Source organism: Escherichia sp. E3659, from assembly GCF_005781135.1.
Classification (GTDB): domain Bacteria; phylum Pseudomonadota; class Gammaproteobacteria; order Enterobacterales; family Enterobacteriaceae; genus Escherichia.
Map to the genome: position 1 here is coordinate 1 of NZ_VATQ01000023.1, position 57,671 is coordinate 57,671.

General features: G+C 52.5%; 49 protein-coding genes (1 of these 49 running past the window's edge). 31 read left to right on the forward strand and 18 right to left on the reverse strand.

The features are described 5' to 3' along the window. Positions 1 to 217: 217 nt before the first annotated feature. Entirely contained in the window at positions 218 to 1,408 is a 1,191-nt protein-coding gene (malE, locus tag FEK47_RS16190) for a maltose/maltodextrin ABC transporter substrate-binding protein MalE (protein WP_135486805.1), read from the reverse strand. A gap of 364 nt (positions 1,409 to 1,772) precedes the next feature. Between malE and malK the strand changes: the two genes are divergently transcribed. The 5 genes from malK (at position 1,773) to ubiA (ending at position 7,022) form a co-directional block, all read left to right on the forward strand. Next, complete coding sequence (gene malK, locus FEK47_RS16195) at positions 1,773 to 2,888, forward strand: maltose/maltodextrin ABC transporter ATP-binding protein MalK (protein ID WP_064525541.1); 1,116 nt, start codon at positions 1,773 to 1,775, stop codon at positions 2,886 to 2,888. A gap of 71 nt (positions 2,889 to 2,959) precedes the next feature. After that, positions 2,960 to 4,300, forward strand: a complete 1,341-nt coding sequence (lamB, locus tag FEK47_RS16200) for a maltoporin LamB (protein WP_130237612.1) — start codon at positions 2,960 to 2,962, stop codon at positions 4,298 to 4,300. Between the two features lie 241 nt (positions 4,301 to 4,541). After that, positions 4,542 to 5,462, forward strand: coding sequence for a maltose operon protein MalM (gene malM / locus FEK47_RS16205; RefSeq protein ID WP_135486804.1), 921 nt, complete (start codon positions 4,542 to 4,544; stop codon positions 5,460 to 5,462). A 177-nt stretch (positions 5,463 to 5,639) separates the two neighbouring features. Further along, the gene (gene ubiC, locus FEK47_RS16210) at positions 5,640 to 6,137 is read left to right on the forward strand and encodes a chorismate lyase (protein WP_000019214.1); all 498 of its coding nucleotides are present in this window, start codon (positions 5,640 to 5,642) and stop codon (positions 6,135 to 6,137) included. Between the two features lie 12 nt (positions 6,138 to 6,149). Further along, positions 6,150 to 7,022, forward strand: coding sequence for a 4-hydroxybenzoate octaprenyltransferase (gene ubiA, locus FEK47_RS16215; RefSeq protein ID WP_135486803.1), 873 nt, complete (start codon positions 6,150 to 6,152; stop codon positions 7,020 to 7,022). Positions 7,023 to 7,176: 154 nt separating this feature from the next. Here ubiA and plsB read toward each other — a convergent pair whose 3' ends face one another. Further along, entirely contained in the window at positions 7,177 to 9,600 is a 2,424-nt protein-coding gene (plsB, locus tag FEK47_RS16220) for a glycerol-3-phosphate 1-O-acyltransferase PlsB (protein ID WP_130218630.1), read from the reverse strand. Positions 9,601 to 9,770: 170 nt separating this feature from the next. Here plsB and dgkA point away from each other — a divergent pair, with 170 nt between their 5' ends. From dgkA to FEK47_RS16240, 4 genes are all read left to right on the forward strand, one after another. Then, positions 9,771 to 10,139 carry a diacylglycerol kinase gene (gene dgkA, locus FEK47_RS16225; protein WP_000002907.1) on the forward strand — a complete coding sequence of 123 codons (369 nt, stop codon included), beginning with the start codon at positions 9,771 to 9,773 and terminating at the stop codon, positions 10,137 to 10,139. A 109-nt stretch (positions 10,140 to 10,248) separates the two neighbouring features. After that, a complete protein-coding gene (lexA, locus tag FEK47_RS16230; protein WP_064525560.1) occupies positions 10,249 to 10,857 on the forward strand; it encodes a transcriptional repressor LexA in 609 nt (202 codons plus the stop codon). 72 nt (positions 10,858 to 10,929) lie between these two features. Further along, a complete protein-coding gene (gene dinF, locus FEK47_RS16235; protein WP_130218583.1) occupies positions 10,930 to 12,255 on the forward strand; it encodes an MATE family efflux transporter DinF in 1,326 nt (441 codons plus the stop codon). 115 nt (positions 12,256 to 12,370) lie between these two features. Beyond that, positions 12,371 to 12,580: a CsbD family protein gene (locus FEK47_RS16240; RefSeq protein WP_001030602.1), complete on the forward strand. Its 210-nt coding sequence runs from the start codon at positions 12,371 to 12,373 to the stop codon at positions 12,578 to 12,580. 41 nt (positions 12,581 to 12,621) lie between these two features. Here the strand turns inward: FEK47_RS16240 and zur are convergent, their stop codons facing one another. After that, positions 12,622 to 13,137 carry a zinc uptake transcriptional repressor Zur gene (gene zur, locus FEK47_RS16245; RefSeq protein WP_130205794.1) on the reverse strand — a complete coding sequence of 172 codons (516 nt, stop codon included), beginning with the start codon at positions 13,135 to 13,137 and terminating at the stop codon, positions 12,622 to 12,624. A gap of 155 nt (positions 13,138 to 13,292) precedes the next feature. Between zur and dusA the strand changes: the two genes are divergently transcribed. Together dusA and pspG are read left to right on the forward strand one after the other, a co-directional pair. Continuing rightward, positions 13,293 to 14,288 (forward strand): tRNA dihydrouridine(20/20a) synthase DusA, encoded by a 996-nt coding sequence (gene dusA, locus FEK47_RS16250; RefSeq protein ID WP_135486802.1) that lies wholly within the window; start codon positions 13,293 to 13,295, stop codon positions 14,286 to 14,288. A gap of 133 nt (positions 14,289 to 14,421) precedes the next feature. Next, positions 14,422 to 14,664 (forward strand): envelope stress response protein PspG, encoded by a 243-nt coding sequence (pspG, locus tag FEK47_RS16255; protein WP_000891404.1) that lies wholly within the window; start codon positions 14,422 to 14,424, stop codon positions 14,662 to 14,664. A gap of 163 nt (positions 14,665 to 14,827) precedes the next feature. Here the strand turns inward: pspG and FEK47_RS16260 are convergent, their stop codons facing one another. Then, positions 14,828 to 15,811 carry a quinone oxidoreductase gene (locus tag FEK47_RS16260; RefSeq protein WP_135486801.1) on the reverse strand — a complete coding sequence of 328 codons (984 nt, stop codon included), beginning with the start codon at positions 15,809 to 15,811 and terminating at the stop codon, positions 14,828 to 14,830. A gap of 82 nt (positions 15,812 to 15,893) precedes the next feature. On the opposite strand from FEK47_RS16260, the gene dnaB reads away from it, so the two are divergent. The 6 genes from dnaB (at position 15,894) to FEK47_RS16290 (ending at position 21,828) form a co-directional block, all read left to right on the forward strand. Beyond that, positions 15,894 to 17,309 (forward strand): replicative DNA helicase, encoded by a 1,416-nt coding sequence (gene dnaB / locus FEK47_RS16265; protein ID WP_135486800.1) that lies wholly within the window; start codon positions 15,894 to 15,896, stop codon positions 17,307 to 17,309. A 52-nt stretch (positions 17,310 to 17,361) separates the two neighbouring features. Further along, positions 17,362 to 18,441 carry an alanine racemase gene (alr, locus tag FEK47_RS16270; RefSeq protein ID WP_130218569.1) on the forward strand — a complete coding sequence of 360 codons (1,080 nt, stop codon included), beginning with the start codon at positions 17,362 to 17,364 and terminating at the stop codon, positions 18,439 to 18,441. A gap of 253 nt (positions 18,442 to 18,694) precedes the next feature. Then, positions 18,695 to 19,888, forward strand: coding sequence for an aromatic amino acid transaminase (gene tyrB, locus FEK47_RS16275; RefSeq protein ID WP_135486799.1), 1,194 nt, complete (start codon positions 18,695 to 18,697; stop codon positions 19,886 to 19,888). A 339-nt stretch (positions 19,889 to 20,227) separates the two neighbouring features. Further along, positions 20,228 to 20,941, forward strand: a complete 714-nt coding sequence (aphA, locus tag FEK47_RS16280; RefSeq protein ID WP_130205816.1) for an acid phosphatase AphA — start codon at positions 20,228 to 20,230, stop codon at positions 20,939 to 20,941. A 110-nt stretch (positions 20,942 to 21,051) separates the two neighbouring features. Then, positions 21,052 to 21,468, forward strand: a complete 417-nt coding sequence (locus FEK47_RS16285; RefSeq protein ID WP_130205818.1) for a secondary thiamine-phosphate synthase enzyme YjbQ — start codon at positions 21,052 to 21,054, stop codon at positions 21,466 to 21,468. 3 nt (positions 21,469 to 21,471) lie between these two features. Beyond that, complete coding sequence (locus FEK47_RS16290) at positions 21,472 to 21,828, forward strand: MmcQ/YjbR family DNA-binding protein (RefSeq protein WP_130218565.1); 357 nt, start codon at positions 21,472 to 21,474, stop codon at positions 21,826 to 21,828. Positions 21,829 to 22,035: 207 nt separating this feature from the next. On the opposite strand, the gene uvrA is transcribed toward FEK47_RS16290, so the two are convergent. Continuing rightward, on the reverse strand, positions 22,036 to 24,858 hold the full coding sequence (gene uvrA, locus FEK47_RS16295; protein WP_135486798.1) for an excinuclease ABC subunit UvrA: 2,823 nt from the start codon (positions 24,856 to 24,858) through the stop codon (positions 22,036 to 22,038). 252 nt (positions 24,859 to 25,110) lie between these two features. Here uvrA and ssb1 point away from each other — a divergent pair, with 252 nt between their 5' ends. Beyond that, positions 25,111 to 25,647 carry a single-stranded DNA-binding protein SSB1 gene (gene ssb1, locus FEK47_RS16300; RefSeq protein ID WP_000168309.1) on the forward strand — a complete coding sequence of 179 codons (537 nt, stop codon included), beginning with the start codon at positions 25,111 to 25,113 and terminating at the stop codon, positions 25,645 to 25,647. Between the two features lie 98 nt (positions 25,648 to 25,745). On the opposite strand, the gene FEK47_RS16305 is transcribed toward ssb1, so the two are convergent. Continuing rightward, on the reverse strand, positions 25,746 to 26,027 hold the full coding sequence (locus FEK47_RS16305) for a YjcB family protein (protein ID WP_135385191.1): 282 nt from the start codon (positions 26,025 to 26,027) through the stop codon (positions 25,746 to 25,748). A gap of 438 nt (positions 26,028 to 26,465) precedes the next feature. Between FEK47_RS16305 and FEK47_RS16310 the strand changes: the two genes are divergently transcribed. Continuing rightward, positions 26,466 to 28,052 (forward strand): EAL domain-containing protein, encoded by a 1,587-nt coding sequence (locus FEK47_RS16310; RefSeq protein ID WP_130224295.1) that lies wholly within the window; start codon positions 26,466 to 26,468, stop codon positions 28,050 to 28,052. Positions 28,053 to 28,054: 2 nt separating this feature from the next. Here FEK47_RS16310 and soxS read toward each other — a convergent pair whose 3' ends face one another. Beyond that, positions 28,055 to 28,378 (reverse strand): superoxide response transcriptional regulator SoxS, encoded by a 324-nt coding sequence (gene soxS, locus FEK47_RS16315; protein ID WP_000019357.1) that lies wholly within the window; start codon positions 28,376 to 28,378, stop codon positions 28,055 to 28,057. An 85-nt stretch (positions 28,379 to 28,463) separates the two neighbouring features. Here soxS and soxR point away from each other — a divergent pair, with 85 nt between their 5' ends. The 3 genes from soxR (at position 28,464) to FEK47_RS16330 (ending at position 32,620) form a co-directional block, all read left to right on the forward strand. Next, on the forward strand, positions 28,464 to 28,928 hold the full coding sequence (soxR, locus tag FEK47_RS16320; RefSeq protein WP_000412428.1) for a redox-sensitive transcriptional activator SoxR: 465 nt from the start codon (positions 28,464 to 28,466) through the stop codon (positions 28,926 to 28,928). Between the two features lie 543 nt (positions 28,929 to 29,471). Beyond that, positions 29,472 to 30,821, forward strand: coding sequence for a guanine/hypoxanthine transporter GhxP (gene ghxP / locus FEK47_RS16325; protein ID WP_130205830.1), 1,350 nt, complete (start codon positions 29,472 to 29,474; stop codon positions 30,819 to 30,821). Between the two features lie 149 nt (positions 30,822 to 30,970). After that, positions 30,971 to 32,620: a Na+/H+ antiporter gene (locus FEK47_RS16330; RefSeq protein ID WP_130205832.1), complete on the forward strand. Its 1,650-nt coding sequence runs from the start codon at positions 30,971 to 30,973 to the stop codon at positions 32,618 to 32,620. Positions 32,621 to 32,702: 82 nt separating this feature from the next. On the opposite strand, the gene actP is transcribed toward FEK47_RS16330, so the two are convergent. From actP to acs, 3 genes are all read right to left on the reverse strand, one after another. Continuing rightward, a complete protein-coding gene (gene actP, locus FEK47_RS16335) occupies positions 32,703 to 34,352 on the reverse strand; it encodes a cation/acetate symporter ActP (RefSeq protein WP_000832550.1) in 1,650 nt (549 codons plus the stop codon). After that, positions 34,349 to 34,663, reverse strand: a complete 315-nt coding sequence (locus FEK47_RS16340; RefSeq protein WP_001337746.1) for a DUF485 domain-containing protein — start codon at positions 34,661 to 34,663, stop codon at positions 34,349 to 34,351. The genes actP and FEK47_RS16340 overlap by 4 nt, the downstream gene beginning before the upstream one ends. 199 nt (positions 34,664 to 34,862) lie before the next feature. Then, entirely contained in the window at positions 34,863 to 36,821 is a 1,959-nt protein-coding gene (acs, locus tag FEK47_RS16345) for an acetate--CoA ligase (RefSeq protein WP_135405653.1), read from the reverse strand. A 393-nt stretch (positions 36,822 to 37,214) separates the two neighbouring features. Between acs and nrfA the strand changes: the two genes are divergently transcribed. The 8 genes from nrfA to gltP all read left to right on the forward strand — a co-directional run bounded on the left by nrfA (position 37,215) and on the right by gltP (position 45,245). Then, positions 37,215 to 38,651 (forward strand): ammonia-forming nitrite reductase cytochrome c552 subunit, encoded by a 1,437-nt coding sequence (nrfA, locus tag FEK47_RS16355; protein WP_135486797.1) that lies wholly within the window; start codon positions 37,215 to 37,217, stop codon positions 38,649 to 38,651. A 44-nt stretch (positions 38,652 to 38,695) separates the two neighbouring features. Next, positions 38,696 to 39,262, forward strand: coding sequence for a cytochrome c nitrite reductase pentaheme subunit (gene nrfB / locus FEK47_RS16360; RefSeq protein ID WP_001295391.1), 567 nt, complete (start codon positions 38,696 to 38,698; stop codon positions 39,260 to 39,262). After that, positions 39,259 to 39,930 (forward strand): cytochrome c nitrite reductase Fe-S protein, encoded by a 672-nt coding sequence (gene nrfC / locus FEK47_RS16365; RefSeq protein WP_000220281.1) that lies wholly within the window; start codon positions 39,259 to 39,261, stop codon positions 39,928 to 39,930. The genes nrfB and nrfC overlap by 4 nt, the downstream gene beginning before the upstream one ends. Continuing rightward, positions 39,927 to 40,883, forward strand: a complete 957-nt coding sequence (gene nrfD, locus FEK47_RS16370; protein WP_135486796.1) for a cytochrome c nitrite reductase subunit NrfD — start codon at positions 39,927 to 39,929, stop codon at positions 40,881 to 40,883. Before nrfC ends, nrfD begins: the two co-directional genes overlap by 4 nt. Positions 40,884 to 40,902: 19 nt before the next feature. After that, a complete protein-coding gene (locus tag FEK47_RS16375; RefSeq protein WP_138183271.1) occupies positions 40,903 to 42,621 on the forward strand; it encodes a heme lyase CcmF/NrfE family subunit in 1,719 nt (572 codons plus the stop codon). Beyond that, positions 42,614 to 42,997 carry a heme lyase NrfEFG subunit NrfF gene (nrfF, locus tag FEK47_RS16380; protein WP_135486795.1) on the forward strand — a complete coding sequence of 128 codons (384 nt, stop codon included), beginning with the start codon at positions 42,614 to 42,616 and terminating at the stop codon, positions 42,995 to 42,997. Before FEK47_RS16375 ends, nrfF begins: the two co-directional genes overlap by 8 nt. After that, positions 42,994 to 43,590 (forward strand): heme lyase NrfEFG subunit NrfG, encoded by a 597-nt coding sequence (gene nrfG / locus FEK47_RS16385; RefSeq protein ID WP_138183272.1) that lies wholly within the window; start codon positions 42,994 to 42,996, stop codon positions 43,588 to 43,590. The genes nrfF and nrfG overlap by 4 nt, the downstream gene beginning before the upstream one ends. Positions 43,591 to 43,931: 341 nt before the next feature. Beyond that, positions 43,932 to 45,245: a glutamate/aspartate:proton symporter GltP gene (gene gltP / locus FEK47_RS16390; protein ID WP_130218549.1), complete on the forward strand. Its 1,314-nt coding sequence runs from the start codon at positions 43,932 to 43,934 to the stop codon at positions 45,243 to 45,245. 420 nt (positions 45,246 to 45,665) lie between these two features. On the opposite strand, the gene yjcO is transcribed toward gltP, so the two are convergent. The 7 genes from yjcO to yjcS all read right to left on the reverse strand — a co-directional run bounded on the left by yjcO (position 45,666) and on the right by yjcS (position 55,827). Further along, entirely contained in the window at positions 45,666 to 46,355 is a 690-nt protein-coding gene (yjcO, locus tag FEK47_RS16395) for a Sel1 family TPR-like repeat protein YjcO (RefSeq protein WP_064525643.1), read from the reverse strand. A gap of 93 nt (positions 46,356 to 46,448) precedes the next feature. After that, on the reverse strand, positions 46,449 to 48,596 hold the full coding sequence (gene fdhF / locus FEK47_RS16400; protein ID WP_077629246.1) for a formate dehydrogenase subunit alpha: 2,148 nt from the start codon (positions 48,594 to 48,596) through the stop codon (positions 46,449 to 46,451). A gap of 197 nt (positions 48,597 to 48,793) precedes the next feature. After that, a complete protein-coding gene (gene mdtP / locus FEK47_RS16405; RefSeq protein WP_135486794.1) occupies positions 48,794 to 50,260 on the reverse strand; it encodes a multidrug efflux transporter outer membrane subunit MdtP in 1,467 nt (488 codons plus the stop codon). Then, positions 50,257 to 52,308 carry a multidrug efflux transporter permease subunit MdtO gene (gene mdtO / locus FEK47_RS16410; protein WP_138183273.1) on the reverse strand — a complete coding sequence of 684 codons (2,052 nt, stop codon included), beginning with the start codon at positions 52,306 to 52,308 and terminating at the stop codon, positions 50,257 to 50,259. Before mdtO ends, mdtP begins: the two co-directional genes overlap by 4 nt. Beyond that, the gene (mdtN, locus tag FEK47_RS16415; RefSeq protein WP_135486793.1) at positions 52,308 to 53,339 is read right to left on the reverse strand and encodes a multidrug efflux transporter periplasmic adaptor subunit MdtN; all 1,032 of its coding nucleotides are present in this window, start codon (positions 53,337 to 53,339) and stop codon (positions 52,308 to 52,310) included. Before mdtN ends, mdtO begins: the two co-directional genes overlap by 1 nt. Positions 53,340 to 53,357: 18 nt before the next feature. After that, positions 53,358 to 53,633: a YtcA family lipoprotein gene (locus tag FEK47_RS16420; protein WP_135486792.1), complete on the reverse strand. Its 276-nt coding sequence runs from the start codon at positions 53,631 to 53,633 to the stop codon at positions 53,358 to 53,360. Between the two features lie 208 nt (positions 53,634 to 53,841). Next, positions 53,842 to 55,827, reverse strand: a complete 1,986-nt coding sequence (yjcS, locus tag FEK47_RS16425) for an alkyl sulfatase YjcS (protein WP_138183274.1) — start codon at positions 55,825 to 55,827, stop codon at positions 53,842 to 53,844. A 290-nt stretch (positions 55,828 to 56,117) separates the two neighbouring features. Here yjcS and FEK47_RS16430 point away from each other — a divergent pair, with 290 nt between their 5' ends. Continuing rightward, a complete protein-coding gene (locus tag FEK47_RS16430; protein WP_130205859.1) occupies positions 56,118 to 56,825 on the forward strand; it encodes a response regulator transcription factor in 708 nt (235 codons plus the stop codon). Here the strand turns inward: FEK47_RS16430 and FEK47_RS16435 are convergent. Continuing rightward, positions 56,822 to 57,671, reverse strand: the 3' portion of a protein-coding gene (locus tag FEK47_RS16435) for a carbohydrate kinase family protein (RefSeq protein WP_135486791.1). The gene runs 152 nt beyond the window's last position; 850 of the gene's 1,002 nt are visible here — the last part of the coding sequence; the start codon falls outside the window, past its right edge — the gene reads right to left on this strand; it ends in the stop codon at positions 56,822 to 56,824. The two genes, FEK47_RS16430 and FEK47_RS16435, sit on opposite strands and share 4 nt — an antisense overlap.

Below are 57,671 nucleotides of genomic sequence, written 5' to 3' on the forward strand. Positions count from 1 at the left end.
AAGGCGTTTACGCCGCATCTGGCAACAACTGCCTGATGCGACGCTGGCGCGTCTTATCAGGCCTACATACGTTTCGTTTTCGTAGGCCGGATAAGGCGTTCACGCCGCATCCGGCAACAACTGCCAGATGCGACGCTGACGCGTCTTATCAGGCCTACATACGTTTCGGTTTCGTAGGCCGGATAAGGCGTTCACGCCGCATCCGGCATTTCAGGCATTACTTAGTGATACGACCCTGTGCATCTTTCAGCGCGGCATCGACAGTCTGACGACCACTGGCAGCGTTGATTACTGCGGTACGCACGGCATACCAGAAGGCGGACATCTGCGGGATGTTCGGCATGATTTCACCGTTCTTGGCGTTATCCATGGTGGCGGCGATACGTTGATCTTTCGCCAGCTGATCCTGGTAAGACTTCAGCGCCACGGCACCCAGCGGTTTGTCTTTATTCACCGCTTCCAGACCTTCGTCGGTCAGCAGGTAGTTTTCGAGGAACTCTTTCGCCAGCTCTTTGTTCGGACTGGCCGCGTTAATGCCTGCGCTCAGCACGCCAACGAACGGTTTGGACGGTTGTCCCTTGAAGGTTGGCAGCATCGTCACACCGTAGTTCACTTTGCTGGTGTCGATGTTAGACCATGCCCACGGACCATTAATGGTCATCGCAGTTTCACCTTTGTTAAAGGCTGCCTCTGCAATGGAGTAGTCAGTATCCGCATTCATGTGTTTGTTTTTAATCAGATCAACCAGGAAGGTCAGACCCGCTTTCGCACCAGCGTTATCCACGCCAACGTCTTTCACGTTGTATTTGTCGTTTTCATACTTGAACGCATAACCACCGTCGGCAGCAATCAGCGGCCAGGTAAAGTATGGTTCTTGCAGGTTGAACATCAGCGCGCTCTTACCTTTCGCTTTCAGTTCTTTATCCAGCGCCGGGATCTCTTCCCAGGTTTTTGGCGGGTTCGGCAGCAGATCTTTGTTATAAATCAGCGATAACGCTTCAACTGCAACCGGGTAAGCAATGAGTTTGCCGTTAAAACGCACGGCATCCCAGGTGAACGGATATATCTTGTCCTGGAGCGCTTTGTCCGGGGAAATTTCAGCCAGCAAGCCTGACTGGGCGTAGCCGCCAAAGCGGTCGTGTGCCCAGAAGATGATGTCCGGACCATCGCCAGTTGCCGCAACTTGAGGGAATTTCTCTTCCAGTTTATCCGGGTGCTCAACGGTGACTTTAATTCCGGTATCTTTCTCGAATTTTTTACCGACTTCAGCGAGGCCGTTGTAGCCTTTATCGCCGTTAATCCAGATTACCAGTTTACCTTCTTCAATTTTGGCGAGAGCCGTGGCGGAAAACATCATCGTCGTTAATGCGGATAATGCGAGGATGCGTGCACCTGTTTTTATTTTCATAATCTCTGGTCCTTGTTGGTGAAGTGCTTGTGAAAACACCTATACGGACTCTAGTTTCTTTATACGGCAACCTCTTTCCATCCTCCTTGCCCCTACGCCCCACCTTCGCTTTGCGTGATCTCCATCACAGAAATGGCAGTATTGCGGGTTGGCGCACATAAAATCGCCATGATTTTTGCAAGCAACTTCACGAATTTCCGTACTTTTCATCGGATTAGTATGCAGATGCCTTCTTCTCGTCCTCCCGCCTCCTCCCCCATAAAAAAGCCTGGGGGTGGAGGATTTAAGCCATCAGTCGATCAAGCATAGTCACCGCATCATGAATGTTGCTGTCGATGACAGGTTGTAACGAAGGGAGAAGGGCATGGCGAGCGTACAGCTGCAAAATGTAACGAAAGCCTGGGGTGAGGTCGTGGTATCGAAAGATATCAATCTCGAGATCCACGAAGGCGAATTTGTGGTGTTTGTCGGGCCATCTGGCTGCGGTAAATCAACGTTACTGCGCATGATTGCCGGCCTTGAGACAATTACCAGCGGCGACCTGTTCATCGGTGAGAAACGAATGAACGACACCCCGCCGGCCGAACGTGGCGTCGGAATGGTGTTCCAGTCCTATGCGCTCTATCCCCATCTGTCAGTGGCAGAAAACATGTCCTTTGGCCTGAAACTGGCGGGCGCGAAGAAAGAGGTGATCAACCAGCGCGTTAACCAGGTGGCGGAAGTACTGCAACTGGCGCATTTGCTGGATCGCAAACCGAAGGCACTCTCCGGCGGGCAGCGTCAGCGAGTGGCGATTGGTCGAACACTGGTGGCAGAGCCAAGCGTGTTTTTACTTGATGAACCGCTATCCAACCTTGACGCTGCGCTGCGTGTGCAGATGCGTATCGAAATCTCCCGCCTGCATAAACGTCTGGGCCGCACGATGATTTACGTTACCCACGATCAGGTCGAGGCGATGACGCTGGCCGATAAAATCGTGGTGCTGGATGCCGGGCGCGTGGCGCAGGTCGGGAAACCCCTCGAACTGTATCACTATCCGGCGGACCGCTTTGTCGCTGGTTTTATTGGTTCGCCGAAAATGAACTTCTTGCCGGTAAAAGTGACCGCCGTTGCGATCGATCAAGTTCAGGTTGAGCTGCCGATGCCAAACCTCCAGCAAGTCTGGCTTCCGGTTGAAAGCCACAATGTTCAGGTCGGAGCCAACATGTCACTGGGCATTCGCCCGGAACATCTACTGCCAAGTGATATCGCCGACGTCATCCTTGAAGGTGAAGTTCAGGTCGTCGAGCAACTCGGCAACGAAACCCAAATTCATATCCAGATCCCTTCCATTCGTCAAAACCTGGTGTACCGCCAGTCTGACGTAGTGTTGGTAGAAGAAGGTGCCACATTCGCTATCGGCCTGCCGCCAGAGCGTTGCCATCTGTTCCGTGAAGATGGCACTGCGTGTCGTCGACTGCATCAGGAGCCGGGCGTTTAAGCACCCTACAAAAGACACAAAACCTGTGACAGGTGATGTGAAAAAAGAAAAGCAATGACTCAGGAGATAGAATGATGATTACTCTGCGCAAACTTCCTCTGGCGGTTGCCGTCGCAGCGGGCGTAATGTCTGCTCAGGCAATGGCTGTGGATTTCCACGGTTACGCTCGTTCCGGTATCGGCTGGACAGGGAGCGGCGGTGAACAACAGTGTTTCCAGACTACCGGTGCTCAAAGTAAATACCGTCTTGGCAACGAATGTGAAACTTACGCTGAATTAAAATTGGGACAGGAAGTGTGGAAAGAGGGCGATAAGAGCTTCTATTTCGACACTAACGTGGCCTATTCCGTAGCACAACAGAATGACTGGGAAGCCACCGATCCGGCCTTCCGTGAAGCGAACGTGCAGGGTAAAAACCTGATTGAATGGCTGCCTGGTTCCACCATCTGGGCGGGTAAGCGTTTCTATCAACGTCATGACGTTCATATGATCGACTTCTACTACTGGGATATTTCTGGTCCTGGTGCCGGTCTGGAAAACATCGATGTTGGCTTCGGTAAGCTCTCTCTGGCAGCAACCCGCTCTTCTGAAGCTGGTGGTTCTTCTTCTTTCGCCAGCAACAATATCTATGACTACACCAACGAAACCGCGAACGATGTCTTCGACGTGCGTTTAGCGCAGATGGAAATCAACCCAGGCGGAACCTTAGAACTGGGTGTCGACTACGGTCGCGCTAACCTGCGTGATAACTATCGTCTGGTTGATGGCGCATCGAAAGACGGTTGGTTATTCACTGCTGAACATACTCAGAGCATCCTGAAGGGCTTCAACAAGTTTGTTGTTCAGTACGCAACTGACTCGATGACCTCGCAGGGTAAAGGTCTGTCGCAAGGCTCTGGCGTCGCGTTTGATAACGAACACTTTGCCTACAACATCAATAACAACGGTCACATGCTGCGTATTCTTGATCACGGTGCGATCTCGATGGGCGACAACTGGGACATGATGTACGTGGGTATGTATCAGGACATCAACTGGGATAACGATAACGGCACCAAGTGGTGGACCGTCGGTATTCGCCCGATGTACAAGTGGACGCCAATCATGAGCACCTTGATGGAGATCGGCTACGACAACGTCGAATCCCAGCGCACTGGCGATAAGAACAATCAGTACAAAATTACCCTCGCACAACAATGGCAGGCTGGCGACAGCATCTGGTCACGTCCGGCTATTCGTGTCTTCGCGACCTACGCCAAGTGGGATGAGAAATGGGGCTATGACTACAACGGTAGTTCCTCTTCCAACCCGAACTACGGTAAAGCCGTTCCGGCGAACTTCGAAGGCGGTAGCTTCGGTCGTGGTGATAGCGACGAGTGGACCTTCGGCGCCCAGATGGAAATCTGGTGGTAATAACAAAGCGTAGGCCGGATAAGGCGTTCACGCCGCATCCGGCAACCAACGCCTGATGCGACGCTGTGGCGTCTTATCAGGCCTACAACTGTTGTCGAATGTAGGCCGGATAAGGCGTTTACGCCGCATCCGGCATAAAAACACGTTGTCATTATCTATAAGGGGCGCAAGCCCCTCTGATTATCGGTTTAGCGCGCTATTGCCTGGCTACCGCTGAACTCCAGATTTTGAGGTGAAAACAATGAAAATGAATAAAAGTCTCATCGCCCTCTGTTTATCAGCAGGGTTGCTGGCGAGCGCGCCTGGAATCAGCCTCGCCGACGTCAACTACGTACCGCAAAACACCAGTGACGCACCAGCTATTCCATCTGCCGCGCTACAACAATTAACCTGGACACCAGTCGATCAATCCAAAACTCAGACTACCCAGTTAGCGACTGGCGGCCAACAACTGAACGTTCCCGGCATCAGTGGTCCGGTTGCGGCATACAGCGTTCCGGCAAACATTGGCGAACTGACCCTTACGCTGACCAGCGAAGTGAACAAACAAACCAGTGTATTTGCGCCAAATGTACTTATTCTTGATCAGAGCATGACCCCATCAGCCTTCTTCCCCAGCAGTTATTTCACCTACCAGGAACCAGGCGTCATGAGCGCAGATCGTCTGGAAGGAGTGATGCGCCTGACGCCAGCGTTGGGGCAGCAAAAACTGTATGTTCTGGTCTTTACCACGGAAAAAGATCTCCAGCAGACGACGCAACTACTCGACCCGGCAAAAGCCTATGCCAAAGGCGTCGGTAACTCGATCCCTGATATTCCAGACCCGGTTGCTCGTCATACCACCGATGGCTTACTGAAACTGAAAGTGAAAACCAACTCCAGCTCCAGTGTGCTGGTGGGACCGCTATTTGGTTCATCCGCTCCAGCTCCGGTTACGGTAGGCAACACGGCGGCACCAGCCGTGGCTGCACCCGCTCCGGCACCGGTGAAGAAAAGCGAACCGATGCTCAACGACACGGAAAGTTATTTTAATACCGCGATCAAAAACGCTGTCGCGAAAGGTGATGTTGATAAGGCGTTAAAACTGCTTGATGAAGCTGAACGTCTGGGATCGACATCTGCCCGTTCCACCTTTATCAGCAGTGTAAAAGGCAAGGGATAATTAGGTCCCACAGTGCTGATTTTGCAACAACTGGTGCGTCTTCGGGCGCACCTTTTTTTCTCCCCCCAGTGATTGTTGCGTGATTGTTGCGTATTAGATCACTTAATATGCTTTACATCTCCCGTTATCGCTTTTCTGCGATACAATGCCTTTACGTTATGTAACGGAGAGTTCGGCATGTCACACCCCGCGTTAACGCAACTGCGTGCGCTGCGCTATTTTGCAGAGATCCCTGCGCTGGAACCGCAACTGCTCGACTGGTTGTTGCTGGAAGATTCCATGACTAAACGTTTTGAACAGCAGGGAAAAACGGTGAGCGTGACGATGATCCGCGAAGGATTTGTCGAACAGAATGAAATCCCCGAAGAATTACCGCTGCTGCCGAAAGAATCCCGTTACTGGTTACGTGAAATTTTGCTATGTGCCGATGGGGAACCCTGGCTTGCCGGGCGTACCGTCGTCCCTGTATCAACATTAAGTGGCCCTGAGCTGGCGTTACAAAAATTGGGTAAAACGCCATTAGGACGTTATCTGTTCACATCATCGACATTAACCCGGGACTTTATTGAGATAGGCCGTGATGCCGGACTTTGGGGGCGCCGTTCCCGCCTGCGATTAAGCGGTAAGCCGCTGTTGCTGACTGAACTGTTTTTACCGGCGTCACCGTTGTACTAAGAGGAAAAAAATATGGAGTGGAGTCTGACGCAGAATAAGCTGCTGGCGTTTCATCGCTTAATGCGTACGGATAAGCCAATAGGCGCGTTACTGCTGCTCTGGCCAACGTTGTGGGCGCTGTGGGTGGCGACCCCAGGTGTTCCCCAACTCTGGATTCTGGCGGTGTTCGTCGCTGGCGTCTGGCTGATGCGCGCCGCCGGGTGCGTGGTGAATGACTATGCTGACCGTAAATTTGATGGTCATGTGAAGCGCACAGCAAACCGACCGCTTCCCAGTGGTGCGGTTACGGAGAAAGAGGCGCGAACGCTATTTGTGGTGCTGGTGCTGATTTCGTTCTTACTGGTATTGACACTGAACACGATGACCATTCTGTTGTCGATTGCCGGACTGGCGTTGGCGTGGGTGTACCCGTTTATGAAGCGGTATACCCATTTACCGCAAGTGGTGCTGGGTGCGGCGTTTGGTTGGTCGATTCCAATGGCTTTTGCCGCTGTGAGTGAATCGGTGCCGTTAAGCTGCTGGCTGATGTTCCTTGCCAATATTCTGTGGGCGGTGGCTTACGACACGCAATATGCGATGGTCGACCGTGACGATGACGTGAAGATTGGCATTAAGTCCACCGCTATCTTGTTCGGTCAATACGATAAGTTGATTATCGGCATTTTGCAGATTGGCGTGCTGGTGCTGATGGCGATTATCGGCGAGTTAAATGGCTTAGGCTGGGGATATTATTGGTCAATTCTGGTCGCGGGCGCGCTGTTTGTATATCAACAAAAACTGATTGCTAACCGCGAGCGCGAAGCCTGCTTTAAAGCATTTATGAATAATAACTATGTTGGCCTGGTGCTGTTTTTAGGGCTGGCAATGAGTTACTGGCATTTCTGATGATGTAAAAAAGCCGGATGATCATCCGGCTTTCTTCTGGGCTGCCTGATGCGCTGCGCTTATCAGGCCTACACAACACATCGCAATTTATTGAATTTGCAGGTCATGGTTGGCCGGATAAGGCGTTTTCGCCGCATCCGGCAACTCTCACCAATTACCCTTCACCCTGCGTCGCACTCTCAATCGTCAAACGCACATCGGACGTAATCAACTCTGCCAGCAACTGATAGACCTTCATCGTTTCTGCCGGTTCGGCGTCGCCGCTGTCGCTGATATACCCTTCATCACGCAGCGTCAGTACCAGAGAACTGAATACCGCCTTGTCGAAGAATTCCGGTGCGTTGATGCCGTGCAGCACGGAGAGACGTTGCGCCACGGTGCGGCTCTCTTTCTCCAGCGTCCCGCGGTTGATCGACGGGTTGGCGCTCAGCAGCCAGAAAGTGATGGCATAACGTTGCAGCGTTTCGCGCGCGCCTGCGGCCAGCAGCTGAAGCGTGCGGGAATGCGCCGGATTGATATGCAGCTCGTCATTTTGCAGTGTAATCAGCCCCTGACGTTGCATCTCATTTGCCAGCGCATCAATAACGTCCGGCAACTCGTCGCGATCCCAGCGCAGGAACAGCTCCGCTTTCAGCATTGGGTAAAGCACATTGACGTGCTCCATCAATACGTCGCGGGAGATGTGGCGATGCTGGGTGACAATTGCCGCCATCAGCGAAGGCAGCACCAACATATGCGCAATGTTGTTGCGATAGTAGGTCATCAGCACCGCTTGCTCGCGTGGCAGAATGATGATGTCGCCGATAGTATCCTTCTCAACTTCAAACTTGTTCATTTGCAGCGCGTGATCGATAAGCTCGCTGGCGCTGGCTGAAGGAACGGTCGAGTCCGTGGAGTAAGGCACGTTGCGCATCAAATCCAGATAGCAGTTGAGTTGCTCGGTTAACTGCTCGCGGGTGAGTGAGCGCTGACGTGACGCCAGAAGCGCAGTACAGCACAGGTTCATGGCGTTTGCCGCGCCTGCGTTGTTAATGCGTACCATCAGATCGGCAGCAATGTTATTGACCGTCGGTGTTAACCAGGCCGGACGCACTGCTTCGATTGGGTCGATAGATTCACGCCAGTCTGGCACGTGCTGGTTAAGGTAGGTCATCAACGGCATTGGTTCACCGAAGTTGACATAGCCCTGACCGAGATTACGCAGCTTGCTTAAACCGCGCAGCATCTGCAGCAGGCTCTCTTTCTCTTTCGTCGCGCCGCGCAGTTCTTTGGCGTAAGTACCCACTTCCATGACGTGCTCATAACCGATGTAGATCGGAATCAGCGTAATTGGACGTGTACCGCCACGCAGCATCGCCTGAATGGTCATCGACAGCGTACCGGTTTTCGGGTCCAGCAAACGGCCTGTACGCGAACGACCGCCTTCCACAAAGTACTCGACGGAATAACCGCGGCTGAACAGTTCGCCGAGATACTCACGGAAAACCGTAGAATAGAGCTTATTGCCTTTAAACGTGCGGCGAATAAAGAACGCACCCAGACGGCGGAAAATCGGCCCGGCAGGCCAGAAATTCAGGTTGATCCCGGCGGCGATATGCGGCGGCACCAGCCCCTGGTGATACAGCACGTAAGAAAGCAGCAGGTAGTCCATGTGACTGCGGTGGCAAGGCACATACACCAGCTCATGACCGTCGTGGGCCAGCTGGCGAACGCGCTCGGCATTATGGACGTTGATGCCCTGGTAAAGTCGGTTCCAGGTGAAGCCCAGAATGCGGTCAGTCAGGCGGATCATCTCGTAAGAGAAGTTCGCCGCAATCTCTTCCATCAGCGCAATCGCGTTCTGCTGCGCTTTTTCATGGGAGATTTTTTTGCTGCGCGCTTCATCTTCTACCGCTTTGGCAATGGCGCGGGAGGCGAGCAACTTATTAAACAGATCCTGACGAGCAGGCAGACGTGGACCCACGGCAGCCAGACGTTGACGGGCAAAGTGCATACGCGCCACGCGTGCCAGTTTCTGAGCGATAGTTTTATCCGTGCCGTGTTCATCCGCCATACGGCGCAGCGAAACTGACGGAGAGAAGCGCACAAAACTGTCGCGACCGAGCCATAGCACGGCGAAAAATTTCTGTACGCCGTTGAGCATGCGCAGCGGCGGGTTAACTTCACCTTTTTCACGCCCTGGCGCACGACCAAACATCACCGATACTGGCACCATTTGCACATCCAGATTCGGGTTGCTACGGTGCAGATCGAGATAGTCGTGGAAAAGCTTAATAGACTCTTCTTTCGGTGTGTAATAGGTGAAAACACGCGGCCCGCCATGAATAAACACATAGCGCGGCAGTAGCGTGCCGTCTATTTCCAGCGGCTCTAATGGGTCAGGCAGGTCGTGCGCCAGGCACTGGGCGCGCAACGTCAGCAAATCCGCTTTTGAGTTGTACGGTAAAACGTACATAATTGGACGAGAGGTATCCAGTCCCAGTTCCGGGGCAGGATCTGCCGGAATAGACTTGCTTTTTACCAGGATGCTTAATGGTAAATTCAGTAATTTGTAGTAAATTCGTGGCCAGCCGGACATAAACGATGTAAAGCCTCTGGTTAATAATGCAAATGCGCGGGAAGGATAGCAGAAAGTCATGGGAAATTCTGTGGTATCCGCTCATGTTTCGCGCGACGTTACGCTAACCGTAATCTTCGGATTCAACGGTACACTGATATTGACGCTCATAATGTAAAAAGGTTCTTTCGATGGCCAATAATACCACTGGATTCACCCGAATTATCAAAGCTGCTGGCTATTCCTGGAAAGGTTTACGTGCCGCATGGATCAACGAAGCGGCATTCCGTCAGGAAGGTGTCGCGGTATTGTTGGCAGTGGTTATTGCCTGTTGGCTGGATGTGGATGCAATAACCCGAGTATTGCTTATTAGTTCTGTCATGCTGGTGATGATTGTGGAAATTCTCAATAGTGCCATCGAAGCGGTGGTTGACCGTATTGGCTCTGAATACCATGAGCTTTCCGGGCGGGCGAAAGATATGGGCTCTGCCGCGGTGCTGATCGCCATTATCGTCGCCGTGATTACCTGGTGCATTCTGTTATGGTCGCATTTTGGATAACCCTTCCAGAATTCGATAAATCTCTGGTTTATTGTGTAGTTTATGGTTCCAAAATCACCTTTTGCTGTATATACTCACAGCATAACTGTATATACACCCAGGGGGCGGAATGAAAGCGTTAACGGCCAGGCAACAAGAGGTGTTTGATCTCATCCGTGATCACATCAGCCAGACAGGTATGCCGCCGACGCGTGCGGAAATCGCGCAGCGTTTGGGGTTCCGTTCCCCAAATGCGGCAGAAGAACATCTGAAGGCGCTGGCACGCAAAGGCGTTATTGAAATTGTTTCCGGCGCATCGCGCGGGATTCGTCTGTTGCAGGAAGAGGAAGAAGGGTTACCGTTGGTGGGCCGTGTGGCTGCCGGTGAACCGCTTCTGGCGCAGCAGCATATTGAAGGTCATTATCAGGTCGATCCTTCCCTGTTCAAACCGAATGCCGATTTCCTGCTGCGCGTCAGTGGGATGTCGATGAAAGATATCGGCATTATGGACGGCGACTTGCTGGCAGTGCATAAAACCCAGGATGTGCGTAATGGTCAGGTCGTTGTCGCGCGTATAGATGACGAAGTTACCGTTAAGCGTCTGAAAAAACAGGGTAATAAAGTCGAACTTCTGCCAGAAAATAGCGAGTTTAAACCAATTGTCGTTGACCTTCGTCAGCAGAGCTTCAGCATTGAAGGGCTGGCGGTTGGTGTTATTCGCAACGGCGACTGGCTGTAATCTATCTCTGATACCGCGATGCCGCCTGGCATCGCGGTTTGTTTCTAATCTCTCTTCATCAGGCTTGTCTGCATGGCATTCCTCACTTCATCTGATAAAGCACTCTGGCATCTTGCCTTACCCATGATTTTCTCCAATATCACCGTTCCGTTGTTGGGGCTGGTCGATACGGCGGTCATTGGTCATCTTGATAGTCCGGTTTATCTGGGCGGCGTGGCGGTTGGTGCAACGGCGACCAGCTTTCTCTTTATGTTGTTGCTGTTTTTACGCATGAGCACCACCGGGCTTACTGCACAGGCTTATGGTGCCAAAAATCCTCAGGCATTAGCCCGTGCGCTGGTGCAACCGTTGCTGTTGGCACTGGGAGCCGGAGCGTTGATTGCGTTACTGCGTACGCCGATTATCGAGCTGGCGCTGCATATTGTTGGTGGTAGCGAAGCGGTTCTGGAACAGGCGCGGCGCTTTCTTGCAATCCGCTGGTTAAGTGCACCGGCGTCGCTGGCGAATCTGGTGCTGCTCGGCTGGTTGCTCGGCGTGCAATATGCCCGCGCGCCAGTGATTTTGTTAGTGGTTGGCAATATCCTCAACATTGTGCTGGATGTCTGGCTGGTGATGGGGCTGCATATGAACGTGCAGGGCGCGGCGCTGGCGACGGTTATTGCGGAATATGCAACATTGCTGATTGGTCTGCTCATGGTGCGTAAAATCCTCAAACTACGTGGTATCTCCGGCGAAATGCTGAAAACAGCCTGGCGAGGAAACTTCCGTCGCTTGCTGGCGCTTAACCGCGACATTATGCTGCGCTCACTGCTGCTACAACTCTGTTTTGGCGCAATAACGGTTCTTGGTGCGCGGCTGGGGAGCGATATTATCGCCGTCAACGCGGTCCTGATGACGCTACTCACCTTTACTGCCTATGCGCTGGATGGTTTTGCCTACGCGGTTGAAGCCCACTCCGGTCAGGCATATGGTGCGCGCGACGGTAGCCAGTTACTGGATGTCTGGCGCGCAGCGTGCCGCCAGTCGGGGATCGTGGCATTGTTGTTTTCGGTGGTTTATTTGCTGGCGGGTGAACATATCATCGCGTTGCTAACGTCGTTAACGCAGATCCAGAATCTGGCCGATCGCTACCTAATCTGGCAGGTTATTTTACCGCTGGTGGGAGTCTGGTGTTATCTGCTGGACGGTATGTTTATTGGGGCAACGCGCGCTGCCGAAATGCGCAATAGTATGGCAGTCGCAGCAGCAGGGTTTGCTTTGACGCTACTGACGTTGCCGTGGTTGGGTAACCATGGTTTATGGCTGGCGTTAACCGTCTTTCTGGCGCTGCGCGGGCTTTCACTGGCGGTTATCTGGCGTCGTCACTGGCGTAATGGAACCTGGTTTTCAGCAACATGACGGTTAAAAGTTCTGAATAAATAATCCTAAGCCAAATTCCTGACTACACTTAATCCCACGTTCAGAAGAAAAGTGAGCGTACACTCATTCACCACCTAACGATGAGGATTTGAATATGAATAAAGACGAAGTCGGCGGTAACTGGAAACAGTTCAAAGGTAAAGTGAAAGAGCAATGGGGCAAACTGACCGATGATGATATGACGGTCATTGAAGGTAAGCGTGACCAGTTAGTGGGTAAAATCCAGGAACGTTACGGTTACCAGAAAGATCAGGCAGAAAAAGAGGTTGATAGCTGGGAAAAACGCCATGATTACCGCTGGTAATTAATCCCTCCTGCCCGACGTGTACAAGGATGTACGCCCTCTTAACGCGGTTTCTTTTTCACCTGCACAGAGTGATCATGCTGGCACTGTTCAGGATGACGACACGCTTCAACTTCCACACATGCCGCACAGAGTCCATGTGCTTCAATCACATTATGCCGCAGGGCAAAACCCATTTTTGCCGCCAGCGTATGCATGATGTCTTCTACACCTTCCGCACACTCTTCTTTCACCGCGCCGCAGCGATCACAAATAAACATGGCTGAAGTATGCGTAGGCTGATCGAACAGATGGCAGAGCACATAGCTGTTGGTGGATTCAACCTTATGCACAAAACCTTGTTCAAGCAGAAAATCGAGCGCGCGATAAACCGTCGGCGGCTTGGCTTGCGGTTCAGCTTCGCGCAGCAAATCAAGTAGATCGTAGGCGCTGATAGCCCCTTCTTGCAGGCTCATAAGGCGCAGCACTTCGAGACGTTGCGGAGTCAGGCGCACATTACGCTGCGCGCAGAGTTTTTCAGCCTGCGCCAATAACTCCTGCGTTGTGGTCTTTTCCATTGTGCACCTCGAAAGTGGGGTTAAGAATGTCCTTACTTTACCATAATTCTCACTTAAACGCCGACAACCGGGCGTCGAAGCTGCCACATTGCCTGATCGCATATTCGTTATGCTATAGTAGCGCCCCCAATTCACCAGATGCTTAAAAAATCGCCATGTCAGCAGAATCACAAACCGCTTATCCCGCATACCGTTTCTCTATTGCTCCTATGCTCGACTGGACGGACAGACACTGCCGTTATTTCCTGCGTCTGCTCTCCCGTAATACGTTGCTCTATACCGAAATGGTGACCACAGGGGCGATTATTCACGGTAAAGGTGATTACCTGGCATACAGTGAAGAAGAGCATCCGGTGGCGTTGCAGTTGGGCGGTAGCGATCCGGCGGCGCTGGCGCAGTGTGCGAAGCTGGCAGAAGCGCGCGGATATGATGAGATCAACCTGAATGTCGGCTGCCCGTCAGACCGGGTACAGAACGGCATGTTTGGCGCGTGCCTGATGGGGAATGCGCAACTGGTGGCTGACTGCGTAAAAGCGATGCGCGACGTAGTGTCGATTCCAGTGACGGTGAAAACGCGTATTGGCATTGACGACCAGGACAGCTATGAATTTCTCTGTAATTTTATCGACACCGTTTCCGGCAAAGGCGAATGCGAGATGTTTATCATCCACGCGCGTAAAGCCTGGCTCTCCGGTTTAAGCCCAAAAGAAAACCGTGAGATCCCGCCGCTCGATTACCCGCGCGTCTACCAACTGAAGCGTGATTTCCCGCATCTGGCTATGTCAATTAATGGCGGCATCAAGTCACTGGAAGAGGCTAAAGCACACCTGCAACATATGGATGGCGTGATGGTCGGGCGTGAAGCGTATCAAAACCCAGGCATTCTGGCGGCAGTGGATCGAGAGATATTTGGTTCCTCGGATACCGATGCCGACCCGGTGGCAGTGGTGCGCGCCATGTACCCGTACATTGAGCGTGAACTCAGCCAGGGAACTTATCTGGGCCATATCACCCGGCATATGCTGGGGCTGTTCCAGGGGATTCCTGGCGCGCGTCAGTGGCGGCGGTATTTAAGTGAAAATGCCCATAAAGCGGGCGCTGACATTAACGTGTTGGAACATGCGCTCAAACTGGTGGCTGATAAGCGTTAATTTTTCACCACAAAGTAGTCAAATTCACCACGCCCTGCGCTTCGACGCGGGGCGTTTTGTTGATAAATCAATATGTTATTTCTGGCATGATTCTTGTAAAGCCAGCAAGAGATTTCATTTTTGGGAGAACATCATGCTGGAACTACTTTTTGTGATTGGCTTTTTTGTCATGTTGATGGTCACTGGCGTTTCATTGCTGGGCATTATCGCTGCGCTGGTTGTGGCGACGGCCATTATGTTCCTCGGCGGTATGCTGGCATTGATGATTAAGCTGCTGCCGTGGCTGCTGTTGGCGATTGCGGTAGTGTGGGTGATCAAGGCGATTAAAGCGCCAAAAGTGCCGAAATATCAGCGTTATGACCGCTGGCGTTACTAAGGGATTGTGCGGATGATCACAACCTCAGGTTTTATCCTTAGAACAAAATAGGAATTGATAATCAAATCTGTCACTATTGCGCGTCAAACAAATTCATCGAGCTGTACCCTACATACAGCCGAACTATAAAAGAAAGGGCTTCCCAGGTGGAAGCCCAATTTCTTTATGGAATCAGTAAGCTGGAACCCTGCGTCGCCCGGCTTTCCAGAATCTCATGCGCACGCCGCGCATCCTTCAGCGGGTATTTCTGATGTTCTGCGACATCCACTTTAATTACACCGCTGGCAATCAAAGAAAACAGTTCATTACTGGCTTCGGTTAACTCATCCCGCGTAGTGATATAGCCTTGCAGGGAAGGGCGTGTCACATACAGCGAGCCTTTCTGATTGAGAATGCCTAAGTTCACACCCGTCACTGCGCCTGATGAGTTGCCAAAACTGACCATTAAACCGCGACGTTGCAGGCAATCCAGCGACCGTTCCCAGGTGTCTCTGCCCACGGAATCGTATACCACGCGCACTTTCTTGCCGTCGGTGATCTCTTTTAATCGTTCGACCAGATTTTCGTCGCGATAGTTAATCACCTGCCATGCACCCGCTTTTAATGCACTTTGCGCTTTTTGCGCGGAGCCCACAGTGCCAATAAGTTTTGCCCCTAAGGCTTTTGCCCACTGACAGGCAATTAAGCCAACGCCGCCAGCAGCCGCATGGAACAGGAACTGTTCGTCAGGTTTGATTTCATACGTTTTGCGTAGCAGATAATAAACCGTTAAGCCTTTCAGGAATGATGCGGCGGCTTGCTCAAAAGAGATCACCGCGGGCAGAATTGCGGCTTTATCGGCATTGACGTTATGCACAGAACTGTAAGCCCCTAACGTTGACTGCGCATAAACCACGCGATCGCCCGCTTTAATATGCTTCACGCCGCTGCCGACTTTGCTCACGATGCCAGCCGCTTCTGTGCCTAATCCGCTGGGTAGCGATGGCGGCGGATAAAGGCCGCTGCGGATATACGTGTCGATAAAATTAATGCCAATGGCTTTATTTTCGACCTGGATTTCATTCTCTGCCGGATCGACAGGAGTAAACTCCACGGCTTGTAGTACTTCCGGGCCACCGTGCTTGTGAAATTCAATTCGTGTTGCCATGTGTCCTCCAGAACGTATCGTCAGGGTCTGCTTCATATGGTAAAGTTTCGACCCATTCTTTATCTCGGTAACTCCATTCACTATGGCAGGAAATAAACCCTTCAACAAACAGCAGGCTGAACCCCGCGAACGCGATCCACAAGTTGCCGGGCTGAAAGTGCCTCCGCACTCGATCGAAGCGGAGCAGTCGGTGTTGGGCGGTTTAATGCTGGATAACGAACGCTGGGACGATGTGGCCGAGCGTGTAGTGGCAGATGATTTCTACACCCGTCCGCACCGCCATATCTTTACCGAAATGGCGCGTTTGCAGGAAGGCGGTAGCCCGATAGACCTGATAACTCTGGCGGAATCGCTGGAGCGCCAGGGGCAACTTGATAGCGTCGGTGGTTTCGCTTATCTGGCAGAGCTGTCAAAAAATACGCCAAGTGCGGCGAACATCAGCGCTTATGCTGACATCGTGCGCGAACGTGCTGTTGTCCGTGAGATGATCTCGGTTGCTAACGAGATTGCCGAAGCTGGTTTTGATCCGCAAGGGCGCACCAGTGAAGACTTGCTCGACCTTGCTGAATCCCGTGTCTTTAAAATTGCCGAAAGTCGTGCCAATAAAGACGAAGGGCCGAAGAACATCGCCGATGTGCTCGACGCTACCGTGGCGCGTATTGAGCAATTGTTCCAGCAGCCGCACGATGGCGTCACCGGGGTAAACACCGGCTATGACGATCTCAACAAAAAAACCGCCGGTTTGCAGCCGTCGGACTTGATTATCGTCGCTGCGCGTCCGTCGATGGGTAAAACGACATTTGCGATGAACCTCGTCGAAAATGCGGCGATGTTGCAGGATAAACCGGTGCTTATCTTCTCGCTGGAGATGCCATCGGAACAGATTATGATGCGTTCTCTGGCATCGCTGTCGCGCGTTGACCAGACCAAAATCCGTACCGGGCAGCTGGATGATGAAGACTGGGCGCGTATTTCCGGCACGATGGGCATTTTGCTCGAGAAACGTAACATCTATATTGATGACTCCTCCGGTCTGACGCCAACGGAAGTGCGCTCGCGCGCGCGTCGTATTGCCCGTGAGCACGGCGGCATCGGGCTTATCATGATCGACTACCTGCAGCTGATGCGTGTGCCGTCACTTTCCGACAACCGTACGCTGGAAATTGCGGAAATCTCCCGCTCGCTGAAAGCGCTGGCAAAAGAACTGAATGTGCCGGTGGTGGCCCTGTCCCAGTTGAACCGTTCTCTGGAACAACGTGCCGACAAACGTCCGGTCAACTCCGACTTGCGTGAATCCGGCTCCATCGAGCAGGATGCGGACTTGATCATGTTTATCTATCGTGATGAGGTTTATCACGAGAACAGTGATTTGAAAGGCATCGCGGAAATTATTATCGGTAAACAACGTAACGGCCCAATCGGGACGGTACGCCTGACCTTTAACGGTCAATGGTCGCGCTTCGACAACTACGCGGGGCCGCAGTACGATGACGAATAATAATTATTTTATGTATTAGGTAATTAAAGCAAACACTTATCAAGGAATACAAATGCAAGCGGCAACTGTAGTGATTAACCGCCGCGCTCTGCGACACAACTTGCAACGTCTGCGTGAACTGGCACCCGCCAGTAAACTGGTTGCGGTGGTGAAAGCGAACGCTTATGGTCACGGTCTTCTTGAAACCGCGCGAACGCTTCCTGATGCCGACGCCTTTGGCGTAGCCCGTCTCGAAGAAGCCCTGCGGCTTAGAGCAGGGGGCATCACGCAACCTATATTGTTACTGGAAGGCTTTTTTGAAGCAGACGATCTGCCGACGATCTCCGCTGAACATCTGCATACCGCCGTGCATAACGAAGAACAGCTTGCTGCTCTGGAAGAGGCCAGTCTGGAGGAGCCAGTTACCGTCTGGATGAAACTCGACACCGGTATGCACCGACTGGGCGTGTTACCGGAACAAGCTGAGGCGTTTTATCAACGTCTTACGCAATGTAAAAACGTCCGTCAGCCGGTGAATATTGTCAGCCACTTTGCTCGTGCTGATGAGCCAAAATGCGGCGCGACTGAGAAACAACTCGATATCTTCAACACCTTTTGCGAAGGCAAACCCGGCAAGCGTTCAATCGCCGCATCGGGTGGAATTTTGTTATGGCCGCAGTCGCATTTTGATTGGGTGCGCCCGGGCATCATTCTTTACGGTGTGTCACCGCTGGAAGATGGCTCCACCGGTGCTGATTTTGGTTGCCAGCCAGTGATGTCACTGACCTCCAGCCTGATTGCCGTGCGTGAGCATAAAGCGGGTGAACCGGTAGGCTATGGCGGCACCTGGATTAGCGAGCGCGATACCCGCCTTGGCGTGGTGGCGATGGGCTATGGCGATGGCTACCCGCGCGCCGCGCCGTCCGGTACGCCAGTGCTGGTTAATGGTCGTGAAGTGCCGATTGTCGGTCGCGTGGCGATGGATATGATCTGCGTAGATTTAGGTCCACAGGCGCAGGATAAAGCCGGGGACCAGGTCATTTTATGGGGTGAAGGTTTACCCGTAGAGCGTATCGCAGAAATAACAAAAGTGAGTGCTTACGAACTTATCACGCGCCTGACGTCAAGGGTCGCGATGAAATACGTGGATTAATCGTTCTGTAATAGTTGATTGTCTGTGCCGGATGCGGCGTGAATGCCTTATCCGGCACGTAATATCTTGTAAATTCAATAAATTGATATTCTCGCATAGGCCTGATAAACGTCATGCATCTGGTGGTTTTGCGTTTGTCATCAGTCTTACCCTCTGGTTAATTGCCGTTCGTCGCTGAACATCCTCTCGATCTTCGCCATCTTCCGGTTTATTGTGTTTTAACCACCTGCCCGTAAACCTGGAGAACCATCGCGTGTTTCAAAAAGTTGACGCCTATGCTGGCGACCCGATTCTTTCGCTTATGGAGCGTTTTAAAGAAGACACTCGCAGCGACAAAGTAAATTTGAGTATCGGTCTGTACTACAACGAAGACGGGATTATTCCGCAACTAAAAGCTGTCGCGGAAGCGGAAGCGCGTCTGAATGCACAACCTCATGGCGCTTCGCTTTATTTGCCGATGGAAGGGCTGAACAGCTATCGCCATGCCATTTCGCCGCTGCTGTTTGGCGCTGACCATCCGGTGCTACAACAACAGCGTGTGGCGACCATTCAGACGCTCGGTGGTTCGGGGGCATTAAAAGTAGGCGCTGACTTCCTGAAACGCTACTTCCCGGAATCAGGCGTCTGGGTCAGCGATCCCACCTGGGAAAACCATGTGGCAATATTCGCGGGGGCTGGATTTGAAGTGAGTACTTACCCCTGGTATGACGAAGCAACCAACGGCGTGCGTTTTAATGACCTGTTGGCGACGCTGAAAACATTACCTGCCCGCAGCATTGTGCTGCTGCATCCGTGCTGCCATAACCCAACGGGCGCCGATCTCGCCAACGACCAGTGGGACGCGGTGATTGAAATTCTCAAAGCACGCGAGCTTATCCCATTCCTCGATATTGCCTATCAAGGATTTGGTGCCGGTATGGAAGAAGATGCTTACGCCATTCGCGCGATCGCCAGCGCCGGATTACCTGCTCTGGTGAGCAATTCATTCTCGAAAATTTTCTCCCTTTACGGCGAGCGTGTCGGCGGTCTTTCTGTGGTGTGTGAAGATGCCGAAGCTGCAGGCCGCGTACTGGGGCAGTTGAAAGCAACAGTACGTCGCAACTACTCCAGCCCGCCAAATTTTGGTGCGCAGGTGGTGGCTACGGTGCTGAATGATGCGGCGTTAAAAGCTAGCTGGCTGGCAGAAGTGGAAGAAATGCGTACCCGTATTCTGGCGATGCGTCAGGAACTGGTGAAGGTATTGAGTAAAGAGATGCCAGAACGCAATTTTGATTATCTGCTTAAGCAGCGCGGCATGTTCAGCTATACCGGTTTAAGCGCTGCTCAGGTTGACCGACTGCGTGAAGAGCTTGGTGTTTACCTGATTGCCAGCGGCCGCATGTGTGTTGCCGGACTTAATGCGCAAAATGTGCATCGCGTGGCGAAGGCGTTTGCAGCCGTGATGTAATGTCGTTAGCAGGTGGTTGAACAGCCGCCTGCTCAATTTTAACTTGTTGATATAATTAGTATCATTGAGAATAGAGAGAAGGAAATATTCTGCCCCTCATATAAAGCCGCTCACTTCTGGTAAGCGATATTAACCACGGACTAAATAGATATACCTACTCCATGGATAGACATTAAGCTATTAAAAAACACGAACTTCTCTCATGTGATCCTGCTCCCTTTCTCTAACAAAACCGCAGATAATCCTTTCTTTCCCCCGCTGCTGGCGTTATGGTCAGATGGTTTTTTCAACAAATCTCACAATAAAAAGTTTTAACTTACTGACTATTTAGGGAAAAATATGCGCAAGATCACACAGGCATTGAGTGCCGTTTGCTTATTGTTCGCTCTAAACAGTTCCGCTGTTGCCCTGGCCTCATCACCTTCACCGCTTAATCCGGGTACTAACGTAGCCAAACTCGCTGAACAGGCGCCAATTCATTGGGTTTCAGTCGCCCAAATTGAAAACAGTCTGGCAGGACGCCCACAGATGGCAGTTGGGTTTGATATTGATGACACTGTTCTGTTTTCTAGCCCTGGATTCTGGCGCGGCAAAAAAACGTTCTCGCCAGAAAGCGAAGATTATCTAAAAAACCCGGCATTCTGGGAAAAGATGAACAACGGTTGGGATGAATTCAGTATTCCAAAAGAGGTCGCGCGTCAGCTAATTGATATGCATGTCCGCCGTGGCGACACCATTTTCTTTGTGACAGGTCGTAGCCCTACGAAAACTGAAACAGTGTCAAAAACGCTGGCTGATGACTTTCACATTCCTGCAACCAGTATGAACCCGGTGATTTTTGCGGGCGATAAAGCAGGACAAAATACAAAAACACAGTGGCTACAGGATAAAAATATCCGAATTTTTTATGGTGATTCCGATAACGATATTACCGCTGCGCGTGATGTTGGCATCCGTGGCATCCGCATTCTGCGAGCCTCTAACTCTACCTACAAACCCTTGCCACAAGCGGGTGCATTCGATGAAGAGGTGATCATCAATTCAGAATACTGATAAGTCGGGAGAGCGCCTGACTCTCCCGAATGCTGTTTTTTTAATCACACCTTTATCCTTTCGCTGTCTTGCTGCAAACTGATTAAGAGAGTTTTATCAAGGAGCAGCACATGTGGTTTCAAAAGACGCTCACGCTTAGCGCTAAATCTCGTGGGTTTCATTTGGTAACGGATGAAATCCTGACTCAACTAGCTGATATGCCGCGTGTTAATGTCGGTTTACTGCACCTGTTGCTGCAACACACTTCCGCCTCTCTGACACTTAATGAGAATTGCGACCCCACAGTACGCTATGACATGGAGCGTTTTTTCCTCCGCACCGTTCCCGACAACGGAAACTATGAGCATGACTATGAAGGGGCAGACGATATGCCTTCTCATATCAAATCCTCGATGCTGGGGGTATCGCTCGTATTGCCAGTGCATCAGGGGCGTATTCAGACCGGCACCTGGCAGGGAATATGGCTTGGGGAACATCGCATCCACGGCGGTTCGCGTCGCATTATCGCGACACTACAAGGGGAGTAAAAAATGACCATTTCGGAGTTGCTACAATATTGCATGGCAAAACCAGGCGCAGAACAGAGTGTGCATAGTGACTGGAAAGCAACGCAAATCAAAGTGGAAGATGTGCTGTTTGCGATGGTGAAAGAAGTGGAAAATCGCCCAGCGGTTTCGCTGAAAACCAGCCCTGCGCTGGCCGAGCTTTTGCGACAGCAGCATAGCGATGTTCGTCCCAGTCGGCATCTGAACAAAGCGCACTGGAGCACCGTATATCTCGACGGCTCGTTGCCGGATTCGCAAATCTATTATCTGGTCGATGCGTCGTATCAGCAGGCGGTGAATTTGCTGCCGGAAGAAAAACGTAAATTGCTGGTGCAACTCTGAAAGGAAAAGACCGTTCAGCAAGCGGCCTGAGAATGATGACAAACGCAAAATTGCCTGATGCGCTACGCTTATCAGGCCTACGTAATCCCTGCAATATATTGAAATTGCATGTTTTTGTAGGCCGGATAAGGCGTTCATGCCGCATCCGGCAAGAACAAAGCGCACTTTGTCAATAATCTGAGGCCGCTCAGAAAGCGGCCTTAACGATTACAGCATCGGCTTGAGGAAGCGTGCCGTGTGTGATGCTTCGCACTCCGCGACGGTTTCTGGCGTACCGGAGACGAGGATTTCGCCGCCGCCACTGCCGCCTTCTGGTCCCAGGTCGACAATCCAGTCAGCGGTTTTGATCACGTCGAGATTGTGCTCAATCACCACAATGGTGTTGCCCTGATCGCGCAGTTTATGCAGCACGTCGAGCAGTTGCTGAATATCGGCGAAGTGCAGGCCGGTAGTCGGCTCGTCGAGAATATACAGCGTCTGCCCGGTGCCGCGTTTTGACAGCTCACGCGCCAGCTTCACGCGCTGGGCTTCACCACCGGAAAGCGTGGTTGCGGACTGCCCGAGGCGGATATACGTCAGGCCAACGTCCATCAACGTTTGCAGCTTACGCGCCAGCGCCGGTACGGCATCGAAGAACTCACGCGCTTCTTCGATGGTCATATCCAACACTTCGTGGATGGTTTTGCCTTTGTACTTAATCTCCAGCGTTTCACGGTTATAGCGTTTACCTTTGCACTGGTCGCACGGTACGTAAATATCCGGCAGGAAGTGCATCTCCACTTTGATCACGCCATCGCCCTGACAGGCTTCGCAACGACCGCCACGGACGTTAAAGCTGAAACGTCCTGGCGTATAACCGCGCGCGCGGGATTCCGGTACGCCCGCAAACAGTTCACGTACAGGCGTAAACACGCCGGTATAGGTCGCCGGGTTAGAACGCGGAGTACGACCAATCGGGCTTTGGTCGATATCGATGACTTTATCGAAATGCTCAAGTCCCTGAATATCGCGATACGGTGCCGGTTCGGCGATGGTCGCACCATTCAACTGACGTTGGGCAATCGGGAACAGCGTGTCGTTAATCAGCGTGGATTTACCGGAACCTGAAACTCCTGTGATGCAGGTAAACAGACCGACTGGCAATGTCAGCGTTACGTCTTTTAGGTTGTTGCCACGCGCGCCTGTCAGCTTCAACACTTTTTCCGGATTCGCCGGAACGCGTTTCTTCGGCACTTCAATCTTGCGTTTGCCGCTCATGTACTGCCCGGTCAACGACTCCGGCACCGCCATAATCGCTTCCAGCGGACCTTCCGCGACCACTTCACCGCCGTGTACACCAGCGCCCGGGCCAATGTCGATAACGTGGTCAGCGGCGCGAATCGCGTCTTCATCGTGCTCCACCACAATCACGGTATTACCGAGATCGCGCAGATGGATAAGTGTACCCAGCAGGCGTTCGTTATCGCGCTGGTGCAGGCCGATAGACGGTTCGTCCAGCACGTACATCACACCAACCAGGCCCGCGCCAATCTGGCTCGCCAGACGGATACGCTGGGCTTCACCGCCGGAAAGTGTTTCTGCCGAGCGGGAAAGTGTCAGGTAATTCAGGCCGACGTTAACGAGGAATTTCAGGCGATCGCCGATCTCTTTGAGGATTTTTTCCGCAATCTTCGCCCGCTGACCAGCGAGTTTGAGATTGTTGAAAAACTCCATCGCATGACCAATGCTCATGTCGGAGATAGCAGGCAGCGGCGTATTCTCGACATACACGTGGCGCGCTTCCCGACGCAGGCGTGTTCCGTCGCAGCTGGTACACGGGCGATTGCTGATAAACTTGGCTAACTCTTCGCGTACCGCGCTGGATTCCGTCTCTTTATAACGGCGCTCCATATTATGCAGCACGCCTTCGAACGGATGACGACGAATGGAGGTATCGCCACGATCGTTCATGTATTTGAATTCGATGTTTTCTTTGCCAGACCCGTACAACACCACTTTATGCACGCTCGCGCTCAGGCTACCCCACGGCGCTTCGACGTCGAACTTATAGTGATCTGCCAGCGATTTCAGCATCTGGAAGTAATAGAAGTTGCGGCGATCCCAGCCACGGATCGCACCACCTGCCAGCGACAGTTCCGGGTTTTGGATCACACGGTCAGGATCGAAATATTGCTGTACGCCAAGGCCGTCACAGGTCGGGCAGGCCCCCGCCGGGTTGTTAAACGAAAACAGACGCGGTTCCAGTTCACGCATACTGTAGCCGCAAATCGGACAGGCGAAGTTGGCGGAGAAAAGCAGTTCTTCCGCTTTTGGATCGTCCATATCAGCGACGACCGCTGTACCGCCAGAAAGCTCCAGCGCCGTTTCAAACGACTCAGCCAGACGTTGGGTAAGATCGTCACGCACCTTGAAGCGATCAACCACCACTTCAATGGTGTGTTTCTTTTGCAGTTCCAGTTTCGGCGGATCGGAAAGATCGCAGACTTCGCCATCTATGCGTGCACGGATGTAGCCCTGACTTGCCAGATTCTCCAGCGTTTTCGTGTGTTCGCCTTTGCGCTCTTTAATAATCGGCGCCAGCAGCATCAGACGTTTACCTTCCGGCTGCGAAAGCACGTTATCCACCATCTGGCTGACGGTTTGCGCCGCCAGCGGAACATCGTGGTCCGGGCAGCGCGGCTCACCGACGCGAGCGTACAGCAGACGCAAATAGTCGTGGATTTCGGTGATTGTCCCCACCGTGGAACGCGGGTTATGAGACGTCGATTTCTGTTCAATTGAGATGGCAGGAGAAAGCCCCTCAATATGGTCGACGTCCGGCTTTTCCATCAGTGACAGAAATTGCCGCGCGTAGGCGGAAAGGGATTCAACGTAACGACGCTGCCCTTCGGCATATAAGGTGTCGAAAGCGAGCGAGGATTTGCCAGAACCCGAAAGCCCGGTCACGACAATGAGTTTGTCGCGGGGGATAACGAGGTTGATGTTTTTGAGATTATGGGTGCGGGCGCCCCGAACTTCGATCTTATCCATTCACCTTTCCCGGATTAAACGCTTTTTTGCCCGGTGGCATGGTGCTACCGGCGATCACAAACGGTTAATTATGACACAGAATGACCTGAATGAATATACAGTGTTGGAATGCAAAACCCAGAGCGCTATGTAACAATGTTTGACCAGAATTGTTTAGCGGAACCGAGGTCACAACATAGTAAAACCGCTATTGGTAATGCTACAATCGCGCGTTTACACTTATTAGAACGTTTTTTTTCAGGAGACATGAACATGGCCAGCAGAGGCGTAAACAAGGTTATTCTCGTTGGTAATCTGGGTCAGGACCCGGAAGTACGCTACATGCCAAATGGTGGCGCAGTTGCCAACATTACGCTGGCTACTTCCGAATCCTGGCGTGATAAAGCGACCGGCGAGATGAAAGAGCAGACTGAATGGCACCGCGTTGTGCTGTTCGGCAAACTGGCTGAAGTGGCCAGCGAATATCTGCGTAAAGGTTCTCAGGTTTATATCGAAGGTCAGCTGCGTACCCGCAAATGGACCGATCAATCCGGTCAGGATCGCTACACCACGGAAGTGGTGGTGAACGTTGGCGGCACCATGCAGATGCTGGGTGGCCGTCAGGGCGGTGGTGCACCGGCAGGCGGTAACGTCGGTGGCGGTCAGCCGCAGGGTGGTTGGGGCCAGCCTCAGCAGCCGCAGGGTGGCAATCAGTTCAGCGGCGGCGCGCAGTCTCGCCCGCAGCAGTCCGCTCCGGCAGCACCGTCTAACGAGCCGCCGATGGATTTCGATGACGATATCCCATTCTGATTTTGTTTTAAAACAATAGATTATATTGTTTTAAGGTAGGTGATTAACGCATCTGCCAGGGATAAAAAAGAAGCCTCCATAATGGAGGCTTCTGCATATCACACCAAAATCATCGGCCATTGTGGCGGTGCCTGATTTGTGGCTTCCACTATTACCGACTCAATATTGTGCCAGATTGCGGCAATATCCATCATGGTGATTCCGAGCAGTCCCATCGCGAACCAGCAGGCGGAAATAACGCCCAGGCCACTACTGATCACCGCGAGCCCTACGTAATCAGACCGCCGAAAACGGATGTTGAGCGTGCTTGCCATAAACATCAGTACGGCGCTAAGAAGCTGCCAGCGAAGAAGAACCACGCCAGTGGTGAGGGTAGCCATCGAACATTTCCTCTGAAAATAACCGATGCCCTGGACAGCACGGTGTTGTTCACGGGAGGTGTGATGCACTCTGGCTATCATGGGGCTTACAAAATACCAAAATGAAACAATTAGTGTGTTTCATTATTTTTGTGAACTATATCACAATTGGTTGTTTGTTAGCCAGATAGAGTCACTATTTTTATTAGCGTGCTTATTTTGTGGTTTTTCAGTGGCGTCGTGGAAATACAAAATATCGTACATTCCTGACTGACCCGCATTTTTTAGTAAATTCTTTTTGATATCAGCGTGTTATTTTTATTAAAACAACGATTATAAAGGTATCAATTTCAAATCAGGCAAAAGTGCTATTTATACCGTAAGATTTATCTAACGTCGTCGGTGGCCAGGGTTTCACCTTGCAATGACCAGCTATAACCAGACAGGGAATTGATAGAAATGAGTCATCGTGCACGACACAAGTTGCTGGCGTTGCCGGGCATTATCTTTGTAGCACTTCTTCCCATCATCCTGTCACTATGGATTGCCTTCATTTGGGCAAAATCAGAAGTGAACAATCAGCTTCGTGTCTTTGCCCAACTGGCGCTGGATAAATCCGAGCTGGTCATTCAACAGGCAGATTCAGCGAGCGATGAAGCGGAACGCTATCAGGGGCAAGTTTGTACTCCGGATCATCAGAAGCGAATGTTGAATATTATTCGTGGCTACCTTTATATCAATGAACTGATATATGCCCAGGATAACCGTTTTTTATGTTCTTCGCTTATCGCTCCCGCTGACGGATATATGATCGCCCCCGCGGATTATAAGCGTGACCCTGACATTTCTATCTATTATTACCGCGATACCCCTTTTTTCTCCGGTTATAAAATGACTTATATGCAGCGGGGTAATTATGTGGCGGTCATCAATCCTTTATTCTGGAGCGAGGTGATATCTGACGATCCGACGCTGCAATGGGGCGTGTATGATACGGTGACGAAAACCTTTTTTTCGTTAAGCAACCAGGCCTCGGCTGAAACGTTTACTCCGTTAATTCATCTGAATGATTTAACGGTGCAACGAAATGGTCATTTGTATGCAATGGTACATTCAACAAAACGCCCAATAGCGGCCATTGTTGCCACTTCAAATAAACGTCTTATCGCTCATTTTTATAATCATCTTATCTTTGCTTTGCCCGCAGGTATTTTTTGCAGTCTGGTACTACTGTTACTCTGGTTGCGGATTAGCCAGGAGTACCAGTCACCCAAACGCAAATTGCAACGCGCCCTCGAAAAAAGACAGCTTTGTCTTTATTACCAGCCAATTATCGATATCAAAACAGAAAAATGTATTGGCGCTGAAGCGTTGCTACGTTGGCCTGGTGGCCAGGGGCAAGTGATGAGTCCGGCAGAGTTTATCCCATTGGCGGAAAAAGAGGGGATGATTGAGTTAGTCACTGATTATGTTATTGATAATGTATTCAGCGATCTGGGGGCGTATCTGGCAACACATGCCGATCGCTATGTTTCTATTAACCTGTCGGCCTCCGACTTTCATACATCGCGTTTAATTGCGCGAACCAATCAGAAAATAGAGCAATACGCGGTGCGTCCGCAGCAAATAAAATTTGAAGTCACTGAACATGCGTTTCTTGATGTCACCAAAATGACGCCGATTATTCATGCTTTCCGTCAGGCCGGTTATGAAGTTGCGATTGATGACTTTGGTATTGGCTACTCCAACTTACACAACCTTAATTCATTGAATATCGATATTTTGAAAATCGATAAATCGTTTGTTGAGACGCTGACCACGCACAAAACCAGCCATTTGATTGCGGAACACATCATTGAACTGGCGCACAGTCTGGGGCTAAAAACGATAGCGGAAGGGGTAGAAACGTCGGAGCAAGTTAATTGGCTGCGCAAACGCGGCGTGCGTTATTGCCAGGGCTGGTATTTTGCAAAGGCGATGCCGCCGCAAATGTTTATGGAATGGACAGGGAAATTACCCGCACATGAGTTAATGTGCGGGCAATAATTCTAGATACGGTGGCGATAATCGCTGGGAGTGCGATCAAACTGCCGACGGAAAACGCGGGAAAAGGTCTGCTGCGAGACATACCCAAGATCCATTGCGATATCAAAAATAGGGCGCTCGGTGGTGCGCAACTCAACGGCAGCCAGTAACAGGCGGCGTTGACGAATGTAATCACCAAGTGTCTGGTGCGTTACCGTGCGGAACATCCGCTGTAAGTACCACTTTGAATAACCTGATTTTTTTGCGACGACATCAATGTTCAGTGGCTGGTCAATATGCTCGTCAATCCATGCGATAAGATCCTGAATAATTTTCTGATGGGACATAAATCTGCCTCTTTTCAGTGTTCAGTTCGTTAATTCATCTGTTGGGGAGTATAATTCCTCAAGTTAACTTGAGGTAAAGCGATTTATGGAAAAGAAATTACCCCGCATTAAAGCCTTGCTCACCCCAGGCGAAGTGGCGAAACGCAGTGGGGTAGCGGTATCTGCACTGCATTTCTATGAGAGCAAAGGGCTGATTACCAGTATTCGAAATAGCGGCAATCAGCGACGATATAAGCGTGATGTGTTGCGATATGTGGCGATTATCAAGATTGCTCAACGTATTGGCATTCCATTGGCGACTATTGGTGAAGCATTTGGTGTGTTGCCTGAAGGGCATACATTAAGCGCCAAAGAGTGGAAGCAGCTTTCTTCGCAATGGCGAGAAGAATTAGATCGGCGCATTCATACCTTAGTGGCTCTGCGAGATGAACTGGACGGTTGTATTGGCTGCGGCTGCCTTTCGCGTAGCGACTGCCCGTTGCGTAACCCGGGCGACCGCTTAGGGGAAGAAGGTACTGGTGCGCGTTTGCTGGAAGACGAGCAAAACTAAAGCGCCACAAGGGCGCTTTAGTTTGTTTCCGGTCTTTGTCTTTCACTCTATCCCGCTGGTACACAGGAGGGTTTCCCCCGACGTCAACACACCTCATTCGAGCACGTGGTGGAGGTTCCGGTTGGTGTTGATACTTTAATTGTATGCCGCCTCCGTATCTTCGCCAGTGCAAAAAGACGTTTTTTAGCCGCAATATTTTTGCCATCTTGCACGATTTTTTACTGCAACCTTTCGCTACAAGCTACCTACAAATGCCGTAATTTTGCGCATCGACGATAACGTTTGCGCATCAATTGCCTGGTTTTTCATCGTCAATACAAGAAAAGGGAAAAAAGCAGCAAACTTAGGTTGAAAAAGCCGCTATGATCGCCGGATAATCGTTTGCTTTTTTTACCACCCGTTTTGTATGCGCGGAGCTAAACGTTTGCTTTTTTGCGACGCCCCACATTGTCGCAAACCTGGAGCAGGAAGATAACGTTTCGCTGGCAGGGGATTGTCCGCCACGCATCTTGACGAAAAATAAACTCTCAGGGGATGTTTTTTATGTCTACGCCATCAGCGCGTACCGGCGGTTCACTCGACGCCTGGTTTAAAATTTCACAACGTGGAAGCACTGTCCGTCAGGAAGTGGTTGCCGGGTTAACAACGTTTCTGGCGATGGTCTACTCGGTCATCGTCGTTCCGGGCATGCTGGGTAAAGCAGGCTTCCCACCAGCAGCAGTTTTTGTTGCGACCTGTCTGGTTGCCGGAATTGGTTCTATCGCGATGGGGCTGTGGGCCAATTTGCCGCTGGCTATCGGTTGCGCTATCTCCCTGACCGCGTTTACTGCATTCAGCCTGGTGCTGGGGCAGCATATTAGCGTTCCGGTCGCGCTGGGCGCCGTGTTCCTGATGGGGGTGCTGTTTACAGTCATTTCTGCAACGGGTATCCGTAGCTGGATTTTGCGCAACTTGCCACACGGTGTGGCGCACGGTACGGGGATTGGTATCGGCCTGTTCCTGCTGCTGATTGCTGCGAATGGTGTTGGCCTGGTCATTAAAAATCCGCTCGACGGTCTGCCGGTTGCGCTGGGTGATTTCGCCACCTTCCCGGTTATTATGTCGCTGGTAGGTCTGGCGGTGATCGTCGGTCTGGAAAAACTGAAAGTGCCGGGCGGCATTCTGCTGACCATTATCGGTATCTCGATTGTGGGCCTGATCTTCGATCCTAACGTTCATTTCTCCGGCGTTTTCGCTATGCCGTCATTGAGCGATGAAAATGGTAACTCGCTGATTGGTAGCCTGGATATTATGGGCGCGCTGAATCCGGTGGTACTGCCGAGCGTACTGGCGCTGGTGATGACGGCGGTCTTTGATGCGACCGGAACCATCCGTGCAGTCGCCGGGCAGGCGAACCTGCTGGATAAAGACGGGCAGATCATTGATGGCGGCAAAGCGCTGACCACCGACTCCCTGAGCAGCGTTTTCTCAGGCCTGGTGGGGGCGGCTCCGGCTGCGGTATACATCGAGTCTGCGGCGGGTACGGCAGCGGGTGGTAAAACCGGTCTGACGGCAATCACCGTTGGCGTGCTGTTCCTGCTGATTCTGTTCCTCTCTCCGCTCTCTTACCTTGTTCCAGGTTACGCAACGGCTCCGGCGCTGATGTATGTTGGCCTGCTGATGTTGAGCAACGTGGCGAAAATCGACTTTGCTGATTTTGTCGATGCGATGGCGGGGCTGGTGACGGCGGTATTCATTGTACTGACCTGTAACATCGTGACCGGCATTATGATCGGTTTCGCTACCCTGGTTATTGGGCGTCTGGTTTCTGGCGAATGGCGTAAGCTGAACATTGGTACGGTTGTTATCGCCGCGGCACTGGTGACCTTCTACGCGGGTGGCTGGGCTATCTAATCTTTAATAAGATTCTGAAAACGGGTGGCAATGGCTGCCCGTTTTTATTTTCTCCGTACATTGTGTGAGCTTTTGCGATATTCTGAAAAAACTGAGAATTCAGGCATAACGCCTTTCTCAAACCATAAAACATCGCAAACAGGGAACGCATGGAAATCTTCTTTACCATACTGATAATGACCCTCGTGGTTTCGCTGTCCGGGGTGGTCACTCGTGTCATGCCCTTTCAGATCCCGCTTCCGCTTATGCAAATCGCCATTGGTGCGCTACTGGCGTGGCCGACGTTTGGTTTGCATGTGGAGTTTGATCCTGAACTCTTTTTAGTTTTGTTTATCCCGCCGCTGCTGTTTGCTGATGGCTGGAAAACACCGACTCGTGAATTTCTCGAACATGGTCGGGAGATCTTCGGTCTTGCGCTGGCGCTGGTGGTAGTCACCGTAGTCGGCATTGGCTTCCTCATTTATTGGGTGGTGCCAGGCATTCCGCTAATTCCGGCCTTTGCGCTGGCGGCGGTGCTCTCTCCGACCGATGCCGTGGCGCTCTCCGGAATTGTTGGCGAAGGGCGAATACCGAAAAAAATCATGGGCATTTTGCAGGGCGAAGCGTTGATGAATGACGCCTCCGGCCTGGTGTCGCTGAAGTTTGCCGTGGCAGTCGCGATGGGGACCATGATCTTCACTGTTGGCGGTGCGACGGTCGAATTTATGAAAGTCGCGATCGGCGGTATTCTCGCGGGGTTTGTGGTGAGCTGGCTATATGGTCGCTCGCTGCGCTTCCTGAGTCGCTGGGGCGGCGATGAACCTGCGACACAGATAGTCCTGCTGTTCCTGCTGCCGTTCGCCTCTTATCTGATTGCCGAACATATTGGCGTTTCTGGTATCCTTGCGGCAGTTGCTGCCGGGATGACCATCACCCGTTCAGGCGTGATGCGCCGTGCGCCGCTGGCGATGCGTCTGCGTGCGAACAGCACCTGGGCGATGCTGGAGTTTGTCTTTAACGGCATGGTGTTCTTGCTGTTGGGCCTGCAACTGCCTGGCATTCTGGAGACGTCGCTGATGGCGGCAGAGATCGACCCGAACGTCGAAATCTGGATGCTGTTTACCGACATCATCTTGATTTACGCAGCGCTCATGCTGGTCCGTTTCGGCTGGCTGTGGACGATGAAAAAGTTCAGTAACCGCTTCCTGAAGAAGAAACCGATGGAGTTTGGTTCGTGGACCACACGAGAAATTCTTATCGCGTCTTTTGCCGGGGTTCGCGGGGCCATCACCCTGGCTGGTGTGCTCTCTATTCCGCTGCTGTTGCCAGATGGCAACGTCTTCCCGGCGCGTTATGAGCTGGTGTTTCTGGCGGCTGGCGTCATTCTCTTCTCGCTGTTTGTTGGCGTGGTGATGCTGCCTGTTCTGCTGCAACACATTGAAGTCGCAGATCATTCTCAGCAGTTGAAAGAGGAACGCATTGCGCGCGCGGCAACGGCAGAAGTGGCGATTGTGGCGATCCAGAAAATGGAAGAGCGACTGGCGGCGGACACTGAAGAGAATATCGACAACCAGCTGCTTACCGAAGTCAGCTCTCGCGTCATCGGTAACCTGCGTCGTCGCGCCGACGGCCGAAACGACGTTGAAAGTTCTGTCCAGGAAGAGAACCTGGAGCGTCGCTTCCGTCTGGCGGCGTTGCGTTCTGAACGTGCGGAACTTTATCACCTGCGCGCCACGCGGGAGATCAGCAACGAAACGCTGCAAAAGTTGCTACACGATCTCGATCTGCTGGAAGCGTTGTTAATTGAAGAGAACCAATAACGCTTTGGCGGTGTAATCGGTAAAAAGGTGCAGTACATCGCACCTTTTTACCGTTGGTCAGGTGACCAGAGGCTAGTGGAGATTAATGCGCGCGGCCCTGCTCAACGCCAAAGCCGGTCTGGGAACGGATAAATTGCGCACGGAACAGTTCACGCTCGCGCGCCCCTTCCGCTGAATTATCGGTTGCCGAGAAGAACCAGATGCCAAGGAATGCCACGCTGATTGAGAACAGCGCCGGGTATTCGTACGGGAAGATGGCTTTTTCGTGACCGAGGATCTGTACCCAAATCGTTGGGCCGAGGATCATCAGTACTACCGCAGTAATCAGCCCTAACCAGCCGCCCATCATTGCGCCACGAGTAGTCAACTTCGACCAGTACATGGAAAGCAGAATGATTGGGAAGTTGCAGCTCGCGGCGATGGCAAACGCCAGGCCCACCATGAAGGCGATGTTCTGATTCTCAAACAGCACGCCGAGGATAATCGCGATCACGCCCAAAATCAGCACGGTGATTTTCGATACTCGCAGCTCTTCACGTTCGGTCGCGCCTTTTTTGAAGACGTTGGCGTACAGGTCGTGAGAAACCGCGGAAGCGCCTGCCAGCGTCAGACCCGCAACCACCGCGAGGATAGTGGCGAAAGCAACCGCTGAAATAAAGCCGAGGAACAGGTTGCCGCCCACCGCATTGGCCAGGTGAACTGCCGCCATGTTGTTACCACCAATAAGATGGCCCGCCGCGTCTTTATATTCCGGATTTGCACCGACCAGCATGATTGCGCCGAAGCCGATAATAAAGGTCAGGATATAGAAGTAGCCCATAAACCCGGTGGCGTAGAACACGCTCTTACGCGCTTCGCGGGCATCGCTGACCGTAAAGAAGCGCATCAGAATATGCGGCAAACCAGCCGTACCAAACATCAGTCCAAGCCCCAGCGACAGTGCTGAGATCGGATCTTTCACTAGTCCGCCCGGTTTCATGATGTCGACACCTTTTGGGTGTACCGCCATCGCTTCGCTGAACAGATTGTTGAAGCTAAAGCCGACGTGTTTCATCACCATAAAGGCCATAAAGCTGGCACCGAACAGCAACAGAACGGCTTTGATAATCTGTACCCAGGTGGTCGCCAGCATGCCGCCGAACAGAACGTACATCATCATCAGCACGCCGACCAGCACCACGGCAATGTGATAGTTAAGGCCGAACAGCAATTCAATCAATTTACCGGCGCCGACCATCTGGGCGATAAGGTAAAGCGCCACCACCACCAGAGAACCACAAGCCGAAAGAATACGAATCGGCCCTTGTTTCAGGCGGTAAGAAGCCACATCGGCAAAAGTATAGCGGCCCAGGTTACGCAGACGTTCAGCAATCAGGAACAGAATGATTGGCCAGCCCACCAGGAAGCCCAGCGAGTAGATCAGCCCGTCATAGCCGGAAGTAAACACCAGCGCGGAGATCCCCAAAAATGAGGCGGCAGACATATAGTCCCCGGCAATCGCCAGCCCGTTCTGGAAGCCAGTGATATTGCCGCCTGCGGTGTAGTAGTCATTACGAGAACGTACGCGTTTTGACGCCCAGTAGGTAATGCCGAGCGTGAACACGACGAAAATCAGGAACATAATAATCGCCTGCCAGTTTGTTGGCTGGCGCTCAACGGCCCCGCTAATAGCATCCGCGGCGTTCGCTGCGAAAGGGAGTGTGGCGGCAAGCGCCGTCAGAACTCTTTTCATGATGCTTGTACCTCATGCAGGACTTCATTATTTAGACGGTCGAATTCGCCGTTCGCCCGCCAGATGTAGATACCAGTGAGAACAAAGGAGATAACAATGACCCCAACGCCAACGGGAATACCGCGTGTAACGCTGGTGTTCGGATTCAGCGGGGTGCCCAGCCAGCCGGGCGCGAAGGCGATCAGTAAAATAAAGCTGATATAAACTGCCAGCATAATAATCGACAGGATGGTGGCAAACCGTTGCCGTTTTTCGACTAACTCCCTGAAATGCGCATTGTCTTCTATCCGCTGATAAATCGTACCATTCATCACAGATTCTCCAGAGGTAATGTAGGGATTGTTTTAATTCCCGCTCCCTTATGGGAGAAGGTTAACGCCCAGGTAAACCTTGCCAAATGTAGGCCGGATAAGGCGTTTACGCCGCATCCGGCAATCAATGCCTGATGCGACGCTGTCGCGTCTTATCAGGCCTACAAACCGTTACCGACTCTCATCCGGCAATTGTGGGTTACGATGGCATCGCGATAGCCTGCTTCTCTTCAAGCAGCTTCTCGACCACGCCAGGATCGGCAAGCGTCGAGGTATCGCCCAGGTTGCTGGTATCGCCCGCCGCAATTTTGCGCAGAATACGGCGCATAATTTTGCCGGAGCGGGTTTTAGGCAGGGAGTCGGTCCAGTGCAGCACGTCTGGCGTCGCCAGCGGGCCAATCTCTTTACGCACCCAGTTGCGGACTTCTGCGTACAGTTCTGGTGACGGTTCCTCCCCGTGATTAAGCGTGACGTAGGCGTAGATCGCCTGACCTTTAATATTGTGCGGAATACCCACCACGGCGGCTTCGGCAATCTTCGGATGCGCCACCAGCGCCGACTCAATCTCTGCCGTCCCCAGACGGTGACCAGAGACGTTCAGCACGTCGTCCACGCGCCCGGTGATCCAGTAATAGCCATCTTCATCGCGACGCGCGCCGTCGCCGCTGAAATACATATTTTTGAAGGTGGAGAAGTAGGTCTGTTCAAAACGTTCGTGATCGCCAAACAGCGTACGCGCCTGACCCGGCCAGGAATCGGTGATCACCAGACTGCCTTCAGCGGCACCTTCTTGTGGATTACCTTCGTTATCCACCAGCGCCGGTTGCACGCCGAAAAACGGACGCGTCGCCGAACCGGCTTTCAGCTCGGTAGCGCCAGGCAGAGGCGTAATCATGAAACCGCCAGTTTCGGTCTGCCACCAGGTGTCGACCACCGGGCATTTCTCGTTGCCGATCTTCTTCCAGTACCACTCCCACGCTTCCGGGTTAATTGGTTCGCCCACGGAACCGAGAATGCGTAGCGACGAACGGTCGGTGCCTTCAATTGCTTTATCGCCTTCCGCCATCAGCGCGCGAATCGCCGTTGGCGCGGTGTAAAGAATATTGACCTGATGCTTATCCACCACCTGCGCCATACGGGCAGGCGTCGGCCAGTTCGGTACGCCTTCAAACATCAGCGTGGTCGCGCCGCAGGCCAGCGGGCCGTACAGCAAATAACTGTGTCCGGTAACCCAGCCCACATCAGCGGTACACCAGTAGATATCGCCCGGATGATAATCAAAGACATATTTAAAGGTCAGCGCCGCGTACACCAGATAACCGCCAGTAGTGTGCAGCACGCCTTTCGGCTTACCGGTAGAACCGGAGGTGTAGAGAATAAACAGCGGATCTTCGGCGTTCATCTCTTCCGCCTGGTGCTGATCGCTGGCTTGCTCAACCAAGTCGTGCCACCACAGGTCGCGCCCTTCCTGCCAGTCAATTTTCCCGCCAGTACGCTTCAGTACCACCACATGTTCAATGCTGGTGACGTTCGGGTTTTTCAGCGCGTCATCAACGTTTTTCTTCAGCGGAATACTACGCCCGGCGCGCACACCTTCGTCGGAAGTGATCACCAACCGTGAGTTAGAATCGATGATGCGTCCGGCAACGGCTTCCGGCGAGAAGCCGCCGAAAATTACCGAATGCACCGCGCCAATGCGGGCGCAGGCCAGCATCGCGACTGCGGCTTCCGGCACCATCGGCATATAAATCGCGACTACGTCACCTTTTTTAATGCCCAGCTCGAGCAGGGTATTGGCGAAGCGGCAGACGTCGCGGTGCAGCTCTTTATAGCTGATATGTTTGCTCTGGCTGGCGTCGTCGCCTTCCCAGATGATGGCGGTACGATCGCCGTTTTCTTGCAAATGGCGGTCAAGGCAGTTTGCCGCCAGATTCAGCGTGCCGTCCTCGTACCATTTAATGGACACATTACCGGGGGCAAAGGAGGTGTTTTTCACCTTCTGGTACGGTTTGATCCAGTCGAGAATTTTTCCCTGTTCGCCCCAAAAGGTATCTGGTGCGTTAATTGATTGTTGGTACATCGCCTCGTACTGCTGAGGGCTTATCAGGCAATGGTCTGCGATGTTGGCAGGAATGGTGTGTTTGTGTATTTGGCTCATGCTTTTGTTCTCCTTGTAGGATGTTAATAATATGTGTCATAAGCGTTAAATGTAGGGGTATTGGCAGTTTTGTTTAGTATTTGGGCGGCAGATCACGCAAAAGTAGAATTGTGCAAATAAACGACAGGATTATTTTTGAAGGACACCAACAAAAGTTGGCATTTTCTTTCTGGAACATGCAGTTATGCATGTGTTTGAAATGGAGGAAATTATCGACTAACTCTAAAGTGGTATTTTACATGCACTTACAATTGATTAAAGACAACATTCCGCATGTGGTTATTTGTTACACATAGGGGCGAGCAATGTCATGACAGTGTATGTGCGGTTACTGTCATGAAAAAACAATAAAAACTGCCATTGCCTCAATGGCAAAATTTGGATAAAGCCCCTATGACAAGGATAAAAATAAACGCACGCCGTATCTTCAGCTTGTTGATTCCTTTTTTCTTTTTCACTTCTGTTCACGCTGAACAAACGGCCGCTCCCGCGAAACCTGTAACTGTAGAAGCGAAGAATGAAACCTTTGCCCCACAGCATCCCGATCAATATCTCTCCTGGAAAGCCACCTCGGAACAGTCAGAGCGTGTTGACGCCCTGGCGGAAGATCCACGGCTGGTGATCCTGTGGGCGGGGTATCCCTTCTCGCGCGATTACAACAAGCCGCGTGGACATGCCTTTGCTGTGACCGATGTGCGTGAAACCCTGCGTACCGGTGCGCCGAAAAACGCTGAAGATGGTCCGCTACCGATGGCATGCTGGAGTTGTAAAAGCCCGGATGTGGCGCGTCTGATCCAGAAAGACGGCGAAGATGGCTACTTCCACGGTAAATGGGCGCGCGGCGGCCCGGAAATCGTCAACAACTTAGGTTGTGCCGATTGCCATAACACCGCCTCACCAGAGTTCGCCAAAGGCAAACCGGAGTTAACCCTTTCCCGTCCGTATGCGGCTCGCGCGATGGAAGCCATTGGTAAACCTTTTGAGAAAGCCGGACGTTTCGACCAGCAATCGATGGTTTGCGGTCAGTGCCATGTGGAGTATTACTTCGACGGCAAAAACAAAGCCGTTAAATTCCCGTGGGATGACGGCATGAAAGTCGAAAATATGGAGCAGTATTACGACAAAATTGCCTTCTCTGACTGGACTAACTCCCTGTCAAAAACACCAATGCTGAAAGCGCAGCACCCGGAATATGAAACCTGGACAGCGGGCATTCACGGTAAAAACAACGTGACCTGTATCGACTGCCATATGCCAAAAGTGCAGAACGCCGAAGGCAAACTCTACACCGACCATAAAATTGGTAATCCGTTTGATAACTTCGCCCAGACTTGTGCGAACTGCCATACCCAGGATAAAGCTGCCTTGCAAAAAGTGGTCGCGGAACGTAAGCAGTCGATTAACGACCTGAAAATCAAGGTTGAAGATCAACTGGTTCACGCTCACTTCGAAGCGAAAGCGGCGCTGGCTGCAGGCGCGACGGAAGCCGAAATGAAGCCAATTCAGGACGATATCCGTCATGCCCAGTGGCGCTGGGATCTGGCGATCGCTTCCCACGGCATTCATATGCACGCACCGGAAGAAGGTCTGAGGATGCTCGGTACGGCGATGGATAAAGCGGCGGATGCACGCACCAAACTGGCGCGTCTGCTGGCGACCAAAGGCATCACCCATGAAATCCAGATCCCGGATATCTCGACCAAAGAGAAAGCCCAGCAGGCCATTGGCCTGAACATGGAACAAATCAAGGCCGAGAAGCAGGACTTCATCAAAACGGTGATCCCGCAGTGGGAAGAACAGGCACGTAAAAACGGTCTGTTAAGCCAATAACCCCGTTCCGCCTCGCAAGGGGCGGAAAACACAATGGAGTGAATATGAGCGTATTACGTTCGTTATTAACTGCCGGGGTGCTGGCGTCGGGCCTGTTGTGGAGCCTGAACGGAATTACCGCTACCCCTGCGGCGCAGGCATCTGATGATCGCTACGAAGTTACCCAGCAGCGTAACCCGGATGCCGCCTGTCTGGACTGTCATAAACCAGATACCGAAGGTATGCATGGCAAACATGCTTCCGTTATCAATCCGAATAACAAACTGCCGGTCACTTGCACCAACTGTCACGGCCAGCCATCACCGCAACACCGTGAAGGGGTGAAAGATGTGATGCGCTTTAACGAGCCGATGTACAAGGTTGGTGAGCAGAACAGTGTTTGTATGTCCTGCCATCTGCCGGAACAGTTGCAAAAAGCGTTCTGGCCGCACGATGTCCACGTAACCAAAGTGGCGTGCGCCAGCTGCCATTCCCTGCATCCACAGCAAGATACGATGCAGACGTTAAGTGACAAAGGACGGATTAAGATTTGCGTCGATTGCCACAGCGATCAGCGCACCAATCCGAACTTTAACCCGGCGTCTGTTCCGTTGCTTAAGGAGCAGCCATGACCTGGTCTCGTCGCCAGTTTCTCACCGGCGTCGGCGTGCTGGCAGCCGTCAGCGGCACCGCAGGGCGCGTGGTGGCGAAAACGTTGAATATCAATGGGGTGCGTTACGGCATGGTGCATGACGAGTCGTTATGCATCGGCTGTACCGCCTGTATGGATGCTTGTCGGGAAGTGAACAAGGTGCCGGAAGGTGTCTCGCGCCTGACGATTATTCGTAGCGAGCCGCAGGGCGAATTTCCTGATGTGAAATATCGCTTCTTCCGTAAGTCTTGCCAGCACTGCGATCATGCGCCGTGCGTTGACGTCTGCCCGACAGGTGCGTCTTTTCGCGATGCCGCCAGCGGGATTGTCGATGTTAATCCGGATCTCTGCGTCGGTTGTCAGTACTGCATCGCCGCCTGTCCGTACCGCGTGCGCTTTATCCATCCGGTCACGAAGACAGCGGACAAATGCGATTTCTGCCGCAAGACCAATTTGCAGGCCGGTAAGCTACCCGCGTGCGTTGAGGCTTGCCCGACGAAGGCGCTGACGTTTGGCAATCTGGACGATCCCAACAGTGAGATTTCGCAACTGCTGCGCCAGAAGCCCACTTACCGCTACAAGCTGGCGCTGGGAACCAAACCGAAGCTGTACCGCGTACCGTTTAAATACGGGGAGGTGAGCCAATGACGCAGACTTCCGCATTTCATTTTGAATCGCTGGTATGGGACTGGCCGATTGCCATCTACCTGTTTTTGATTGGTATTTCTGCCGGTCTGGTGACGCTGGCCGTGCTGTTACGTCGCTTCTACCCGCAGGCGGGCGGTGCAGACAGTACGTTGCTGCGCACCACGCTGATTGTCGGGCCTGGCGCGGTGATCCTCGGTCTGTTGATCCTCGTCTTCCACCTGACAAAGCCGTGGACCTTCTGGAAGCTGATGTTCCACTACAGTTTTACCTCGGTGATGTCGATGGGGGTGATGCTGTTTCAGCTCTACATGGTGGTGCTGGCGCTGTGGCTGGCGAAAATCTTTGAACATGATTTGCTTGCCCTGCAACAACGCTGGTTGCCGAAGCTGGGGATCGTGCAAAAGGTTCTGAGCCTGCTGACACCCGTTCATCGCGGACTGGAAACATTGATGCTGGTGTTGGCGGTGCTGCTGGGGGCTTATACCGGCTTTCTGCTGTCGGCGCTGAAATCGTATCCGTTCCTCAATAACCCGATCCTGCCGGTGCTGTTCCTCTTCTCCGGCATCTCGTCCGGTGCGGCGGTGGCGCTGATCGCCATGGCGATACGCCAACGCAGTAACCCGCATTCCACGGAAGCGCACTTTGTACACCGTATGGAAATCCCTGTGGTATGGGGCGAAATCTTCCTGCTGGTGGCGTTTTTTGTCGGTCTGGCGCTGGGCGATGACGGTAAAGTGCGTGCGCTGGTGGCGGCATTGGGCGGCGGTTTCTGGACGTGGTGGTTCTGGCTTGGTGTCGCTGGGCTGGGGCTGATTGTGCCAATGTTGCTCAAACCGTGGGTCAATCGCAGTTCCGGCATTCCTGCTGTGCTGGCGGCGTGTGGGGCCAGCCTGGTCGGCGTGTTGATGCTGCGCTTTTTCATTCTCTACGCTGGGCAGTTAACGGTGGCGTAAGCCAGAACAGAGGTGGTTTCTGGACGTATTCCTTCCTGAAGTCGGTTTTCTGGCGTTGTTGTTAAGTCTCGGGGTCAACGTGTTGACCCCGTTGATGACCTTCGCGGGAGTGCGGTTACGCTGGCCTGCCATGATGCGGCTCACTTGCATCGGCATTCTGGCGCAGTTCACACTCCTGCTGCTCGCCTTTGGCGTACTGACGTATTGTTTTCTCATCAGCGATTTCTCGGTCATTTATGTCGCGCAACATAGCTACAGCCTGCTGTCGTGGGAACTCAAACTGGCGGCGGTGTGGGGAGGTCATGAAGGTTCGTTGCTACTTTGGGTGCTGTTGCTTTCCGCCTGGAGCACGCTGTTTGCCTGGCATTATCGGCAGCAAACCGATCCGCTATTTCCGCTGACGCTAGCCGTTTTATCTCTCATGCTCGCCGCGCTGCTACTGTTTGTGGTGCTGTGGTCCGACCCTTTCGTGCGGATATTTCCACCAGCAATCGAAGGCCGCGATCTCAATCCGATGCTGCAACATCCTGGTCTTATCTTCCATCCGCCGCTGCTTTATCTCGGCTATGGCGGTTTGATGGTAGCGGCGAGCGTGGCGCTGGCGAGTCTACTGCGCGGCGAGTTTGATGGTGCCAGCGCCCGAATTTGCTGGCGCTGGGCACTACCTGGCTGGAGCGCATTAACGGCGGGGATCATCCTCGGTTCCTGGTGGGCCTATTGCGAACTGGGCTGGGGCGGCTGGTGGTTCTGGGATCCGGTGGAAAACGCCTCTTTATTACCCTGGCTCTCTGCCACCGCGCTGCTGCACAGTTTGTCCCTGACTCGCCAGCGGGGGATTTTCCGCCACTGGTCGCTGCTGCTGGCGATAGTCACCCTGATGCTGTCGCTGCTGGGCACCTTAATTGTCCGTTCTGGCATTCTGGTTTCGGTTCATGCGTTCGCGCTGGATAACGTCCGCGCCGTGCCGTTGTTCAGCCTGTTTGCACTGATTAGCCTTGCGTCTCTGGCTCTGTATGGCTGGCGAGCGCGGGACGGTGGCCCGGCGGTGCGTTTTGCGGGGTTATCGCGAGAAATGTTAATCCTCGCTACGCAGTTGCTGTTTTGCGCGGTGTTACTGATCGTGCTGGTGGGAACGCTTTATCCGATGATTTACAACCTGCTGGGCTGGGGACGCCTCTCCGTTGGCGCACCGTATTTTAACCGCGCGACGTTACCGTTTGGTCTGTTGATGCTGGTGGTGATTGTGCTGGCGACGTTTGTCTCTGGCAAACGCGTGCAGCTTCCGGCGCTGGTAGCTCATGCGGGCGTGCTGTTATTTGCCGCTGGGATCGTGGTTTCCAGCGTCAGCCGTCAGGAGATCAGCCTGAATTTACAGCCGGGTCAGCAGGTGACGCTGGCAGGATACACCTTCCGTTTTGAGCGACTCGATCTGCAAGCCAGAGGCAATTACACCAGCGAAAAAGCGATAGTGGCACTGTTTGACCATCAGCAACGCATTGGTGAACTGACGCCGGAGCGGCGTTTTTATGAAGCTCGTCGTCAGCAAATGATGGAGCCGTCAATTCGCTGGAACGGCATCCATGACTGGTATGCGGTCATGGGTGAAAAAACCGGAGCGGATCGTTACGCTTTTCGTTTGTATGTACAAAGCGGTGTGCGCTGGATCTGGGGTGGAGGATTGTTGATGATTGCGGGCGCATTGTTAAGCGGATGGCGGGGGAGGAAGCGCGATGACTAAAGGGCTTCTCACGCTACTGCTGCTATTTACCTGTTTTGCGCGCGCTCAGGTCGTAGACACCTGGCAATTCGCCAATCCGCAACAACAGCAACAGGCGTTAAATATTGCCAGCCAGTTACGTTGTCCGCAGTGCCAGAATCAAAACTTACTGGAATCCAACGCGCCGGTGGCGGTCAGTATGCGCCATCAGGTTTACAGCATGGTGGCGGAGGGGAAGAACGAAGCCGAAATCATTGGCTGGATGACCGAACGCTACGGAGATTTTGTTCGCTATAACCCACCGTTAACGGGTCAGACGCTGGTGTTGTGGGCGCTGCCAGTGGTGTTGTTACTGCTGATGGCACTGATCCTCTGGCGAGTGAGGGCGAAGCGATGAAACAGTCACAAATACCGGTGAAAATGCTGACAACACTCACGATTTTGATGGTATTTCTCTGTATCAGCAGTTATCTGTTAAGCCCAAAATGGCAGGCGGTACGTGCGGAGTATCAGCGTCAGCGCGATCCGCTGCATCAGTTTGCCAGCCAGCAAACCCCGGAAGCGCAGCTTCAGGCATTGCAGGATAAAATCCGCGCCAACCCACAAAACAGCGAACAGTGGGCGTTACTGGGCGAGTACTATCTGTGGCAAAACGATTACAGCAATGCGCTGCTGGCGTACCGTCAGGCGTTGCAACTACGCGGTGAGAACGCTGAACTGTATGCGGCGCTGGCGACGGTGCTTTATTACCAGGCCAGCCAGCATATGACCGCCCAGACTCGCGCAATGATCGACAAAGCCCTCGCGCTGGACAGTAATGAAATCACCGCCCTGATGCTGCTGGCTTCAGATGCGTTTATGCAGGCGAACTACGCGCAAGCCATCGAACTATGGCAAAAAGTGATGGATCTCAACTCACCGCGAGTTAACCGAACACAGCTGGTTGAGTCGATTAATATGGCAAAACTGCTACAGCGACGATCGGATTAATCATCCGGCGTTGAAGATTATGTCATTGAGCTGCATAAAAAATAATCGAATGAACATATGCCAAAAATAATCACTAATCAGTATTATTGCAGATTAAACAAATAAAAATCTTTCCATAACAAATGGTTATTCATTAATCCTGCCATAAACTCGCGTTATTATGCATTAATGCAGCGAAAAGCTCTGTTGTTAAAGGGTTGCGCAACATACCGCGCAAATGATACTGATCATAAGCGTTAAAAAAATCTACAAACCAACGCAACACAATTCATGCCCTGGCAGTATGTCACGTTCTCGCGTTTCTGAACGGGGAACGGCGCTCCATTGAGGAAGTCATTCATATGAAAAATATAAAATTCAGCCTGGCCTGGCAGATTCTGTTTGCTATGGTGCTGGGCATTCTCCTGGGAAGCTACCTGCACTACCATAGCGACAGTCGCGACTGGCTGGTCGTCAATTTGCTCTCTCCAGCGGGTGATATCTTCATCCACCTGATCAAAATGATTGTTGTGCCGATTGTAATTTCCACGCTGGTGGTCGGTATCGCAGGTGTCGGTGACGCCAAACAGCTCGGGCGAATTGGTGCGAAAACCATTATCTACTTCGAGGTGATCACCACCATCGCTATCATTTTGGGGATCACTCTGGCGAACGTCTTCCAGCCCGGTGCCGGGGTGGATATGTCGCAGCTGGCGACCGTCGATATCTCGAAATATCAGAGCACTACGGAAGCAGTCCAAAGCAGTTCCCACGGCATTATGGGCACGATTTTGTCGCTGGTGCCGACGAACATTGTGGCGTCGATGGCGAAAGGCGAAATGCTGCCAATCATCTTCTTCTCGGTACTGTTTGGTTTGGGGCTTTCCTCCCTGCCTGCGTTGCATCGTGAACCGCTGGTGACCGTGTTCCGCTCTATCTCTGAAACCATGTTTAAAGTGACGCACATGGTGATGCGCTATGCCCCAGTGGGTGTGTTTGCGCTGATTGCGGTGACGGTGGCTAACTTTGGTTTCTCTTCTCTGTGGCCACTGGCGAAACTGGTGCTGCTGGTGCATTTCGCCATTCTGTTCTTCGCGCTGGTAGTGCTGGGAATTGTGGCGCGCCTGTGCGGGTTAAGCGTCTGGATCCTGATTCGTATTCTGAAAGATGAGCTGATTCTGGCGTACTCCACTGCCAGCTCCGAAAGTGTGCTGCCGCGAATTATTGAGAAGATGGAAGCCTACGGCGCCCCGGCGTCGATCACCAGTTTCGTGGTGCCGACCGGTTACTCTTTTAACCTTGATGGTTCGACGCTGTATCAAAGTATTGCTGCTATCTTCATCGCGCAGTTGTATGGCATTGACCTGTCTATCTGGCAGGAAATCATTCTGGTGCTGACGCTGATGGTGACCTCGAAAGGGATTGCTGGCGTGCCTGGCGTGTCGTTTGTGGTGTTGCTGGCAACGCTGGGTAGCGTAGGTATTCCGCTGGAAGGTCTGGCGTTTATTGCCGGTGTTGACCGTATCCTCGACATGGCGCGTACCGCGCTGAACGTGGTAGGTAATGCGCTGGCGGTGCTGGTGATTGCCAAGTGGGAACACAAATTTGACCACAAAAAAGCGATGGCCTACGAGCGTGAAGTGCTGGGCAAATTTGATAAGACTGCGGATCAGTAATTGAAGATTGCCGGGGATATCCACCCGGCAATGTGTGGATGCCTGATGCGACGCTTACCGCGTCTTATCAGGCCTACGCCAGACTGCGCAATAGCCTGATTTAGCGTAATTTTTGTAGGTCGGATAAGGCGTTTACGCCGCATCCGACATCAATGCCTGATGCGACGCTTACCGCGTCTTATCAGGCCTACGCCAGACAGCGCAATAGCCTGATTTAGCGTAATTTTTGTAGGTCGGATAAGGCGTTTACGCCGCATCCGACATCAATGCCTGATGCGACGCTTACCGCGTTTTATCAGGCCTACGCCAGACAGCGTAATCTCCTGATTTAGCGTGATTTTTGTAGGTCGGATAAGGCGTTTACGCCACATCCGACATCAATGCCTGATGCGACGTTTAACGTGTTTTATCAGGGCTACCTTAACCATTGGTTAATTTTTCAAACTCTTCACACCCGGTATCAAACCCTTCCATACAGCTCAGGTTCAACCAGTGCAGCGCCTTCTGTTTGTTCTTCTCGATAAAACCTTCTTCACCGTTTAAGAACATCATTCCTGCCCAGTACTCGGAATAACCGGTACGGGAAATCGCAGAGCTACGCTTGAAATACCAGGTCGCTTTCTCATCATCGGCCTTAATGCCTATGCCGTTGGCGTAAATCAAACCAAGCAGCATCTGGGCATCGACGGCGGAGTCGTTCTCCAGATCTTCCGAGGCGTTTTCTAACAGCGAAATCGCCTTCGGATAATCCGGTTTACCTGCCTGAGTATTCACCAGAATATGTGCCAGCGTCACTTCACCTTCTTTACTGCCCGCTTGCGCTGCTTTTTCGGCGAGAATTTTTGCTTGTGGATAGTCAAGACTGACCGGATTGGTGATTTTAATCTGCGCCAGCAGCGCGCAGGCATCGGCATCACCACTGTCGGCGGCTTTCTGTGCCCAATATTCGGCTTTGCTCAAATCGCCGGAGCTAAACCAACTGTCGGCAAGAAAATATTGTGCGCGTCGGTCTCCGGCCTCTGCCGCCTTTACATACTGGCTGCCAGGCTCAGAGTCATTCGCGTGGGCAAAGAATGTCAAAAACAACATCAATGCGATAATTTTTTTCATTTTGATAATACGATTGGGTAGGGTGTATCCAGTATAAAGAGTTCGAATGGATAAAAAAACAGCCTCCCAGAGGAGGCTGTAGAAGGGACTTATTTACGCCAGTGCCGCTTCGCGCAGGCGAGTTTTCAACTTGTTGTACTCGTCAATTACGTACTGCTCGGCGGCGCGCTGATCGGCGATCGGCTCGACGCGCACGGCGCAGTATTTGTATTCCGGCGTTTTCGTAATCGGGCTTAAGTTTTCGGTAACCAGCTCGTTACAGGCGCCAATCCACCACTGGTAGGTCATGTAAATCGCCCCTTTGTTAGGACGATCGCTGACCTGCGCACGGGTGATAATTTTGCCTTTACGCGAGTGCACCCAAACCAATGCCTCATCTTCAATACCCAGACGTTTGGCGTCTTCGGTATTGATTTGTGCGTAGCCAGGTTCATCAGCCAGCGCCGCCAGTGCCGCACAGTTACCGGTCATCGAACGGCAAGAGTAGTGGCCAACTTCACGCACCGTTGACAGTACCATCGGGTACTCGTCGGTGAGTTTGTCGATTGGCGCTACCCAGTCGCAGGTGAAGAACTGCGCCAGACCGTTCGGGGTATCAAACTTCTCTTTAAACAGATAAGAAGTCCCCTGATCGGCATCTGACGTATCGCGGCAAGGCCACTGAATGAAGCCCAGTTCGCCCATTTTCTCGTAAGTCGCACCGTAGAAATCCGGGCACAGATGACGCAACTCGTCCCAGATCTCCTGGGTGTTGTTGTAGTGCATCGGATAACCCATACGGGTGGCGATTTCACTGATAATCTGCCAGTCCGTTTTCAGATCCCACTTCGGTTCAACCGCCTTGAAGAAACGCTGGAAGCCACGGTCAGCCGCAGTATAGACACCTTCATGCTCGCCCCACGACGTTGACGGTAAAATGACATCCGCCGCCGACGCGGTTTTGGTCATAAAGATGTCCTGAACGATGACCAGTTCCAGATCTTCAAAGGCTTTACGGACTGCCGACAGTTCCGCATCCGTTTGCAGCGGATCTTCGCCCATAATGTACGCGGCACGCACTTCGCCATGCGCTGCGCGGTGCGGCAGCTCGCTGATGCGATAACCGGTATGGGCTGGCAGGCTTTCTACGCCCCAGGCTTTGGCGAATTTCTCGCGGTTAGCCGGATCTTTCACGTACTGGTATCCCGGATACGTATCCGGCAGCGCGCCCATATCACAGGCGCCCTGCACGTTGTTCTGACCACGAACCGGGTTAACGCCCGCATGCGGCTTACCGAGGTTACCGGTCAGCATCGCGAGGCTGGTCAGAGAACGCACGGTTTCCACGCCCTGATAGAACTGGGTCACACCCATGCCCCACAGAATAGATGCGCTTTCCGCCTGGGCATACATCCGCGCCGCCTGACGAATCTCACTGGCGCTAACGCCGGTGATATCTTCAACCGACTCCGGCGTGTAGCCTTCAACGATTTTACGATACTCTTCAAAGCCTTCCGTACGGGAAGCGACGAACGCTTTGTCGTACAGATTTTCTTCAATAATGACATGGCCCATCGCATTCAACAGCGCGATGTTCGAGCCGTTTTTCAGTGCGATGTGCATGTCAGCAATGCGCGCGGTTTCAATTTTGCGCGGATCGCAGACGATAATTTTCGCCCCGTTACGTTTAGCGTTAATCACGTGATTCGCCACGATAGGGTGGGAATCCGCCGGGTTGTACCCGAAAACGAACACTAAATCGGTATTATCAATTTCGTTAATGGCATTGCTCATTGCGCCGTTACCGACCGATTGGTGCAGACCTGCAACCGATGGGCCGTGTCAGACGCGAGCGCAGCAGTCAACGTTATTGGTACCAATAACGGCGCGCGCAAATTTTTGCATTACATAGTTGGTTTCGTTACCCGTACCACGCGAGGAGCCTGTCGTCTGGATGGCATCCGGACCGTACTTCTCTTTGATGGCGCTCAGGCGCTCGGCAACGTAATTCAGTGCCTCATCCCAGGAAACAGGTTCGAGTTTGCCGCCACGCTGGCGACGGATCATGGGGGTTTTCAGGCGCGGGGTCAGGATCTGGGTATCGTTAATAAAATCCCAGCCATAATAACCCTTCAGACACAGAGTACCCTGGTTGGTTTTCCCCTGCGCTGCCTCCGCCCGGACGATTTTGCCGTTATCGACGACCAGGTTGATTTTGCAACCTGATGCGCAATAGGGGCAAACCGTGACGACTTTTTTCATCAGTCTCGCTCCAGTTAATCAAATCACGCATACGCGCTCTCGACCACAGTATGCATCTTTTATGCCACATTTTATTTGAGGCTATTCCCTGATATTACGGGCACTATTTATTCAAAACTCTGACGAAAAACAGGCTGTCGTCAGTTTTGACGTGACGAAACGAAATACCGCGTGACAGCCATCACGCGGCAGACATTTTATTTTTTCTCAACGACGGGAGCCGCCTGATACCCGCCGCCCAGCGATTTCATCAACTGAATACTTTGAATCACCCGGCGGCTGTCCAGCATCAGTAATGACATCTCTTCGGAAAGCACCGGCAACTGAGCTTCGGTGGCCAGTAAGCGGCTGGTTAGACCGCGTTGGTAGGCGGCGTCGGCGGCACGCTGGGTGAAGCGGGTTGCTTCTACGCGTTCTGCCTGCATCTCCCGCTCGTCGTTGAGCGTTTGCAGACGTGTGCCATTGACTGCAACGTCGCGCACCGCGTTCAGTACTGACTGGTTGTAACGTTCAATCATCATGTTGCTGGCGGCGCGAGTGCCTTCGAGATTGGCATTCAACCGTCCACCGTCAAACAGCGGCAATTTCAGACCCGGGATGAAGTTGAACTGGCGACTGGTTTTTTTGAATAAGGTATCCAGGTGGATGGAGTCCAGACCGAAAAACGCTTTGATATCAAAGCTCGGGTAGAACAACGCCCGCGCGGAATCTACCTGGTCTAATGACGCCTGAACATACCAGCGCATGGCTTGCAGATCCGGGCGTCTGGCGAGCAACTCATAAGAGAGCGTCGCCGGAATACCGGTCTGTACTTGCGGTAATGCCACCGGTTTGATCTCCGGCATATCGCTGGCTCCCGCGCCAATCAATGCGCGCAGAGATTCTCGCGTTTCGGTGATTTGCCCTTTGACGGCAGCAATTTGTTTATCGACGGCCAGAATCTGCGCCCGCGCGCCGTGGAAAGGCACTTGTGCTTCCAGACCGTGCGCCACTTTACTCTGGTGCGCTTTCACCGCGTAATCAATCACATCGCGAGTTTGTTCTAACAGATCGAGCATCTGGTAGCTGGCCTGCATACTGTAATAAAGCTGCGCTACGCCAGTGGTCAGCGATAGCTCTACTGCTGCGGTTTCTGCCAGCGCTGCATTATGCGCGCCAATAGCGGCGGCAACCGCCGAGCGATGTACACCCCACAAATCAAGATCCAGTCCGGCAAACAAACCTACTGTGGCTTCCGTATAGTACGGCCCGTCCATACCCAGTGCTGGCGCATCCATTGAATAAGGGCTTAAAAAACCGTTCGCCGAGACACGTTGGCGGTTGAGCATCCCTAACGCCGCCACCTGCAATTGTGAACCGGCATCTAACAGGTCGGCCTGTGATTGCGCTTTTTCTTCCCGCAGTTTCGCTTCAGCAAGCGTGTGTGAACCTTGCAGCGTGTGCTGGATCAGGGCATCCAGTTGCGGATCGTTAAATTGTTTCCACCACTGCGCCTGCGGCCAGCCGGAACTGGCCAGATGAATATCATCGGCAAGTTTGATTTGTTCCGGTTTGAGCTGTTGATGAGGCGCAGAATCCTTACGTACCAGGGCACAGCCGGAAATCAGCGTCGTGCTGCCGAGAATGCTGCACAACAGCAGGCGTGAAAGTTGACGATTGATCATTGCGTGGCTCCTTGTGCCTGTTCCGTGGCGGGCGTTAATGCCGGGGCTGTCCAGTCTGGCAAGCGGGCGAAAAGCTGGCAGACGTGTTGCTCCTGTTTTAATAAGGTCGGCAGGATGGCCTGCGAGGCGGGTGTTTCTTCAAGCGTTATTTGAGGAGAACGGCTGAGTGCGGTTGCCAGACCGGCGGCGTATTTCTCCAGTGCGTCGGCAAACTGGCCTGCTCTGTCAGGCTGTAGTGCGTTATCCAGCGCCTGCGCCGAGTTCCAGGTTGCATCCCAGGCGTGAAGAATGTCGCGTCCCTGACGAATAACCGTTTGCGAACGTTCAATCAGTAATGCGCGTTCTTCGCTGTCCAGTTGACGTTCCAGCGCTACGCGTTGGCACATCTCTTCACAGGCATTAAACGCCGCATGCAGACCTATGCGAATTTGCAGATAAGTGCGCAGAGCCGTGGCTTCCTGCTGGCGTGGGATCCGCATTACTTTACTTAACATACCCAGCGCGCCAGCCAGTTTTTGCGGCAGTGTGCGCGCTTCACTTTCAGGCCAGACAAAGGTGTAAATCACCGCGGACACCACGGTACCAATGATGATACCCAGGGCGCGATCGCGAATTTCCACCAGGTCGTACACCGGGCCAAAAACGTTTTCGAGCGTGGCGAGCGCGAAGGTGACCACCATCTGTGTGCCGATATAAGAAGAGCGTTCAGAGCTGGTGGCAATCCATGCGCCCAACAGGAAAATCGGTGCCAGCACAAACAGCAATTCGACAATATTGTCCAGCCAGGGCATGACCAGTAGCGTGAATAACAGCGCCAGAATCGCGCCGCAAAAAGCCCCGCCAAAACGCAGCACCATCTTCTGGTACGACGAACCGACGTTCGGGTTAGCGACGATCACGCAGGTCAGCATACAGGTGTGAATGCCTTCCCAGTCGACGCCGCTGTAGAAGGTGTAACAGATCAAACAGGCGAGCAGCGTTTTTACCGCGTAGCGAATATAGTCTGGATTGGTAAAAGCATCGGCGACCATTGACGGCGGTTTGGCGGCGGGCGTTGGCGGCGTATTCGGGTCCATCTGACCCAGTTGCAACAACGTCTGGCAGATATTCTCCAGGTTACATTCCCGTGCTGCCATCGCTTCACTTTCACTGATCCGCCAGTCGCTTTGCCAGCACCGACCTTCGGCAATGGCATGTTGCAGTTTGTTGATTTCTGAGGCTAATTTTTGCCGAAATTCAATGATTGCCTGAGAATCAGCAAAAGAGGTGGGATCGTAGCGATTCAGCGTCGAGTAAATGTAGGTTACCGTTGCCACGCAGCTTTGCCACCATGCGCTTTGAGTTCGCCAGTTGGCATCGTCCGCGAGACAAAAGACATTGAGTTTTTGCAGCGCCAGCGCCTCTCTTTCAATCCGCGTTTCGGGTAGCGGTGCGAGGCTGTCCGTCAGGTGACTAATGGCATCATCAAGCCGATCATTAAGTGCCTGATGCATTTGCGTAATGGCACGACTGGGAAACCACAGCACGCCGATTAACGTCATCAATAACGTTGGGTAGAGGCCGACAACAATACACCACAGCGTTAAGCGCACGACCACTTCCGGATAGTCGAGCATGGCGGGGAAGGTTTGCCCGTAAATAGCGACAATGGCAACGGCGAAAAAGACCAGCCCCAGCCGATGGGTGCGCATCAAAAACATGCAGCCCATCAGGATCGGCCCGGCGATGATCAATCGGATCAACGGTTCGCCGTATGACCATTTGTAGATCAAAAACAGGCTGGCGATCTCCAGCACCGTGGCGACCACAAATAAGATCGCCACAAATTTGGTGTAAAACGCGTTCGACTGAATACCGTAAAACAGCACTGCCAGCGATAACGCCACGAAGGGGATCTCAAAGGTCATCGAGATCAGAATCACCAGCAGGCAGCCTACCCAGAGTTGCACGGTCTGCGGCACGCGGCCAGGTCGCCGCTCGCTTAACTCTTCATGAAAGAACGCCAGCAGCCTGACCACCGGTAATGGCAGGGAGTTGAGCGCGCTCATTATTGCGGCTCAAGATTAGCGACTGCCGAAGCGCCGATGCGGAACATTTCCGGATCAGGTTTATCAACCATGATTTTGACCGGAAAACGCTGGGCGACGCGGACCCAGTTAATAGACCGTGACACTTTCGGCAGGCCGCCCAGCACCAGGCCGCCGTCATCCGGTAGCACGCCGTAGCCAATCGAATCCACTTTACCCTCGAAGGTTTTGCCGCTGTCGCTCATCAGGCGAATCGTTGCGGGTGTACCTGAGCGAATATTTTTCAGATCGGTTTCGCGGAAGTTGGCGATCACGTACCAGTGACGAGTGTCGATTAGGGTGAAAATAGGGCGCATGGCAGAAGCAAATTGCCCAACCGAGGTTTTGAGGGAAATGACCCAGCCATCAAACGGCGCGCGAACGGTCGCCATTTCCAGATGCAGTTTGGTCAGCGCGATATCCGCTTCGACCGCCGCTCGTTGGGCGACCAGTGCATCGACGCCGCTGACGGCGCTGGCGGCTGACTGCGCCTGTAACAATACGGCATTAAGATCGGCTTCTGCGGCGCGCTGCGCAGTTCTTGCACGGTCAACGTCTTCCGCTGAGACAAAACCTTCTTTCAGTAATGGCTCGGTGCGGCGTAATGTATCGCTGGCCTGTTTTGCCGCGGCACGGGCTTTTTCTACCGTGGCATTAACCGAGTCGGCACCAAACTGTTGCGCGTCAACGCTACGCTGGGTGAGCATAATTTGCTTATCCAGCGCCGCGAGGGAGGCTTCGGCTTTCGCCAGATTGGCCTCGTATGGGCGCGGGTCGATGCGAAACAGCAAATCGCCCTGTTTCACCGCCTGGTTGTCGGTGACCGCCAGTTCTACAATGCGACCGCTGACTTCCGGCACCACATCAATGGTATCTGCTGACGCGTAAGCGTCATTAGTTGATGGCGCACTGTCTACGCGCCAGATAACGAAAACAAGGGCAACCAGCGCCAGCGTAACCACTAACAGAGCAGGGAATTTACTGCGAGGAGCTTTATTCGGCGTACTTTCCATGAGCGCGTCTCAAATAGATTAGAAAAATGCCAGCCAGAACAGCATGGCGTAGAGAGCAAAAAGGGCGGTATAAATAATTCCGACAAATGCCAGATTGATATTTGCCCGCTGAATAATTCGCCTCGTGATGAGCGTCAAAATAAGGCTGGCAATGGCGCAGAAAAACCAGCTGGGATAATAAGCGCCGATCACCGGGATTGCCGGAGATAATGAGCATCCCGAAACCATGAAGATGGGAATTATCCAGGCTATTTTTTTGAGTTGCATCGCCATGCGAGAGAGAACTGTTGGCATATTAAATACATCCTGTCTGCTGCGAACAATATCTGTAGTGAATATCAATATCCATTGAAGGCGTCAGTATGGCTATTTTCTTGATGAATAAAAATAGCTTTATTCAGCCACCGCATTCATAACTTATATATTTTATTTATTAATTGGTTGTATATATTTTTAAAATAAATGCTTTTGGGGGCTTCAGTGCCCCCAAAAGCGAGTGGCATTAATTTGGGGTTACGATATTCACCCACAAATCGAAATTATCCAGACAGGCAATAATTTCTTCCAGTTTCGCGCCATTACCAATAATTTTGGCTTTCTTCGCTTTTACCAGATCCGCCATTTTGGCTTGTCCGGTCAGCACGGCGTGCAAATCTTCACGGCTGATGTAGAAAGAGGCGTCGGCTTGGGATTGCAGCGTTTTACGGTAGTTAAGCACGCTATCGTTCAGCGTCAGGTTGAGGTTATCGCCGTTGCTCATATTGAAGTTCAGGCTGATATTTTTACCCGCAGCTTTCGCGCTATCGAGGCGAACGGACATAAAGTCGAACAGCATTTCGACCGACATCCCGCGAATGGTGTCCGGGGAACCGGTGGTGCCGTGGCTGAACTTATGCACCCCTTCGCGCAGCTCTTTCGCGCCGGTCAGGTAGAAACCGCGCCAGGTGGCGGACTCGGCCTGATAGCCCAGCTGTTCAAAGTTATTCGCTTGCAGATTCTTCGCGACCTGGTCACCCGGGTTGGCGGCAATCACCTGTTTCAGCAACTCTGCGGACCAGCGATAATCACCTTGCTTGTTCGCTTCTTTCGCCAGGTTGATGACACGGGCAGAACCGCCCAGCGCCTGCACATAACGTTTACCCATCTCCACCTGACCATACGGATGCAGGTTAGCCGGGTTACCGTCGTAATAGCCAAGATAGAAGTTATACACCGCGCGGGCGTTGTGGCTGACAGAACCGTAATAGCCGCGGCTGGCCCAGTTATTGGCAAGCGCAGGCGGCAGCTTAATCATGTCGCCGATTTCGTTCATGGTGTAGCCCTGGTTCGCCAGGTGCAGGGTCTGGTCGTGAATGTACTTGATAGTATCGCGATATTTACCAATATAATCATTGATATGCTTATTGCCCCAGACCGGCCAGGTGTGCGGCATAAACAGGACTTCCGCGTCGTTACCCCACATATCCAGCGTTTCGTTCAGATACTCGGTCCACTTGCTGGTGTCGCGGGTTTTCGCGCCGCGCAGAGTGTAGAAGTTGTGCAGGGTATGCGTGGCGTTCTCGGCGGTACACAGGGCTTTCAGAGCCGGAATATAGAAGTGCATTTCGGCTGGCGCTTCGCTGCCTGGGGTCATCAGGAAGTCAAACTCCAGGCCGTCGATAATCATCTTCTCGCCAGTTCTGACGATAGTTTTAGTCGGTGCAATAATGCTCGGGTCGCCCGTTGCCAGCGTCACGCCAAGGCCATTACCCACGTTGCCTTGCGCGTTGTGCGGCAGTAACAGACCGTAAGAGTAGAGCGCACGGCGGCTCATGATGTTACCCGCCAGCACGTTTTCGCTGATGGCTTCGTCCATAAAGCCAGCCGGAGCGATCACCTGAACTTTGCCGGATTTCACATCAGCTTCAGAGATAATGCCTTTCACGCCGCCATAGTGGTCGGTGTGGCTGTGAGTGTAGATAACGGCAACAATCGGTTTTTGCGGACGATGCTGGAAGTAAAGGTCAAGTGCGGCTTTTGCGGCAGGCGGCGTTACCAGCGGGTCGATAACAATAATGCCTTTCTCACCTTCAACGAATGTAATGTTAGAGATATCCTGGCCGCGCACCTGATACATTTTATCGGTGACTTTGAACAGGCCAGAAATACCGTTGATTTGCGACTGACGCCACAGGCTGGGGTTTACGGTTTCCGGCGCAGCGGCATTAATATCAAATTTGTAATCGTCCGCGCGGTAGTAAACTTTACCGTTCGCATCACGCAGAATACCTTCATCCAGCAGCGGAGCGATAAATCCACGCTGGGCATCGTCAAAATCCTGACGATCGCTAAACGGTAATGATTTGGCGTAATTCTGATTAACCTGCTGGGTATATTGAGTGGCGCCTTTCGCTTCATCTGTTGCGTAAGCGGTATTTATCATCATGCCGCTGACGGCGGTTAAGGCAATAACAATCCTGCTCAAACGGAATAACCGAGAGTTATTCATATAAATCTCCATTTATCATTTATGTCGTAAATATGTAATCCATGCAAAATACGTCATTTAAAGCTGGCGTTATCATAATTGGGAAACGACGAATTGAATAAGCAGAAGTGTGAACAGAATCGGCCATTTTATTAGGCATTTGTGCTGAAGAGGGAAAATTACGGCATATTTATTATTGTCATCAATAATGTGACCTAACTTATGTTTTTATTATATATATTGCTTTTCTCTTTCACTTCGGCAAGAAGTCCGCACAATGATTAATCAGGTGAATAATTCGGAGTATAACCATGAAACCTGTTGTGCTGGTGGTGGATGATGACACGGCTATCTGCGCACTGTTGCAGGACGTGTTAAGTGAACATGTCTTTACGGTTTCAGTCTGCCATACCGGGCAGGAGGCAATATCACGTGTTGAGGGCGATCCTGATATCGCGCTGGTGGTGCTGGATATGATGCTACCCGATACCAACGGCCTGAGGGTATTGCAACAATTACAGAAAATGCGTCCTGCACTGCCGGTGGTGATGCTGACCGGCCTGGGCAGTGAGTCTGATGTGGTGGTCGGGCTGGAAATGGGCGCAGATGATTACATCTGCAAGCCGTTTACCCCACGGGTAGTGGTCGCGCGACTAAAAGCGGTGCTACGGCGCGTTGGCGCGCTGGTGGTCAATGAGGAGAAAAACGCCGGGCTGTCATTCAATGGCTGGTATCTCGATACCACGCGCTGCCAGTTGCACAATCCGCTACAACAACATGTCGAGCTGACTCAGGGCGAATATGGCTTGTTACTGGCCCTGGCGCAAAACGCTCGTCGGGTGTTAAGCCGCGAGCAGTTGCTGGAGTTCACCCACAGCGACAGCGTGGAGGTGTTTGATCGCACCATCGACGTATTAATCATGCGCTTACGACGCAAAATCGAACTAAACCCGCATCAGCCGATGTTGATTAAAACTCTGCGCGGTCTGGGGTATGTCTTCGCTGCCGACGTGCACTAATCCGACATTTCTGTTTGCAGTTCTTCCAGCGTTTTTGCCCCGTCGATAGCATTGGCGCATAACAGGCTTGCCCGCGCGCAGGCGTGTGCCAGTTTGATGCTCTCGGTAAGCGTCCAGCGTTCATGGCAGCCATATAAAAATCCGGCACAAAATGCATCGCCCGCGCCGACGCTGCCGATAATTTCCCGTTGTTCTAACTTTTGCGAAGGGATCCACACGCCGCCCTGTTCCGGTGTCTCTCCCCAGGCACCTTCCGGACAGTGGATCACCACTCGCTGGCGTACGCCCGCATCTAACAGTTCACGCGCGGCGGCAGCAATATGCACGATATGCGGTTCGCCGTTAGGTAAGCGAATTTCCAGCCCGCTAAACTCCCCGGCCTCCAGTTCGTTAATTACCAGATAATCCAGATGACGCAACGCGGGCAGCACCATCGGCTGATAACGCGGATCGCCCTTGCGGGAGACAAGGTCGAGCGAGGTTTCAAAGCCAGTATCACGCATTTGCGCCAGCAGGCGCGCGCTACGGGTGCCGTAAACATCGTCCGGCATATCCAGGCTATCGAGCAACAGTAAATAGCCGAGATGGAAAATCTTCATGCTGTTATCGAGCTGATCGAACGCCGGAAGATCAAGCAGTCGGTTAGCGCCCGGCGAATGGAAAAAGGTGCGCTGCCCGCCTGGATCGGTCATCACCTGCGACATCGACGTCGGGGCAAAGGTGGTGCGCTGCACATGCTGGCGATTGACGTGATATTGCTCAAGCATCGCCATAATGTAATCGCCGTCGCTGTCCTGACCGATTAGCCCGACCGCCTGTAACGGCAGCCCGGTGCGCATTTTCGCC

Excerpts from the sequence above, each read along its gene's own strand:
- malE (WP_135486805.1), bottom strand. The coding sequence starts at position 1,408 with ATGAAAATAAAAACAGGTGCACGCATCCTCGCATTATCCGCATTAACG.
- malK (WP_064525541.1), top strand. The coding sequence starts at position 1,773 with ATGGCGAGCGTACAGCTGCAAAATGTAACGAAAGCCTGGGGTGAGGTC.
- lamB (WP_130237612.1), top strand. The coding sequence starts at position 2,960 with ATGATGATTACTCTGCGCAAACTTCCTCTGGCGGTTGCCGTCGCAGCG.
- malM (WP_135486804.1), top strand. The coding sequence starts at position 4,542 with ATGAAAATGAATAAAAGTCTCATCGCCCTCTGTTTATCAGCAGGGTTG.
- ubiC (WP_000019214.1), top strand. The coding sequence starts at position 5,640 with ATGTCACACCCCGCGTTAACGCAACTGCGTGCGCTGCGCTATTTTGCA.
- ubiA (WP_135486803.1), top strand. The coding sequence starts at position 6,150 with ATGGAGTGGAGTCTGACGCAGAATAAGCTGCTGGCGTTTCATCGCTTA.
- plsB (WP_130218630.1), bottom strand. The coding sequence starts at position 9,600 with ATGTCCGGCTGGCCACGAATTTACTACAAATTACTGAATTTACCATTA.
- dgkA (WP_000002907.1), top strand. The coding sequence starts at position 9,771 with ATGGCCAATAATACCACTGGATTCACCCGAATTATCAAAGCTGCTGGC.
- lexA (WP_064525560.1), top strand. The coding sequence starts at position 10,249 with ATGAAAGCGTTAACGGCCAGGCAACAAGAGGTGTTTGATCTCATCCGT.
- dinF (WP_130218583.1), top strand. The coding sequence starts at position 10,930 with ATGGCATTCCTCACTTCATCTGATAAAGCACTCTGGCATCTTGCCTTA.
- FEK47_RS16240 (WP_001030602.1), top strand. The coding sequence starts at position 12,371 with ATGAATAAAGACGAAGTCGGCGGTAACTGGAAACAGTTCAAAGGTAAA.
- zur (WP_130205794.1), bottom strand. The coding sequence starts at position 13,137 with ATGGAAAAGACCACAACGCAGGAGTTATTGGCGCAGGCTGAAAAACTC.
- dusA (WP_135486802.1), top strand. The coding sequence starts at position 13,293 with ATGTCAGCAGAATCACAAACCGCTTATCCCGCATACCGTTTCTCTATT.
- pspG (WP_000891404.1), top strand. The coding sequence starts at position 14,422 with ATGCTGGAACTACTTTTTGTGATTGGCTTTTTTGTCATGTTGATGGTC.
- FEK47_RS16260 (WP_135486801.1), bottom strand. The coding sequence starts at position 15,811 with ATGGCAACACGAATTGAATTTCACAAGCACGGTGGCCCGGAAGTACTA.
- dnaB (WP_135486800.1), top strand. The coding sequence starts at position 15,894 with ATGGCAGGAAATAAACCCTTCAACAAACAGCAGGCTGAACCCCGCGAA.
- alr (WP_130218569.1), top strand. The coding sequence starts at position 17,362 with ATGCAAGCGGCAACTGTAGTGATTAACCGCCGCGCTCTGCGACACAAC.
- aphA (WP_130205816.1), top strand. The coding sequence starts at position 20,228 with ATGCGCAAGATCACACAGGCATTGAGTGCCGTTTGCTTATTGTTCGCT.
- FEK47_RS16285 (WP_130205818.1), top strand. The coding sequence starts at position 21,052 with ATGTGGTTTCAAAAGACGCTCACGCTTAGCGCTAAATCTCGTGGGTTT.
- FEK47_RS16290 (WP_130218565.1), top strand. The coding sequence starts at position 21,472 with ATGACCATTTCGGAGTTGCTACAATATTGCATGGCAAAACCAGGCGCA.
- uvrA (WP_135486798.1), bottom strand. The coding sequence starts at position 24,858 with ATGGATAAGATCGAAGTTCGGGGCGCCCGCACCCATAATCTCAAAAAC.
- ssb1 (WP_000168309.1), top strand. The coding sequence starts at position 25,111 with ATGGCCAGCAGAGGCGTAAACAAGGTTATTCTCGTTGGTAATCTGGGT.
- FEK47_RS16305 (WP_135385191.1), bottom strand. The coding sequence starts at position 26,027 with ATGGCTACCCTCACCACTGGCGTGGTTCTTCTTCGCTGGCAGCTTCTT.
- FEK47_RS16310 (WP_130224295.1), top strand. The coding sequence starts at position 26,466 with ATGAGTCATCGTGCACGACACAAGTTGCTGGCGTTGCCGGGCATTATC.
- soxS (WP_000019357.1), bottom strand. The coding sequence starts at position 28,378 with ATGTCCCATCAGAAAATTATTCAGGATCTTATCGCATGGATTGACGAG.
- soxR (WP_000412428.1), top strand. The coding sequence starts at position 28,464 with ATGGAAAAGAAATTACCCCGCATTAAAGCCTTGCTCACCCCAGGCGAA.
- ghxP (WP_130205830.1), top strand. The coding sequence starts at position 29,472 with ATGTCTACGCCATCAGCGCGTACCGGCGGTTCACTCGACGCCTGGTTT.
- FEK47_RS16330 (WP_130205832.1), top strand. The coding sequence starts at position 30,971 with ATGGAAATCTTCTTTACCATACTGATAATGACCCTCGTGGTTTCGCTG.
- actP (WP_000832550.1), bottom strand. The coding sequence starts at position 34,352 with ATGAAAAGAGTTCTGACGGCGCTTGCCGCCACACTCCCTTTCGCAGCG.
- FEK47_RS16340 (WP_001337746.1), bottom strand. The coding sequence starts at position 34,663 with ATGAATGGTACGATTTATCAGCGGATAGAAGACAATGCGCATTTCAGG.
- acs (WP_135405653.1), bottom strand. The coding sequence starts at position 36,821 with ATGAGCCAAATACACAAACACACCATTCCTGCCAACATCGCAGACCAT.
- nrfA (WP_135486797.1), top strand. The coding sequence starts at position 37,215 with ATGACAAGGATAAAAATAAACGCACGCCGTATCTTCAGCTTGTTGATT.
- nrfB (WP_001295391.1), top strand. The coding sequence starts at position 38,696 with ATGAGCGTATTACGTTCGTTATTAACTGCCGGGGTGCTGGCGTCGGGC.
- nrfC (WP_000220281.1), top strand. The coding sequence starts at position 39,259 with ATGACCTGGTCTCGTCGCCAGTTTCTCACCGGCGTCGGCGTGCTGGCA.
- nrfD (WP_135486796.1), top strand. The coding sequence starts at position 39,927 with ATGACGCAGACTTCCGCATTTCATTTTGAATCGCTGGTATGGGACTGG.
- nrfF (WP_135486795.1), top strand. The coding sequence starts at position 42,614 with ATGACTAAAGGGCTTCTCACGCTACTGCTGCTATTTACCTGTTTTGCG.
- nrfG (WP_138183272.1), top strand. The coding sequence starts at position 42,994 with ATGAAACAGTCACAAATACCGGTGAAAATGCTGACAACACTCACGATT.
- gltP (WP_130218549.1), top strand. The coding sequence starts at position 43,932 with ATGAAAAATATAAAATTCAGCCTGGCCTGGCAGATTCTGTTTGCTATG.
- yjcO (WP_064525643.1), bottom strand. The coding sequence starts at position 46,355 with ATGAAAAAAATTATCGCATTGATGTTGTTTTTGACATTCTTTGCCCAC.
- mdtP (WP_135486794.1), bottom strand. The coding sequence starts at position 50,260 with ATGATCAATCGTCAACTTTCACGCCTGCTGTTGTGCAGCATTCTCGGC.
- mdtO (WP_138183273.1), bottom strand. The coding sequence starts at position 52,308 with ATGAGCGCGCTCAACTCCCTGCCATTACCGGTGGTCAGGCTGCTGGCG.
- mdtN (WP_135486793.1), bottom strand. The coding sequence starts at position 53,339 with ATGGAAAGTACGCCGAATAAAGCTCCTCGCAGTAAATTCCCTGCTCTG.
- FEK47_RS16420 (WP_135486792.1), bottom strand. The coding sequence starts at position 53,633 with ATGCCAACAGTTCTCTCTCGCATGGCGATGCAACTCAAAAAAATAGCC.
- yjcS (WP_138183274.1), bottom strand. The coding sequence starts at position 55,827 with ATGAATAACTCTCGGTTATTCCGTTTGAGCAGGATTGTTATTGCCTTA.
- FEK47_RS16430 (WP_130205859.1), top strand. The coding sequence starts at position 56,118 with ATGAAACCTGTTGTGCTGGTGGTGGATGATGACACGGCTATCTGCGCA.